Origin of the sequence: Pseudomonas sp. NPDC096917 (assembly GCF_044762555.1) — a bacterium.
Taxonomy (GTDB): domain Bacteria; phylum Pseudomonadota; class Gammaproteobacteria; order Pseudomonadales; family Pseudomonadaceae; genus Aquipseudomonas.
Genome location: NZ_JBIWEO010000013.1, coordinates 115,343 through 165,286, shown reverse-complemented (window position 1 = coordinate 165,286; position 49,944 = coordinate 115,343). Strand labels below are relative to the sequence as shown.

The window sequence follows — 49,944 nt, the reverse complement described above, 5'->3', positions numbered from 1 at the left end:
GGCATGTTCGGATACTCCGCATTCAGTTGATAAACATAACCGCAAGGCCTGCCGTGCCCTGGTGGTTACTTCTTCTTTTTCGGGGCGATGACCATAATCAGCTGGCGTCCTTCCATCTTAGGATGCTGTTCGACGGTCCCGTATTCAACCAGGTCAGCTTCAACCCGCTTCAACAGTTCCATACCCAGCTCCTGGTGGGCCATCTCACGGCCGCGGAATCGTAACGATACCTTGGCCCTGTCCCCATCACTCAGGAAACGTACCAGGTTGCGCAGTTTTACCTGGTAATCCCCTTCCTCCGTCCCTGGACGAAACTTGATTTCTTTAACCTGGATTTGTTTCTGGTTTTTCTTCGCTGCGGCAATCTGTTTCTTCTTTTCGAAGATCGACTTGCCGTAATCCATCAGCTTGCAAACAGGGGGTACTGCATCAGCGGAAATTTCCACCAAATCCAGTTTGGCTTCTTCAGCCTTAAGAAGCGCTTCTTCGATCGGGACAATGCCAAGTTGCTCGCCCTCAGCTCCGATTAACCGAACCTCGCGTGCAGAGATATTCTCGTTGATCGGGGCTTTCGGTGCAGCTCGTTTATCTTGTCTCATTTCACGCTTAATAATAATTACTCCGAATCATGGCGACCACGCCGGGAAACCGCTTGTGCGAGGAATTCAGCGAATTGCGCGACGGGCATCGAGCCCAGGTCAGCACCTTCACGTGTACGCACAGCGACAGTCTGCATCTCGACTTCCCGATCTCCAATAACCAAGAGATAAGGAACCTTGAGCAAAGTATGCTCGCGGATTTTAAAGCCGATCTTTTCATTTCTCAAGTCAGACTTGGCACGAAAGCCGCTCTGATTGAGAGTTTTTTCAACCTCAGCGGCAAATTCTGCCTGTTTATCAGTGATATTCATGATCACTGCCTGAGTTGGCGCCAACCACGCGGGGAAAGCACCTTCGTAATGCTCAATCAAAATGCCGACAAAGCGTTCGAACGATCCGAGGATCGCGCGGTGCAGCATAACGGGATGCTTGCGGCTGTTGTCTTCAGACACATATTCTGCGCCAAGACGGATCGGCAGGTTAAAATCGAGCTGCAGAGTACCACACTGCCACACACGACCAAGACAATCTTTTAGAGAGAATTCAATCTTCGGTCCGTAGAAGGCCCCCTCACCCGGTTGCAGGTCATAAGCCAAACCGGCGCTATCAAGTGCTGAAGCCAAGGCACTTTCAGCACGATCCCACAGCTCATCGGAACCTACGCGCTTTTCAGGGCGAGTCGAAAGCTTGAGCTCGATATCTTTAAAACCGAAGTCTGCGTACACATCCAGCGTCAGCTTAATAAAGGCAGCGGACTCGGCCTGCATCTGCTCTTCAGTGCAGAAAATGTGTGCGTCGTCCTGAGTAAAGGCGCGAACACGCATGATGCCGTGCAAGGCACCCGACGGCTCGTTACGGTGACAAGCACCGAACTCAGCCAGGCGCAATGGCAGCTCACGGTAGCTTTTAAGGCCCTGGTTAAAAACCTGCACGTGACATGGGCAGTTCATCGGTTTTATCGCGTAATCGCGGTTTTCCGACTCAGTGGTGAACATGTTTTCAGCGTAGTTAGCCCAGTGACCGGACTTTTCCCACAAGCTGCGATCCACGACCTGAGGAGTCTTGATCTCCAGGTAGCCGTTCTCGCGCTGTACTTTACGCATGTACTGCTCAAGCACTTGATACAGGGTCCAGCCATTTGGATGCCAGAACACCATGCCCGGCGCTTCTTCTTGAGTATGAAACAGGCCCAGGCGCTTACCGATTTTGCGGTGATCGCGCTTTTCAGCCTCTTCAATACGCAGGATATAGGCTGCCAGCTGCTTCTTGTCAGCCCAGGCAGTGCCGTAAATACGCTGCAACTGCTCGTTTTTGGCATCGCCACGCCAATAGGCGCCTGACAGCTTGGTCAGTTTGAATGACTTGAGAAAGCGTGTGTTAGGGACGTGAGGACCACGACACATGTCAACGTATTCTTCATGGAAATACAAACCCATGGCCTGCTCGTTCGGCATGTCTTCGATCAGACGCAGCTTGTAGTCTTCACCGCGCTCAGAGAACAGTTCGATCACTTCAGCGCGCGGCGTCACTTTCTTGATGACGTCATAGTCTTTTTCGATCAACTGCTGCATGCGCTTCTCGATAGCAGCCATGTCATCCGGAGTAAACGGACGCTCATAGGCGATATCGTAGTAAAAGCCTTCATCAATAACAGGACCGATCACCATTTTGGCTGAAGGGTACAACTGCTTGACTGCGTGGCCGACCAAGTGAGCGCAAGAGTGACGAATGATCTCCAGCCCCTCTTCATCCTTGGGCGTAATGATTTGCAAGGTGGCATCATTTTCGATCAAGTCACAGGCATCAACCAGCTTGCCGTTGACCTTGCCGGCTACAGTAGCCTTGGCTAAACCTGCGCCAATTGAAGCAGCGACCTCGGCAACAGAGACCGGATGATCGAATGAACGTTGACTGCCGTCGGGAAGAGTAATAGTTGGCATGGCGCCTCCTCTCCTAGTGGTGACCCCTACCAAAGGTCACGTGGGTTGGGATGAGCCAGTACGCGATTCGGTGGTATGCCTGCCTCACAGTGGCAGGAGCCTTGCGGCCAACCGGAAACCGAACCAGAGTGACTGGAGTTCAAATCAAAAAGGTTAATGGCTCTGCTTCGCGGCTCAAGGAGCATGCACTTACAGAAAACTGCCAAGGGCGGCATGCTAACACAGATGCCTTGGCACTGCGCTCCCCCTCTCACTCACGCCTAAAAGCCAGGCTAATTTCGCAAAATGATGAACTTGAGCTTGATTACCCCCTCAGATAATGAGTGAAATCATTTCGCAATTAACGATCACAAGGAGCATCACATGCGCATGACTCACCTACTGGCTTTCGCAGCACCATTGGCACTCCTGCTACCTTTGAGCGCTGAGGCTGCCTGGCCCAAGGATTTGAAAGCCAGCTACATGAAAGACTGCACGGCCGCAGCGGCGCCAAAAATTGGCGAAAAAGCCGCTCAATCACATTGCTCATGTGGCGCAGATAAAATCGATAAGAACTTTACGACCGCTCAAATCAAAGAGCTGATGGGTCCGGACGGAGCAAAAAACCCTCCTCTTCAGCAGAAAGCACTGGATGTAATCGCAGAGTGCCGAGCTGCGCCTCAGCCCAAGAAATAAGGTGTACGAAGCTATTACTCAAGGCAAATACGGCCCGAAAACCAATCCGATCTAAAAAAGACGTCTCATTTGCTGCTTTTTTTTAAAGCCATTTCCGGCCTGAAAGCCCCATAAAACGGGGCTCTCAGGCATTTTAAAGATTGGGCAAAAGCTAATAATGCGTCAATCTGAGGCTCAGGGGGGCTCCCAAACTTCACATTTCGACTATGATAGCCAAGTGTGCCCAGTTGGCCTGAGCAACACAGTACTACTGAAAATATAAGTTTCTTGGAGATACACCATGTCTAATCGCCAAACCGGCACCGTAAAATGGTTCAACGATGAAAAAGGCTTCGGCTTCATCACTCCTCAAGGTGGCGGTGACGACCTGTTCGTACACTTCAAAGCTATCGAAAGCGACGGTTTCAAAAGCCTGAAAGAAGGCCAGACCGTTTCCTTCGTGGCTGAGAAAGGCCAAAAGGGTATGCAAGCTGCACAGGTTCGTCCGGAGTAAATCTCCCGCGAACAAAAAAACCCCGTCCATGTGACGGGGTTTTTTATGCCTGAAACAACGCTAGGCGTGTTTAGCCGCAGTTAACACGGGTAATGATTGCGTTGTCATCAGCATTCAGATTCAAGCGATCAGAACGGTACTCCAAGGTCATCACGTCGTGTGGCAACAAGATGCGGGCGTTCTGAGCACCGGCTTTGATACGGGCTTGCTCCAGCAGACTGGACGATGCCTTCTGGCCTATTGCAAAAGCGGCTGCCTTGGCATCGCAACGCGTGTGGCCGGCATCAGCCACAGGAGCCTTAACAGCGTCGCTCGTGCTGCTGCACCCAGACAGCGCTACAACTGCCAATAATGAACCCAGTGACACTAGCTTCCAAGACATGAAGCCTCCTTAAGATGAAAAATCGTAACCTTTGCGACAGCTTTTGCGCAGATAGGTTGCATGGGGCCTTACAGCAAAATCCGATCAACCCTAGGGCTCGGGATTTTGCCCGACTGAATACAGACTGCGCTCACCTAATCGTGACCAAATATGTACAAACGATTAATAGACATCAATGTAGTCAAATGGCGGATTAGGCCAGTTTTCTTTCAAGGCATTGAGAATCTGCATAACCCAGACTTCATCACTGGCCGCAACATTCCCGACATACCCCGAACCTGCCGCCCACGTCTCAAGCCTGAACAACAGCCCATCGATATCGACACCGCCCACCACACCTGAAGAGATATAAGCGATGCCCTGCTTGGTGACGCGCAACTGAGTGTGCACATCATCACTGGCAGAGGCTAATAATTGGCTAACCGCTGAAAGGGTCAAGCTCTCGGGATTTTGTAAATCAATCTGCATGCAGCCTCCCCACAAAAAACGCTAGTGTGTCATGCAGCAGCGACTTCTTGCGAAAGTTAAGGCGCTGAGAGAGCGATACCACGATTAATTTTGTTCTACTGGTCGTCTCAGGATGACATTTTGCTAAAATTTCGCTTTCGACACCCCTTCATGAGATACCCATGACAACAGTCACCCTCGATGCAGATATCAAAGCCAAATGGCCTCAAGGGCAATGCTTCTACAGCCCAAGCAGCCCTGAAGAGCTCGCCATCATCGGCATTGATCTCTTGGTCAAAGAACTTGGCACTCAGGCCGCACGCGTTTTTGTCAGCCAGGTTTTCGAAAAACACAAAGACACCGCCCCCTCGAAACCGGTTTAAGACCGCACTCTCAGTGCAGGCAATTTCTTTGGTGTGCCTCCCTATCGGGCACACCTCGGACGCGATAACAACCGTACAGCCATTTCGCACAATCGCAGAATCGACTGCCCAACCGTCGTAAGCTCCCTATAGACATAACGGCTGATCTGCACAGCATAAAAGCCAATCACTGGCAGTTGCTCCGGCATGCGAATGTTGCGCTCATGGCCTCAGGCACTGCGCGCAAAAGAGCCATTGGCAAACGGCTACCCAGTCGAGTCTCCGAACAGAAAACAATGTCAACGTTCGGAAATCCGCACTCCCTCAATGCCAGAAAAAATCAAACCGAAATATTTACTTAAAAATCAATTAGTTAAGTTCATGACTAAGCGTTTCAAACTTTGGCATAGATAGTGCGTTGATGTGGCCAGCACTTGCCTCGAGAGGGCAGGTGCCGCGCCAATCTGTACCTCTGCGCGCTCACCAATAAGAGAGAAAATAATGAAAACAGCTATCTTGAAAACTATTGTGCCGGGCGCCTTGGCCCTTCTGCTGTCCTTGCCTACTGTTCAAGCTCAAGAAGCCGCCACCAAGCCGAATGTGGTCATTCTGGCAACCGGCGGCACCATTGCGGGCGCCGGAGCCAGTGCGGCCAACAGCGCAACTTACACCGCGGCAAAAGTGGGTATTGATCAACTGATCGCTGGCGTTCCGGAGCTGAGTCAATTAGCAAACGTGCGTGGTGAGCAAGTCATGCAAATTGCTTCCGAGAGCATCACCAACGACAACTTGCTGCAACTGGGTCGCCGCGTCGCCGAGTTGGCAGACAGTAACGATGTCGATGGCATCGTCATCACCCACGGCACCGACACGCTCGAGGAGACCGCTTACTTCCTCAATCTGGTCGAAAAGACCGATAAGCCAATCATCGTTGTCGGCTCCATGCGCCCGGGCACTGCCATGTCCGCTGACGGCATGCTCAACCTGTACAACGCAGTGGCCGTGGCCGGCAGCAAAGACGCGCGCGGCAAAGGCGTCCTGGTGACCATGAACGACGAAATCCAGTCTGGCCGTGATGTCAGCAAAATGATGAACATCAAGACCGAGGCGTTCAAAAGCCCTTGGGGCCCACTGGGCATGGTGGTTGAAGGCAAATCCTACTGGTTCCGCTTACCCGCCAAGCGCCACACCATGGACTCTGAATTCGACATCAAAAACATCAAAACCCTGCCAAACGTCGGTATCGCCTACTCTTACGGTAACGTTGACGACACGGCCTACAAAGCGCTGGCACAAGCGGGCGCCAAAGCCATCATCCACGTAGGCACGGGCAACGGTTCGGTCTCGTCTCGCGTTGTTCCGACCCTGCAAGAGTTGCGCAAGGATGGTGTACAAATCATTCGCTCCTCCCACGTCAATAACGGCGGCTTCGTACTGCGTAACGCAGAACAGCCTGACGATAAATACGACTGGGTCGTCGCTCATGACCTTAACCCGCAAAAAGCCCGCATCCTGGCCATGGTTGCACTGACCAAAACCCAAGACAGCAAAGAGCTGCAACGGATGTTCTGGGAATACTAAAACCCTCACGCCAAGCGCTGCTAGGCGCTTGGCATCGCACCACTCATTCGCCCGAATGAGTGGTCTATATTGTTGATTTTCCTCTTGTTCGCGCACTAAACCGAAAAAACGCAGTCCGATCCCGGCAGTGAGAGATATTCAAAGAGTTGCCAAATCTCTCGCAGTTAAATACTGTATGCGCATACAGCTAACCAAGGATCGCATCATGGCTAAAAAAGCGGCGAAAGAACCGACCCTTCAGAGCCCCTACGAAGTTTTCGGCATGCGCATACAAAAAATCATCAGCTCGCCTAAAGCTCAAAAAGACAGGATGGCGGTGCTGAACCGGCAAGAAGATGACAACCCGGAATTCTGGGAGCGCTTGCTGGAAGAAATTTCCGAAAACGATAACGTCACTATCGCTCACCGTGATTGCGGTGGCGTCAATGTTTTCTGGACCGTACCAGAGGAAGACTGAGTCAATGAGGGTTCGTTTACTGGCATTTGCCAGCCTCTTTACTGCTTTAAGTGCACACGCTACAGCCCCGCAGACATTCAGCGAAGCTAAGAAAATCGCCTGGAAACTCTACGAGCCCCAATCGACAGAGTTTTACTGCGGCTGCAAATACTCCGGCAACCGCGTTGATCTCAAAGCGTGCGGTTACGTACCGCGCAAAAATGCCAACCGCGCAGCGCGTATCGAGTGGGAACACATTGTTCCTGCCTGGCAGATTGGTCATCAGCGTCAATGCTGGCAAAACGGGGGGCGGAAGAACTGCACCCGTAACGACCCGGTCTACAAAGTGGCAGAAGCCGACCTGCACAACCTGGTGCCGAGTATTGGCGAAGTCAATGGCGATCGAAACAACTTCAGTTTTGGCTGGCTACCGACACAGACCGGGCAATATGGCTCATGCCTGACTCAAGTCGATTTCAAGGCTAAAAAAGTCATGCCGCGTCCGCGCATTCGCGGCATGATTGCACGCACCTATTTGTACATGAGCAAGCGCTATAACCTGCGCCTCTCCAAACAGGACCAGCAGCTGTACGCAGCCTGGAACAAGACTTACCCGGTCCAGAACTGGGAGCGCCAACGCAACCAGGCCGTGGCCTGCGTCATGGGTCAAGGCAACGACTTTGTCGGCCCAGTCAATCTCAAGGCCTGTGACTAGCCATGCGCCAACGACCCTCCTCCCGTTTACTTGTCATAAGTCCTGAAAATCGTGTGCTTCTTTTCCGTTTCACCCATAAGAACGGAGCACTGCAAGGCCAAGAATATTGGGCCACGCCCGGTGGTGGAGTGGAGCCTGGAGAAACCTTTGAGCAGGCTGCCATTCGAGAACTCTATGAAGAAGTCGGGGTGACTGCGCACGACGTGGGGCCAGTGCTCGCTCAGCGGCTTTTTGAGATGCAACTGCCGGAGGGTCAGTGGGTAATAGCCGAAGAACGCTTCTTCATGGTTCGGGTTGATGCTGAACAGGTGTCCGATGGCGGCTGGACAGAACAGGAGCGCGAAGTCATGACTCAGCACACCTGGTGGTCGCGCACAGAGTTGCAACAGACATCGGCCCTGGTTTTCCCCCAGGACTTACTGTCGATACTGGGTTCATACCTTCCTTGAACACGTCGCAAATAGAATATCAACGTCTGCGCTTTCCTCCCACGGGGAAGGCTCGAGGTCATTTCCCACTCGTTAAATCGTTTATGGCGCGCAAATAGATGAGATTTCATGGAACTCATTTATTGCCGAACAGTAGAGCCTGAGCTATTACTCTCGGGATGATAAAACAAGCTCGATTTAACAAGAAAGAACAGGTAGTCAATGAGCTCGTCCGCCAAATCGAAAACGGGCTTATGGAAGACGGTTACGTCTTGCCCGATGAGGATCAGTTGGCTCAAGAACTGGGTGTCAATCGCAACACATTGCGCCAAGCGCTGACAGAACTGGAACGTCGCAAGTACATCGCTCGACGCACCACGGGAGGCGCTGTCGTGACCTTTGACGGCATACCGCTCGATCAGAAAAATGGTTGGACGCAAGCACTGGCCAGCACTGGCGCACGGATCCATACCGAACAGCTCAAACTTGAGTCCGTCGAACGCCCAGAGTTAACCCTTCGATTTGGCCTGAGCCATTTCATCATGCTGGAACGTCGTCGGCGCCGCAGCAATGGAACTGCCATTTCCCTGGAGCGCTCATTCATACCCGCCACCGGCGGGCTTGAAGGGTTGCCACGAGTCGGCATGATTGACGGCTCACTCACCATCACGTTGGCCGCTTATGGCTTTATCGGCGATCACGGCGACCAGTGGATTGGTGCCGAGCCACTCAACGAAGAAGATGCGCTGTTGCTCGGTCGCCCTGCAAGCACGGTGTTCATTAAAACCTTACGCACCACCTATGACCGGCGTGGGCGGCTCATGGAGCATGTCGAAAGCTGGCTTGATCCCACCCACTTTCGCATGTATCACTCATTTGGAGCCCCGGGATGAAGTTGATTGAGCGTGCACTCGGGGCCTTTTATGGTCTGGCATTAGGCGATGCCCTAGGCATGCCGACCCAGTCCTTTAGCCGAGTGCAAATCCTCACCCGCTTTGGTCCGATTACTCGCTTGGTAGATGCGCCAGCCGACCAGCCCATCGCCCCGAGCATGCCTGGGGGCTCAATCACCGATGACACTGAACAAGCCATTCTGGTCGCTCAACTTCTGGTGGATGGAAACGGCACTATCGACCCCAACACCCTTGCGCATCGTCTGATCACCTGGGAAGCCGCGATGAAGGCCAAGGGTTCGCAAGACCTGCTGGGGCCGTCAACCAAACGCGCTATCGAAATGATCCTCACAGGCCACAGCCCCGAAGAGTCCGGGCGTTATGGCACGACTAACGGCGCGGCCATGCGCATCACACCGGTGGGTATAGCCGCTGATATCAGCCAGCCTGAATCATTCATGAAAACGGTGGTTCAAGCCTGTCAAGTCACTCACAACACCAGCTTGGGCATTGCCAGCGCAGCGGCTGTGGCTGCCGTCATCTCAAGCGGAATAAACGGCAAAAAACTTCAACACGCGCTCAATGCGGGCACTGAAATGGCCTACATAGCAGAACACCACGGCCACTGGGTTGCCGGTGGCCGCATCGGGCCGCGCATTCGCTGGGCCAGACAAGCCAGTCATACATGCAACCCCGACAACCTCGGCGACTTGCTGTACGACGTGATTGGCACTTCAGTCGCGTCTCAAGAGTCTGTGGTGGCCGCCTTTGCCCTTGCGCAACGGGTAGCCAGTGGCAACCTCAGCAGTTTCAGTGCGCTGTGCATCGCCGCCAGTATTGGCGGCGACACCGATACACTCGCCGCTATTCTCGGCGCCATGCTCGGCGCGTGTGCAGGCCTTGAACATTGGCCGAGCGCTCTGATCCAGCAAGTAAAAGCAGTCAACAACCTGCAGCTGGAGCCATTGGTACAACAGTTGCTAACGCTACGCGCCGCATAAAAAAGCCGCGAAGGACCGCAGCACGCCAGGTCTCACCAGAGCCCAAACCTCTGTGCCCGGGAAGACAACATCCGCCTCAGGAGCAGCATCCCATGAGCAGTCCCAACGCAGGGCACAGTGCCGGACAACTGGAAACCCGCGGTATAGAACCGGTTCCCGAAAACGAGTGCAATGGCAACCCGCTGCAACTGTTCTGGGTCTGGTTTGCGGCCAATATCAGCATTCTCGGCTTGCCGCTCGGCGCAACGCTGGTAGCCTTCCACCCGTTGGCCATATGGCAGGTCGTCCTCGTTGCCTTGATCGGCGCGGCGGGCTCGTTCGCTGTGGTTGGCGTGATCTCCATCGCTGGACGACGCGGCCGAGCGCCAAGCCTGACTCTGTCGCGAGCGATCTTTGGGGTGCGCGGCAACATTGGGCCCACGCTGATTTCTCTGATGTCACGCGTCGGCTGGGAAACCGTCAACACCACCACCGCCGCGTTTGTACTGCTGGCGTTGTGCGCAATCGTGTTTGGCACGCCCACCGAAGCTAAAAATGCGCCACTGCTCACCCTACTCTTTATCGCGATATTCACCCTGTTGACCCTGTCCGTTTCCGGACTGGGCCACGCTACCTTGCTGGTCATTCAAAAATGGGCAACCTACCTGTTTGGTGCACTCAACCTGCTGGTAGGAGGTTTTCTGTGCGCGACCATCGACTGGCAGGCGGTCTTCAACACCAACGCGGCGCCGGTCAGTTCCGTGTTGATCGGCATCGGGATCATGGCGGCAGGTACCGGGCTCGGCTGGGCCAATGCCGGTGCTGACATGTCGCGCTATCAACATCGCAGCGTCAGTGCGACCCAATTGGTGGCCTGCGCGGCTTGGGGCGCAGGCATTCCACTGGTCCTGCTGATCACCCTGGGCGGCTTGTTGTCAGTCGGCAACCACGACCTGGCCTCAGCCACCGACCCCATCGCTGCGATCCGCAACATGTTGCCCGCCTGGATGGCCGTGCCCTATCTGCTTAGCGCGTTCGGCGGCTTACTGCTGTCCAATCACCTGTCAGTGTATTCGGCGGGGCTCACTACCCTGACTCTGGGGATCAAAATCAAGCGGGTGCAGGCCGTTGTCGTCGATATCGTGGCCATTTTCTGTGGCTCCATTTACTTCATGCTGTTCGCCGATAGTTTTTATGGGCCCTTCATCACATTTATTTCACTGACGGCAATTGCGATTACTGCGTGGGTCGCGATCTTTGTCGTCGACCTCATCCATCGCCAGTACTACAGCTCCCGAGACCTGCTGGATGTCAGCCCCAGCTCCATTTATTGGTACCACGGCGGTATTGAATGGCGAGCACTGGGTTCATGGGCGCTGGCCTTGATGCTGGGCTTGTGCTTTACCCGGGTCGGCAGCTCAGACGCCGACTGGTTCGTCGGGCCACTGGCCGATTCATGGATGGGTCATAACGGTCTGGGCTGGATCGTGACGTTTGTCGTCGCAGGAGGGTTGTATGCGCTGCTCGGCGGCGCCAAAGACCGCCGACTGGCTATTCCGGGGCCTGCCAATGTCTAGATTGCTACACACCGGCCAAGTGATTATTGACCTGGTCATGGCACTCGAAACCTTGCCCCGTTCCGGCGGCGATGAGTTAGCCAAAAGCGCCAGTTTCCACGCCGCAGGCGGCTTCAATACAATGGCCGCCGCGCAACGCAACGGGCTTAACACCCTTTACCTTGGCCGTCATGGCCGAGGCCAGTTTGGCGATATTGCACGTCTGGCCTTGCAAGCAGAAGGCATTAAGGTCATCCAGCCAATTGATCCAGACAAAGACACCGGACTCTGTGTGGCATTGACCGAAGCCAACGCCGAGCGAACGTTTATTTCCTGCATTGGCGCAGAGGGTGTTCTGTCGAACGAGGATCTTGCAACGGTGCATGTTGAACCTGACGACTACCTATATATCAGCGGCTATAGCCTGCTGCATCCGGGCAAAGCCAAGTCACTGCTTAGCTGGCTGACCGGATTGGCGCGAAGCGTCCATGTCACCTTCGATCCGGGTCCATTACTGCAAGACATCGACCCCGCCTTGATCAGTACTTTATTGCCCCGCCTGCACCTCTGGACCAGTAATCGCAGCGAAGCACTAGGTTTCACCGCCAGCACGACGATTGCAGACGCCCTGCTCACGCTGAAATCGCGACTGCCCGATAACTGCCTGGTGGTGGTCCGCGACGGCCCGCAAGGATGCTGGATCAACAACGCTCAGGGGCCGCAACTGATTGCCGGTTTTAACGTTGACGCCATCGACAGCAATGGCGCTGGAGACGCCCATACAGGGGTCATGATTGCCGCGCTCAGTACAGGCCACACAGCGCCGGATGCGGCCCAGCGAGCCAATGCGGCAGCGGCTATAGCCGTCACACGCTGGGGGCCAGCCACCGCTCCAAATGCCAGCGAAATTGACTGTTTTATCCAAAGTGCCTGCTCTGCGGCGCACAAACAGGATTGAAACAGAGCAGAACACACAAAACTTTACTCGCAACACGACCAAAGACTGTAGGCAAAAAGCCATAAATCTGTGGCCGAGTGCTGGAAAATGCTCAGGCTGCTGTTTTAACCTTACGCTTTGACTCCCTTCCAGATACACCAGCGCCCGACAACTCCTACAGGATGTCGGGCCACTTGCGTGTAGGTCGGGCGGCGCTTCTCTGACTGTGTGACGATCCTTTTGAAATTCATCATTATTGCTGTCTACGTTTTGTCCATCGCATATGTACACCTGCGGGGCAGGGTTCGCCATAAACTCGGTCGCCAACTGAGCGACCACTCCACCTTCCTGGCGCCGATCAACTGCTTCTTGTATCTGTTCTCCAAGGTGCCCAGCCAGCCTTACTTGAAACCGGCTGACTTCCCCCAGTTGCACGTCCTGCAGGACCACTGGCAAGAGATACGCGAAGAAGCCCGAAACCTGATGCAGGCGGGTGAGATCAAACGTTCCGAACAGCCGAATGACGTGGGTTTCAACTCATTCTTCAAGAGCGGCTGGAAACGTTTTTACCTCAAGTGGTACGGCGACAACCACCCTTCCGCCGTGGAGCTGTGCCCGCGCACGATCGAGCTGCTCAACAGCATCGGCACCGTCAAAGCCGCCATGTTTGCCGAGTTACCGCCGGGTTCAAAACTGGTTCGTCATCGCGACCCGTACGCGGGCTCGCTGCGTTACCACTTGGGCCTGGACACCCCGAATGACCCTGGCTGCTATATCAATGTCGATGGGCAGAACTACGCCTGGCGTGACGGCGAAGCGGTGATGTTCGACGAAACGTTCATTCATTACGCCGAAAACAGCACCAACAAGAACCGCATCATCCTGTTTTGCGATGTTGAACGGCCGATGCAATACGGCTGGGCAGCAGCCTTCAACCAATGGTTCAGTCGTACCGTGATGGCCTCGGCCAGTTCACCCAACGACGCCAATGATAGAACCGGCGGCCTGAATCGGGCCTTCACCCGGCTGTACACGATTCGCTTGCGCGGCAAAGCGCTTAAAAAACGCAATCGCACGCGCTACTACCTGGAAAAATGGGCGATTTTCGGCGCCTTGCTGGCGTTGTTCTTGCTGATCTAAACCCTGTAGCGAGCGTGCCTTCGCGATCTTTTGAGCTTTAAAAAGATCGCGAGCCAAGCTTGCGCCTGCAATTAAGACGTCTAGACCAGCACTTTCCACAGCAATAAGGTACCCACCAGCCCCACCACCGAGACGATGGTTTGCAGCACTGACCACACCCACAATGTCTGTTTGAGCTCCAGGCCAAAGTACTCGCGCACCATCCAGAACCCCGCGTCGTTGACGTGACAAAAGAACACCGAACCCGCTCCGATGGCCAGCGCCACCAAAGAGCTTTGAGTGCCTCCGAGCCCGATGATCAAAGGCGCCAGAATACCGGCCGTGGTGGTGGTCGCCACCGTTGCCGACCCCGTGGCCTGACGTAACGCCACCGCAATCAACCACGCCAGCAACACGAATGAGAGGTGCGCCCCGGTGGCGACCTTACTGATGGTGTCACTGATCCCGGCTTGTAACAGGGTCTCTTTCAAGCCACCGCCCGCGCCAATCGTCAGCAACAGCACGGCAATCGGCGCCAGACTCTTACGCAGCACGCCGCCCACCTGATCGCGGGCCATGCCGATGGACCACCCCAGGCAAATCACCGCCGCAATCACCGCCAGCCCCAGCGCGATCAAAGGCTCGCCCAGAAACTTCAAGGTCACGGCCATCCCACTCTCAGGCGCCATCGCAACCTTGGCCAGGGTGCTGCCGAGCATCAGGAGTACGGGTAACAAAATAATCAGCAGCGACACTGCAAACGTCGGCTTGCGCCGGGTGGCCACCTTGGCCGAGAACAACGCACCCAACTCGGCAGGCTCTACCACATGCATGCGTTTGGACAGCCAAATGCCATACAGCGGGCCGGCCAGAATCACCGCCGGAATCGCCAGACTCAGCCCCAACAACATGGTCAGCCCCAAATCCGCGTGCAAGGCGCTGACCGCAATCAGCGGGCCGGGGTGCGGCGGCATCAAGGCGTGCAAGGTGGTCATGCCCGCGAGTGCAGGGATGGCGACCCTGAGCAGCGGCTGCCCCGACTGCCTAGCGATCACAAAGATGATCGGCACCATCAGCACCAGCCCCACCTCAAAGAACAACGGCAAGCCCACCACCATCGCCACCAACGCCATCACCCAGGGTAATGCCTTGCCCTTGGCATGGCGCAACAAGGTCGAGGCGATTTGATCCGCTGCCCCCGACTCCGCCATCAAGGCGCCAAGCATGGCCCCCAGGGCAATGATGATCCCGGCTTCGCCCAAGATGCTTCCAGCACCTTTGCTGAAGGCCTTGGCGACGATTTCGGGTGGTAAACCTGCGCCTATCCCTGCGACAAAAGTACCGATCAGAATAGAAAGAAAGGGCGTGAGCTTACAGACACTGATTAAAACGATGATGGCGAAAATTGCCAGCAGGCAGCACACGATCAATTGAGTATCGTGTGCCAGCCATAGCGGGGTTGAAAGATCCAACGATGAGCCCTCTCTTTGTAGTTATTTGTTACGAGAAGACCAAATATAACGGATGACAAAACCGGACAGGATGAAGATTGAGACAGATGCCACTCAGCGTATGACCAACGGCGCCAAGGTGCCGAGCAATGAAACCGCAGCCACAGCCGACATCCCCAAGCACCATTCAAACGCCACACTGTTGCGCAACACAGCAAAATGACCAGTACGGCTCATCACAAGATTGAACAAGGCGAACAGCAACATCAGCCCGACCAGCGTCACCTTGATCAGCAAAATCAGAGCGAAACCTTCAAACAAAGGCGTAGGCCACAGTGCGCCTGTCAGCACCCGCGTATTGATCAGGCCAGTGAGAATGATCCCGGCCACGAGCACAAACCCTATATGACTGAAGCGCCGCAGTACCGCATCGACCGCAAGCCCGGCAGGATGCGAGAGTACATGCCACAACACCGGCAGGCCGCCGACCCAGGCTGCGACACAGAGCAAATGGACCAACTGGTTGAGGATCAGCAGTTGCCCCTGCCAGCCATCCAGCATTGCGCCATGCCCGACTGGGGCCAGAGTGGCCAGCAACAGAAAATTCAGCGCACAGACCACACTGCTTCGGGCGCTAACGTACAACGCCAGCAGTAGCAGCCCATTGAACAGTAAGTGCCCTGCCCAAACCTGACCAAAAAAAGTGCTGCCCAACACCCGTTTTAACGTCCCCGGGTCCAAAGTGTCGGCCCAGCTACCGGCCATGGAATGCGTGGTCAGCAGCAACCAGACCACGCCACTGACCAGCGCCAGCCATGCCAGCCCGCGGTAAGCGCAGCGAAGTTGTTGCCCGGAATCATACTGCAACCCCAGCAACAAAGGCCTGAATACCCAGGCCCCAAAAAGCAGCAACACCGCGCTGAAATGCACAAAACGACAGACAACCATGGCGCTGAACATCAACTCAGTTGCTCACCGTGAAGCGGTATTGACCGGCACTTTTATGGGTATCGACAGAGACCGCGTTCCACTTCACTTCGTACTGACCTGCTGGAAGAGGCTGCTGCGGCGTCACGATCAGCACTTTTTTGTCCGAAGGCTCAGTTTTCACACTGCTCAGTGCGACAGGTGCGCCATCATGGCTGATGGCTACTTGGGTGAAAGCCTGCTCTACGCCCTCGCTAAACTTTAAACGCACTTCTTTAACGTCAGCGGTGCTGCTATCGGCAGCCGGGGTTGCCTCCTTAAGATGCGCGTGAGCAAATGCCGCACTGGCACCCGCCATCAGTGTCACCAAAGCAGCTGTATTGAGGACTTTTTTCAAGAAGGCAGCAGACATCGTGAAGTACCTTGAGATTGGAATACGTGGCAATAATACTCGCCTAATCTCAATAGAGGAGCGCTCACACGCAGCCCATGCGAACTTAGCGCATACCCTCTGCGACTGCAGCGCATCACCCGCAAGGATTTGACAATGCCCATTCGTCTCAGCTTTATTTGTCACGCCCGTACTGAGGCCCAGCGTCTGGCGCGCTTTGCACTCGATGAGCCGGCAGAGCCCAAAAGCCTGGAAAAAGTGGCGCTCATGGCCTCGGCGCTGAAAAAGCCCGTGCGCATTCTTTGCGCCCCTGAAACTCGAACACTTCAAACCGCTCAGGCACTGGGCAGTGAAATTGAAATCGTGCCGGAGCTTGAGGATTACGACATGGGTGACTGGAAAGGACAAAGCCTGTCAGACCTGCAACACAGCATGCCTCAAGTGCTCACCGACTGGATCAGCAACCCCAACGCAGCCCCCCATGGCGGCGAATCGGTACAAGACCTGTGCCTGCGGGTGGGAGCCTGGCTCGACAGCTTTCGCGAAGAAGGCCACTTTGCCGTGGTGACTCACCCCTTCGTCATCCGTGCAGCTATTTTGCATGCCCTGGCAGCCAGCACCGCCTCCTTCAACCTGATCGATGTCGAACCCTTGTCGATCGTCGACCTGCGCTATACAGAGCGCTGGCGGCTGCGGGTTTGAGCCCCTGCTGAGTGCAGGTGCCCATACCTGTGTGGACACCCCGCTGCTAGCGGCCGCGCAGAGCATCAAGCATCACAATGCAACACTGGAGGGCGCCTTCGTGACCTTGCTCAACAGCGCCGACGTGAGCTTCACCGGGCGGGTTGATCACTCCTCCAGCATCAACCCGCCCGGCGGCAACGGCAGTGCGGTTTTGTACCGCACTTGCTTGAGGGCAAAGCTGGAACGGATATTGGCCACGCCCGGCACTTTGGTCAGAAAGTCCAGCATGAAGCGCTCCAGCGCCTGAATGCTCGGCACCAGCACCCGGATCAGATAATCCGGGTCACCCGCCATCAAATAGCACTCCATGACTTCCTGGCGATTTGAAATCGCCGCCTCAAAATGTTGCAGCGCCTCTTCGACCTGTTTCTCCAGGCTGACATGAATAAACACGTTAACGTGCAAGCCCAACATATCGGCGTCGAGCAGGGTCACTTGCTCACGAATCAACCCCAGCTCTTCCATCGCTTTGACCCGGTTAAAACACGGCGTCGGTGACAGATTAACCGAGCGTGCAAGGTCCGCGTTGGTGATCCGCGCATTCTGCTGAAGGCTGTTGAGAATCCCTATATCCGTTCGATCCAGCTTACGCATGAGACAAAAACACCTGTTTTTTATGTTTATGCAGAATTCTTATCCTTATTGGCCTCAAAGCACAACGAACTACAGATAAATATTCTTCACTGTCAGGAATATGATTGTTGTAGGACAAGATTTGGCTTTTAAAACCGTCAAATCTTCGCCGTACAACCTAGCTCCCGCGCCTAAAAACACGACAAGATCGAGCGTAGAGAAAGCCATGACCGAATATGCACCGCTGCGCCTGCACGTTCCCGAACCCTCCGGCCGCCCAGGCTGCAAGACCGACTTCAGCTACCTTCGCCTGACCGATGCAGGCCAGGTACGCAAACCCCCTATCGACGTAGAACCTGCCGACACGGCTGATTTGGCCAGAGGCCTTATTCGCGTGCTCGATGATAAAGGTCAGGCACTTGGCCCATGGGCCGAAGGCATCTGCAGCGAGGTATTGCGCACCGGGATGCGGGCCATGCTGAAAACGCGGATTTTTGACACCCGGATGGTGGTCGCCCAGCGTCAGAAAAAAATGTCGTTCTATATGCAAAGCCTTGGCGAAGAAGCCATCGGCAGCGCTCAAGCCCTGGCGCTGAACATCGATGACATGTGCTTCCCGACGTACCGCCAACAAAGCATTTTGATGGCCCGTGATGTGCCGCTGGTCGATCTGATCTGCCAGTTGCTGTCCAACGAACGCGACCCGCTCAAAGGTCGTCAATTGCCGATCATGTATTCGGTACGCGACTACGGCTTTTTCAGTATTTCCGGCAACCTGGCCACGCAATTCGTGCAAGCCGTCGGCTGGGGCATGGCCTCGGCGATCAAGGGTGACACGAAAATCGCCTCAGCCTGGATCGGTGACGGTGCAACCGCTGAGTCCGATTTCCACACCGCCCTGACCTTTGCCCACGTGTACCGTGCACCGGTCATTCTCAACGTGGTGAACAATCAGTGGGCGATTTCGACCTTTCAGGCCATTGCCGGGGGCGAATCCACCACCTTCGCCGGACGTGGAGTAGGCTGCGGCATCGCCTCACTGCGGGTTGACGGTAACGACTTCATCGCCGTGTACGCCGCCTCGGTATGGGCGGCAGAGCGCGCCCGCCGCAATCTGGGGCCAACGCTGATTGAGTGGGTCACCTACCGTGCCGGCCCGCATTCCACCTCGGACGATCCCTCCAAGTACCGCCCGGCTGATGACTGGAGCCACTTCCCGCTGGGCGATCCGATTGCCCGCCTCAAGCAGCACCTGATCGCCACTGGCAACTGGTCAGAAGAAGAGCACGCCGCCGTCAGCGCCGAACTCGAAGCCGAAATCATTGGCGCGCAAAAGGAGGCCGAGCGTTTCGGCACCTTGGCTGGCGGACAAATGCCCAGCGCAGCGACGATTTTTGAGGACGTGTACAAGGACATGCCCGACCACTTGCGTCGGCAACGTCAGGAATTGGGGTTATAACCAGATGAACGACAACAATAAAATTCAGATGGAGAACGCCGTGAGTACCAGCACCATGACAATGATCCAGGCACTGCGCTCGGCCATGGACGTCATGCTTGAACGTGATGACAACGTGGTGGTGTTCGGTCAGGACGTGGGTTACTTCGGCGGCGTCTTTCGCTGCACCGAAGGCCTGCAAGCCAAGTACGGCAGCTCGCGGGTGTTCGACGCCCCGATCTCCGAAAGCGGCATCGTGGGGGCCGCCGTTGGCATGGGCGCTTATGGCCTGCGCCCGGTCGCTGAAATCCAGTTTGCTGACTACTTCTACCCCGCTTCCGACCAGATCGTTTCCGAAGCAGCTCGCTTACGCTATCGCTCAGCGGGCGAATTTATCGCTCCGATGACCCTGCGCATGCCCTGCGGCGGTGGCATTTATGGTGGCCAGACCCACAGCCAAAGCCCGGAAGCGATGTTTACTCAGGTCTGCGGCCTGCGCACCGTCATGCCGTCCAATCCGTATGACGCCAAAGGCCTGTTGATTGCCGCCATCGAGAACGATGACCCGGTGATCTTCCTCGAACCAAAACGCCTGTACAACGGCCCGTTCGATGGCCACCACGAGCGCCCGGTGACGCCATGGTCCAAGCACCCGGCCAGCGCCGTACCTGATGGCTATTACACCGTGCCGCTCGATTGCGCCGCCATTGTGCGCCCCGGCACTGAAGTCACTATCCTGACCTACGGCACCACCGTTTACGTGGCCCAGGTGGCGGCCGAAGAAACCGGCATCGACGCTGAAGTCATCGACCTGCGCAGCCTGTGGCCGCTGGACCTGGACGCCATTGTTACCTCCGTGAAGAAAACCCGCCGCTGTGTCGTCGTGCACGAAGCCACCCGCACCTGCGGCTTTGGCGCCGAGCTGATTGCGCTGGTTCAAGAGCACTGCTTCCACTACCTGGAAGCACCGATTGAACGCGTAACAGGCTGGGACACGCCTTACCCGCATGCTCAGGAGTGGGCCTATTTCCCAGGTCCGGCACGCGTGGGTGCGGCTTTGCAACGGGTTATGGAGGTTTAAATGGGTACGCACGTTATCAAGATGCCGGACATTGGCGAAGGCATTGCACAAGTCGAGCTGGTGGAATGGTTTGTCAAAGTCGGTGACATGGTCAGCGAAGATCAGGTAGTGGCCGACGTCATGACTGACAAAGCGACCGTGGACATCCCTTCGCCCGTTGCAGGCCGGGTACTGGCGCTGGGCGGGCAGCCTGGCGAAGTAATGGCCGTGGGCAGCGAGTTGATTCGCATCGAAGTCGAAGGCGCGGGCAACCTGCGTGAAAGCGCTGCACCTGGGGTGGCGGCCCCAGCCGCAGAGCCCGTCGCAGCGCCTAAAGCGGTAGCGCAAGCCCGGGTTGAAGTGGCCATTGTTTCGGCGCCAGCCATTAAATCTATGCCAACCCCGGTCGCCCGCGAGGCCAACGAACGCCCTCTGGCATCGCCTGCTGTGCGAAAACGCGCATGGGATGCCGGAATCGAGCTGCGCTTTGTGCAAGGCACTGGGCCTGCGGGCCGCGTGTTGCACGACGACCTCGATGCGTACCTGGCACAAGACACCAGCACCAGCGCTGCGCCTGCCAGCGGTTACGCCAAACGCAACGATGAACAGCAGATCCCCGTGATCGGCCTGCGTCGTAAAATCGCCCAGCGCATGCAAGATGCCAAACGCCGCGCCGCGCACTTTAGCTACGTTGAAGAAATAGACGTCACCGCGCTCGAAGAACTGCGCGCCCAGCTCAATCAGAAATGGGGCGACAGCCGCGGCAAACTGACCTTGCTGCCATTTCTGGTGCGGGCCATGGTCGTGGCCTTGCGCGATTTCCCGCAGATCAATGTGCGCTACGACGACGAAGCGCAAATCATCACCCGCTTTGGCGCCGCCCATATCGGCGTGGCGGCACAAAGCGATAGCGGCCTGATGGTGCCGGTGGTGCGACACGCCGAAACCCTGACTCTATGGGGCGCTGCCGAGGAAATTGCGCGTTTGGCGAATGCGGTGCGCACCGGCAAGGCCACCCGTGAAGAACTGACCGGCTCGACCATCACCCTGACCAGCCTGGGTGCACTGGGCGGGATTGTCAGTACCCCGGTGGTCAACCTGCCCGAAGTCGCGATTATTGGCGTGAACCGCATCGTCGAACGGCCGATGGTGATTAAAGGCCAGATCGTGATTCGCAAAATGATGAACCTCTCCAGCTCTTTCGACCATCGCGTGGTCGACGGCATGGACGCAGCACAATTTATCCAGGCCATGCGTGGCTTGCTCGAACAACCTGCCACCCTGTTTCTGGAGTGAACATGCAGCCAACTCAACACACCACGCTGCTGATTATCGGCGGCGGCCCTGGCGGCTATGTGGCAGCTATTCGTGCCGGCCAGCTAGGCATCCCAACCCTTTTGATCGAAGGCCAGTCGCTGGGCGGCACCTGCCTCAACGTCGGGTGCATCCCATCCAAGGCGCTGATTCACGTGGCGGAGCAGTTCCACACCACGCAACGCTACAGCGCTAACGCGTCGCCATTAGGGATCAGGACCCAGACACCGACCCTGGACATCGGCCAGAGCGTGCAATGGAAAAACAGCATTGTTGATCGCCTGACCACCGGCGTTGGTGCCTTGCTGAAAAAGCACGGGGTCAAGGTCATTCATGGCTGGGCCAACATTCTTGATGGTAAGGCGGTCGAAGTCGACGGTCAGCGCATCGAGTGCGAACACCTGTTGCTGGCCACGGGTTCGCAAACCGTCGACCTGCCGATTCTGCCGATTGGCGGCGCGATTATTTCTTCCACCGAAGCCTTGGCCCCGACCGCTATTCCCAAGCGCTTGACCGTTGTGGGCGCCGGTTATATAGGGCTGGAGCTGGGCATCGCCTATCGCAAGCTGGGTGCTGAAGTGACCGTGGTTGAAGCCCGTGACCGGATCTTGCCGACCTACGACAAAGAACTGACCTTGCCGGTAGCCGAATCGCTAAAGGCACTGGGCATCACCTTGTACCTGGAACACAGCGTTGAAGGCTTCCAGGCCAGCACCAAGACTCTGTCGATGCGCAATCGCATGGGCGAGAGCCAAACCCTGGAAACCGATCAGGTGCTGGTGGCCGTCGGTCGTCGCCCACGCACCCAAGGGTTCAACCTGGAAACCCTGGCGCTGGCCATGAACGGCCCAGCGATACGCGTCGATAACCGCTGCCAGACCAGCATGCGCAACGTGTGGGCCATTGGTGATCTCACCGGCGAGCCGATGCTTGCGCACCGGGCGATGGCTCAAGGAGAAAGGGTGGCTGAGATCATTGCCGGCAAACACCGCGAATTCACCCCCACTGCAATCGCGGCCGTGTGCTTCACCGACCCGGAAATTGTCGTGGTCGGTAAAACCCCGGTCGAGGCAGAGGCTGCGGGGCTGGACTTCATCAGCGCCAGCTTTCCGTTCAGTGCCAATGGACGGGCCATGACTCTGGAATCCAAAACCGGATTTGTGCGGGTGGTTGCGCGGCGTGACAACCACTTGATTGTGGGCTGGCAAGCCGTGGGCGCAGGGGTTTCGGAATTGTCGACAGCGTTTGGCCAGTCGCTGGAAATGGGCGCGTGCCTGGAAGACATCGCTGGCACCATCCACGCGCACCCAACCTTGGGTGAAGCGGTGCAGGAAGCGGCCCTCCGGGCTTTGGGGCATGCCTTGCACCTGTAATGCATGCACCCCTTGCAGGAGCGGGGGCAGGCTGCGATCTTTTGATCTTGCCGGTCTAAGATCGCCGCCGTCGTTCCTCGACAGCTCCCCCAGGTGATTTATGAGCCTTTGAACAGGCTCCATAAAAACGCCAGCAAACCGCCCAGCGTGGCAATCGCGGCCAACCAGCCGATTGCCGACAAACCTTGCCACACCGGTCCGGCGGCAGCGATTTGCGGGCCGAAGGCAATCAGCAGCGCGCCGATCAGCAACGCCAACGACAGTCGGGTCGACGCCAGACGCAAGGAGCGCTCCAGTCGATCAAGACGCCAATCAGGATCTCGGTGCTGCCCTCGGTCAAGGCCCGCATAAAGTTCATGACTTCGAAGCGACGCCGCTCGTCTAGGCGTCCGACCATACCGAAGTCGATAAAACCGACACGGTTATCGCTCATTGCCCGCAAGTTGCCGGAGTGCGGATCGCCATGAAACAGACCGTCTTCAAACCACGGCCTCGCCGCTGAGCAAGCGTGCTCGATACACCTGAGCCATCGATGCGGCAGCCAGTGGCTGGGTGTCGAATTCGGCAAACACCTGATCCAACTCGCAGCCCAAATCTTCCAGCACCTGCGCCTGCAGCTCAGCCCATGCAAGGGTCGAGGCCTGACTGTGCAGGGCTTGCAGTTCATCAACCCACTGCGACGACAAAATGTCACTGCGACTCGCCAGTATCTGCCCACACTTGATAAACGTTGGCCCTAGTGCTTCCAGCGCCATGCGCACTCGCTGCGGGGCAGTGGCGGGCAGTGACTGGTCGGGCTCGGGATCAACCTCAGCCAGCAGACGCCCCAAACCCAGCCGTATTAACACGTCCTGCGCGCCAAAGCGCACCAGGGTCGCGACAATTTGGTGCAGCCGGCGGTGATGTTTTAAGGCGGTCCAGGTGGGTTCAAGCATGAATAAGGTCCTTTTTGAGTGCTGCCGGGTGGCCGTTCGAGCCTTTAACTGCGACAGCAGCGTGCCCTGTTCATTCGATTGATTTATGTTCGCTTGCGTCCACAACGAAAGCTTGTGCAAGCAAACACTGGGCGTGGTGGCCTAACACCAGTAGAATCGCGCTCTTTTTTCCAGGGCGCTCGCCATGACCTCTCCCAACACACCGCCTGAAGCCGAGTCCCAGACCAGCGAACTGGTCTTTGGCCTTGAAGATCGTCCCAAGCCGTGGATCGGCTTTCTGGCAGCGCTGCAACACCTGTTGGCCATCATTGTGCCAATCGTCACGCCCGGCCTGCTGATCTGTCAGGCGCTCGGAGTGTCGAGCCGCGACACCAACCTGATCGTGTCTATGTCGCTGGTGATTTCCGGCATCGCCACCTTTGTTCAGTGCAAACGTTTCGGCCCTTTCGGCGCCGGGCTGTTGATTGTGCAGGGCACCAGTTTCAACTTTGTCGGCCCGCTGATCGCAGGCGGCGCGTTGATGGTCAAGCAAGGCACGCCGGTTGAGGGCGTAATGGCAGCGATTTTCGGCGTGGTGATTGCCGGCTCGTTTGTCGAAATGGGTATTTCGCGAGTCTTGCCCTTTGTAAAACGCATGATCACACCGCTGGTCACCGGGATCGTGGTGCTGATGATTGGCCTGACGCTGATTAAAGTCGGCCTGATCAGCATGGGTGGCGGTTTCAGCGCCATGGCCAACGGCACCTTTGCCAATGGCGAAAACCTGATGCTGTCTGGCGTAGTACTGGCGATTATCGTGGTCCTCAACCGCATCCCGCTGGTGTGGATGCGCAGTTGCGCCATCGTCATCGCTCTGGCCGTCGGCTACGCGCTGGCGGGGTATCTGGGCCGCCTGGACTTCACCGGCATGCATCAGGCCGAAGTGTTCCAGGTGCCAATGCCCCTGCACTTTGGTTTGGGCTTCTCCTGGGCCTTGTTCATTCCCATGCTGGTGATTTACCTGGTGACCTCGCTGGAAGCAATTGGCGACGTGACCGCCACCAGCAAGGTGTCGCGCCAGCCGGTCGAAGGCCCAGTGTGGATGCAGCGCATAAAGGGCGGCGTATTGGTCAACGGCGCCAACTCGTTGCTGGCCGGTGTGTTCAATACCTTTCCTAGCTCAATCTTTGCTCAGAACAACGGCGTCATTCAGTTGACCGGGATTGCCAGCCGCCATATCGGTGTCTGGATTGCTGGCATGTTGATTCTGCTGGGCCTGTTTCCAAGCGTGGCCGGTGCGATACAGGCGGTACCGGAGCCGGTGCTGGGGGGAGCAGCAATGGTGATGTTTGGTGCGGTGGCGGCCTCGGGGATTAATATTCTGGCCAGCATTCACCTTGACCGCCGCGCGCTGCTGATTATTGCGGTGTCGCTGGCCTTGGGCCTCGGTGTGTCGCAAGTGCCTGAATTCCTGGCGCACATGCCCGCCGCCTTGCGTAACGTGCTGGAGTCTGGCGTGGCCACAGGCGGCATCTGTGCCCTGCTGTTGAACTGGTTCCTGCCAGAGACAGAAACAAATCCGACTGTATAAACAGCAATGGCGGGCAGGATTACGACACCGTATCCTGCCCGCCTCAGATTAAGCGTCCTATCTCTTAAGAGACGTTTCTGACTCTCGCCCTTTCGCTATTTCACTACTTGAATTACTCTTTTTCGTGACCCTTTTGGTTGTCTTGAGCTACAGCTATGAGTACATACGGATCACGATTAAGGCAAGAACGTCTGCGCCTGAAACTAACGCAAGCACTTTTTGCGACAGCAGGCGGTGTCGGGCGCTACGCACAAAGCTGTTATGAACGGGACTTGAGTTTGCCCCGAGCAGATTATCTTGCCGCCATCACATTGATCGGCGTCGATGTGCTCTACATCATCACACAGCGACCCACCTTGCATTTAACCACCAAAATGTCGGCACCTTCGGGTAATGGCGAGTTCACCGAGAACTAGCCTGCACTTCTATACAGGCACCCAACGCCGGTGCAGGCTGCGTGCAAGCGCGTCCAAGGCAAAGCCGGGCATTTCGCAGGGCACCATTGCGATCGAAAGTCGCACGCCCGTCAGCACGTGCCTCAACACGCCAGGCAAAATAGCACGGCGCAAGGTTTGCCAACGGGTGGCACTCAAACAGTGCAGCCCGACGCCGTCTTCGTCATTGCTTGAGCGCCTGAGCCACCTGTTGTTCCTTTACGTGCCGCGCCAACGAGTCGGTGATAACCCAGACGTGGGCGGGTGGGTGGAGCAATTGATCGAACATCCAGAGCCACTGTGAGCGCTCGAAAGCATGGCGGCCTGCACGGGCATGTGTTGCTGCCAACCGGACACACCGTGGAGCAGGTCTACGCTGTACTTATCCCTTACTGAACATGGAGACCTGTGTGACCGAACCTAGCACTCATCATCAAAAAGCCCTTGATCGTTTTCTTGGCGAACGTCCGGAACTGGCTGCTGAACTTGAAAAGTTAAACCCATTGGCCGCCCGCGCCGTGGGCCAATCCATGCAGGAATATCGACAAGAACGCCTGAACGAAGCCTTTGAGGCAGAAGCTGAACGATTGGGCTTTTTCGCTTGGGAATTAACGTTGCAATTGACCACCGAAACAACCGAAGAATTCGAAGCCAAACGCCTTGAAGTCCACCGTGAAGTGGCGCAAATGGCCGGTATGGAATGGGCCGAGTATTGCGATTTGTATGGCCTTGAATATCACCTTTAAAAAGCCCTGAATCGCCTGTAGGAGCGCGAGGCAAGCTCGCGCCTACAGGGCTGACGCCCGTTGCGGCTTCCAGATGCTTGAACAGACTTTGTCCAGCAGCGCCGGGTTGTGGCTAAACACGATCAACCCCAACTCACGGCGCTGGACCTCTTCCAGCAAAACTTGCCATACCTGCGCCTGCAGGTGCGGGTCCAACTGCGCCGTGACTTCATCTGCGATCAGATAGCGCGTGCGCGGATCCAGCGCTCTGAGCAACGCGATACGCGCCAACTCCCCTCCCGACAACTCGTCCGGGCGTCGCATCAGCCAGCTTGGGTTCACCGCCAGGCGCGCGAGCCATTCGGCGTCCGGCGACCAGGCGTCACGCAGGCTATCACCTGTGGTGCGGTAGGGGTTGAAGGTGAGTTCAGGGTGTTGCGGCACCAGTTGAATCGGGCAATAGCCCTTCTTGGGCAGCGATTTGCAATCAACGGTGATGCTGCCCGACGTTGCCGCCTGCCATTGCGCTAGCACGCGCCCCAAGGTGGTTTTGCCAAAGCCGCTGGGAGCTGAGATACCTTGGCGCTCGCCTGCCCGGACCTGAAACGAGACTGAGTCCCACAAGCGACGGCCGTCTTGCACGATGGTCAATTGCTGAACATCAAGCATAGAGTGGACTCTCAACGCCCCGCACTCGCTGCACAAAGAACTGCTGCTCGGGCAACGCCGCCCACAGTGACTGCAACCACGGGCTGCCACCCTGTTCACGCAGCGCCTGGGCGCTCAGGGTCTCGTGCAATTGACCTTGATGCAATACTGCAATTTTGTCGGCAAAGCGCGCAGCCAGCGACAGGTCGTGGGTTACCCACAAGATCCCCCGTCCTTGTGCGCAAAAGCCCTTGAGATGGTTCAACAGTTGGCTGGCATGTTCATCGTCCAGCCAGGAAGTCACCTCATCGGCCAAAATGTAACGCGCGTGGGTCAAGGCCGCGCAACTGGCCAGTACGCGCTTGGCCATGCCACCCGACAATTTGCGCGGAAACTCATTCACCACATCAGGTTGCAAGTTGTACCTTTGGAGCTGTTGTGCAACATCGCTCAGCCCCAATGTGACTCCACTGAGCTGCGCCGCTCGCATCAGTTGCGGCCCCACTTTGATCAGAGGGTTCAAGGCGCTGACACCTTGCGGCACATAGCACAGGTTTTTGCCGCGTTGGTCGACCTTGCCCGCCTCTCCCAGCAGTTTGCCGTCGAGCACGATGTCACCATGACAGCGCATGTTGTCAGGCAATAAGCCCAAAGTACTTTGCAGCAGCAAGCTTTTGCCCTCGCCGCTGGAGCCCACCAGTGCCACCAACTCGCCGGGGTGGACCTCAAGGGAAATATGACTCAACAACGGGTGCCAGGTTTTATGGCCCAGCCAGTGGTAGCGAGCGATGTCGATGGCAAACTGGTCGAATTTCAGCATCAGGTCATCCTTATCCACAGTTGCTGCAAAGCCCGGGCAAATTGGTCGAAAACCAGTACCAGGCCTACCAGAATCAACCCTGGAAAAAACGCCAGCCACCAGGCGCCACTGCTCAAATACCGCAGCGCGTCTGCCAGTAACAACCCCAGTGACGGGTCATGCGGCGCCAGTCCAAAGCCCAAAAAGCTCAGTGCAGCCGAGTGCAACACTGCGTGCGCGAACATCAATAACGTGCCAACGATCCACTGCGGCAACAACAGCGGCAACAAGTGATGACGCCAACGATAAAACGAGCTGTTGCCCAGCCGATGGGACAGCATCACAAAATCGGTCTCGCGAATACGCTGGATTTCAGCCCGCAAAATCAGCGCCAGACGTGGCCAGTGGGTCAGCGCCACCGCCAAAATCACGCCCTGCTTGCCCCCGCCCAAGGTGAAACAAATCAGGACCAGCAAAAGCAAGTGTGGCAACGCCAGCAGGCTGTCGATCAGCCCGCGAATCAGGTAGTCCAGGGTTTTGTTAACAGAGCACAAGCTGGCCGCCAGCATCGCCAGTACCCCGCTGCTCAGAGCCGCCGTGAGACCGATTTGCAAGCTGGTGGTCATGCCTTGAAAGCAGCGCAGCCACAGGTCACGCCCAAGGCTGTCAGTGCCAAACCAGAACGTTTCAGAGGGCGCCTGACGCCGCGCCAGCAAGTCCATCGGAATGTCGACGCCAGAAACCGAAAATCCGTAGGCAATCAAGATCAGCAACAGCAGTAACGAAAGGCACAACCTGAGCAATGCGCGATTGGGGTCGTAGGTCATGATGTACGCACCGCCCCACGGTTAAGGCGCAGCAACAGTGCGTTGGCAATGCTGTTGCCGGTAAACACCAGCACCGCGCAAAACATCACAATGCCCATCAGCAACGGAATATCGCCCCGCAGACCGGCATCAATTGTGGCCTGCCCCAGCCCCGGATAAGCGAAGACTTTTTCAGCCAGTAATGAGCCGCCCAGCAACTCCCCCACCGATGCAAATTGCAGGCACAACGCAGGCGTGACCGCGTGACGCAAAATATGGAAGTTGATCAGCGGCCACCCCTTGTCGCCTTGAACCTTGGCGTATCGAATGAACTCGCTGTTCATCACCTCTGCGACCCGAGCGCGGGTGTGTAAGGCGATGTTGCCAAGCCCAAGCATGCCCAGCGCCAGCATCGGCAGAATCAGGTGGTGCAACTTGTCGCTCCACGTGGCGGTTTGAGCGTTACTGCCGGGGGTCCAGGCACAGCAAATGGGTGCCCAGTCCAGGGTGACGGCAAACAGCGAGAGCAACAGCAGGCCGATCCAGAACGTCGGCAAAGAGGCCAGCACATAGGACACCACTGAGATCAGTCGATCAGGCCAGCGATTGAGATAACGCCCGGCGGTCAGGCCCATGGCCAGCCCGACCACCCCGGAAAACAGCCACGCCGAAAACAGCAGCGCAAACGAAGTGGCGAAACGTTCGCCAATCACGTCAGAAACCGGCGCGTTGTACAGCATCGAATACCCCAGATCGCCCTGCAGCATCTGGCCAAACCAGCGCACAAAGCGTTCCCAGAGTGGCAAATCCAGCCCCCAGCGTGCCGCGATCAGCGGGTATTGTTCTGGCGGCACATGCAATAAATCGTTGCCGATGTAAGCCCGAATCGGGTCCACAGGAGAAAAGCTGAGCAAGGTGAAAGTGCCCGCCGCCGTGACCAGCAGCAGGCATAGCAAACGCACCATAAATAGCGCTAACCCGCGTATCACTTGCAGGTCCACTTCCAGCCATCGAGGCTATTCAATAGCGACCAGGAGCCGTGGATTTCCGGCGCCCCTTTACCCAGGTCAATGCATGCATCGGCCAAATAGGTGTGCTGTACATTCAGCAGCCAGGCCCAGGCGGCATCGCCTTTTACCCCCACTCCGGTTTTGCCGTCCCACTCAACTTGTTGCCAAAACGGCACGGCCTGTTGCCAGGTGGGTGCATCCAGCGCCTGCTGCAAATGCTGATCGACTACGCGGTTTTGGTAATAGCCGGGGTTGTAGTACTCAATGCCCGCGGCCTTGCTGCTGTAATGATGATAAAGCTCCATCGGGTCAAGGCTGCCCCAGCCGAACAGGGTTGGGTTGGCGTGCATGTTGCGCTCGACGGTTTCCCAACTGCCAGACTTGAGGTCCACGTCGATGCCAATCGGCTTGAGCATCGAGCGCACCGCCTGGGCCAAGTCGCGGCGCGTCGCATCGCCACTGGCGTACCAAAGCGTCACGTTGGCAGGCAGGCCATTTTTCTCACGCACCCCACTGGCCGTTTCAACCCAGCCAGCCTCATCCAGAATCTGTTTGGCCTTGGCCACATCACCATCCTTGAAGGCCGCTTGCGGGTTGTCCCACGGCAAACCCTGCACCCCGGTGTAGGCCGCAATCGCATGCCCTTCAAGAATTTGATCCGCCAGCAGTTGGCGATTAATGGCGTAGTTGATCGCCTTGCGGATCGCAACATCCGAGGTCACATCGTTACCAATCGGATAACCCTGTGCGTTTTTTTTACCTGACGCGGTGGTAGGTAGCACAATCCCACGGTTTTCAACGCTGGGTCTCACCCACAACTTCATACCCGCTGCCGGCGTGACGGCCAGCGACGGCGCAACACGCACGATGCCTAACTGCTTGCTTTGGGCGGCTGCGAAGGCGCTGTCCTCGTCGAGGAACACAAACACCAGCCTGTCGAAATCGTTTTTATGGCCCGCGTAATAAGGGTTGGCCTCAACAATCAGTTGCTGGCCCGGCTGATAACTGACCAGCCGATAAGGCCCGGCACCAATCGGCTTTTGCGCGTAGGTTTTGGTGTCGTACTTGTCTGCAGAGACAATGCCCAGCGAACCGAGCACGTTGACGAACGTGCTCGGCGGTGCTTTGAGCTGGATACGCACGGTGAGCGGATCAACCTCCTCGGCTTTCAGGAAATTGCCCATGTCGACCTTGCCCCCGCTGGCCGCCGCATTGTTATAGGTGTACGCCACGTCCTTGGCGCTCAGAGGTGAACCGTCAGAGAATTTAAGGTCGGGTTGGAGCTTCAAGGTCCAGGTTTTGCCATCGTCACTGGTCTGATAATCGCTGAGCAGAAAACCGCTCCAGGACAAGTCTTCGTTCTGCCTCAGCAACGGACTGTGCAGCAGCAGATAACTGCCATGGCTCCAGCCGAGCATAGGGTCAAAACCCTCGGTGGGTTCGTCACCAATAGCCAATTTCAGCGTGCGTTCCTGCGCTGAAGAAACAGGCGCTGCGAGCACACTTAACAACGCGGCGGCCACCAAGGTATTACGCATCCATGCAGGCGTTGACATCCATCCTCCTGAAAATAACCCACCTCTGCGAGGCACGTGCGTCCATTTACGCGCTCATCAGTAATAGCAGCCGAGTTTTAAATATCCAATTATCCATCTGATTTTTTTAATATTTTCTGCTCCCTCCGTATCACCCTGTAACACTCTTTTATATCCGATCATCGACTGACGAGCTCCTTGGATAACCAGACAAATCTCGTGACAGAGCTTGTGCTATACCCATAGGGACAATTGCTGAGTCACGGCAAACCGCCGCCACTGACAGAGGTCCGCATGTTTAAAGGATTCGCAACTTCGGCCAAAGAAAAAACCATGCACGCCATCAATGACCTGCCGTCCAACAACATCGAACTGTTCGACTGCTACACGGGCTTGATACTGGGTCGCCTGTACCGCAACTTCCCGCTGCCTATGACCCTTAGCGGCGAACACTTCATCGACTACAAAGGCTTGGAAGCCAGCAACCGCGAGGCCCTGGAAAAAGAAGAAAACCTGTTCATGGCCACCCTTAAATGGCTGGCCGACGTCGGCTACATCCACTTCGACGGAATGTCCGGTGTTTCGTTTTTTGAAGTCGTCCTTACCAGCAACGGACTGCTGATACTGCGCGCCTTTGCCGAAGGCAATGACGGCGTTCTTACCATTGGTGAAAAGCTTTCGCATTGCTTCCAAAATGAAAACGCGCAGGAGTTGAGAGCGCTGGTGATACAGGCATTGAATCTTGGAAGCCAGATAATCAGTCCGATGACACGATCGGGGATTTAAACCAAACGCATTGATCGGCGTGCCACTGGAGGGTTTCAACACTGGGCCTGGCGGAAGCCGGGGTGGGTGTGCTCAGTGGCAGGCCTTGATATTGGACGTAGTCCGAACCGCTCAGTGCCGGCGAAAGATGAATGATCTGCGTATTGGGCTCAATTGCAATCAAGTACAAATCGAACAATGTATGGAGATCGGCACGCAGCAGTAAGCCGTTCGATACAACATGCGTGTGCTGCCCTTTGTAGGGATGAATATGCGCAGCCTCTAACACTTCAGCCTGATTACATCCTGTAATCGCGCACCTCGTGTCATAAGCGGCCAGCAGTTTTTTGCGAAATACAGACTGGCCCCGTCTACGGACAATGTTCGCGACGACTCGTTTCCGAGCATCCTTAACGGTTTGAGGATCGAATACGTTTTGTTGTTCTGCTTCAGCTTCAGCGGCTTCAAGTTCATGAGCAACCGTGTCGCCCAAGGCCTGCATATCAATCATTTCATGGAGCTGAGCCTTGATGGCCGAACCAATATTTTTTTGAGGCGTTAGGCCTACGACCCACTTAAGACCTCTCTCCTCGTAGATCGCAGAAATATTTTGCATTCTGCGCTCAAAAGCACCCGCCTTACGGCCAAAACGTTCTGCTAATCCACGATAAATATGCTTCTTAACAAACTTGATTCCCGCCGCCTGTTTTTCCAACATTTCGCGGTAGGCCTGCACTGACGCCTCAAGCTCTTCATTGCTCCAACCGTCTGACATGACCCAATCCCTATGATCTGCGCCTAAGCTCGAAAGTAGGGAAATTTACCCGATTAAGCAGGAGACAAGAAATTAATACTAAGGAAATATAAAAACATAACGCTAAACAACCACCCGCCTCCCACCAAATCGCCACCCCAACTGAATCCCCGCAGCCGCCAGCAAAATCGCGGCAACACCCACCCACTGCTGCATTTCAAGGCGATGCCCGAACGCAAACCAGTCAACGAATATCGCAGCAATTGGGTAGATAAAAGTCAGTACGCCGAACAGGACTGTAGGCAGTTTCTGGATTGCGCCGTAGAGAAGTACGTACATCAAGCCGGTATGAACCACTCCGAGCGTCACTAAATAACCCCATGTCTGCACGTCACTGGGCAACTCGCTGAAGTTGGCCATGGGGGCCAGCAGCAAGACGCCGGTGCTGACCTGAATCAGCGCGATCAGGTGGGGAGGCACACCCTTGAGCCGCTTGATGATCAAGGCCGCCACGGCATACATCAACGCTGCTCCCAGCGCTAAGGCGATGCCCTGAAGGTATGCACGTCCACTCTCGCCTTGCTCGGTGTGGGCGCTGACGATGGCCAGCATTCCAACGAAAGAAACGACCAGCCAGGCCAGTTTTTGCAGGGTGATTTTTTCACCCAGAAACAGCGCCGCAAGGCCGATCAATATGAAAGGCTGGACGTTGTAGACCGCGGTGCTGATGGCAATCGAAGCCCGCGAAAAAGACGCAAACAACAGCACCCAGTTGGCAACGATGGCGACTCCGCTGAGCACAATCAGTAAAAAAGTGTTCCGGGTTATTAACCCAGGCCGCAGAAAACCCATCACTGCACAGATCACCAGCAAGGTCAGCGCGCCGAACGCACAGCGCCAAAAAACCACGTCCGGGACTGCCTGCCCGGAGACTAGAACGAGCCAGCCGATGGTGCCGGAGATCAGCATGGCGGCGACCATTTCCAGCGAACCCCGTTGCGTTGACTTATCCATAAATGCTCCCTTTGATCTAGGAAACAGTATGGCTACTACGCCAGACACAGCGCCATAATCTACGAAAGGCAAACAGGCTGGTGCGCCTTTACTGTTGAGGCATTCTGCCGATTTTGCCTAAGGAGAGAAAAATGACTGACGAGATTGATCAGCTGTTGATAACCGCATTAATGGAAGATTCCCGCAAATCCTTGAAGGCGCTCGCGGCCCTCAGTGGTCTGTCGTCACCGAGCGTTGCACAGCGGCTACTCAAGCTTGAAGAACGTGAGGTGATCAAGGGCTACACCGTGGAGGTGGACCCCAAGGCATTTGGCTATCAACTGCAGGCCATTATTCGCATTCGCCCACTTCCCGGCCAACTTCAGGAAGTGGAGCGCCAGATCCAGAACATTCCTCAGTTCACCGAGTGCGACAAGGTGACCGGTGAGGACTGTTTTATCGCCCGTCTGTATGAGCGTTCCATCGAGCAATTAGACACCCTGCTCGACAACCTGAATGCGTACGCCGAAACCAATACCGCCATCATCAAGAAAAGTCCGGTAAAGCGCCGCTTACCGCCGATGGAGTGAGCGCACAATCGGGTCGGCGTACTACGAATGCGCGTCAATCACCCACTTCACCTTCGTCAGCCCCTCACGCAGTGACTCCAGATCGACCGAGCCCAACGCCAGCCGAATGGCGCGCGGTACATGAATCGATGTGGCGAACGGCTGCGCGGACGAGACCGAAACCTGCTCGCGCATGAGGGCCATCACGACTTGCTCGGCCCTGGCATCGTCTGACAGAGGCAGCCACACAAAGTAGGAACACGGATGGCGCACAGTGCGCAGCCCCGCCAATAACTCATCAGCGATGAGCTGCCTGGCATGTGCGTCTTTGCGCTTTTGCACCTCCAACTGGCCCACTGTTCCATCATCCAGCCACGCGCAGGTGATCGAGGTCATGACGCCAGGAGTATTCCAGGCGGTCACGCGAATAACTCGCTCCAGGGCCGCGATCATATGGGCGGGGGCCGCGATGTAACCGACACGTAAGCCTGCAGCGATACTTTTAGATAATCCGGACACGTAAACCGTGCGTTCCGGTGCCAGTTCCGCTATCGGAGACGGTGGGTTTTCCACGAGAAAAGCGTAGGCCGCATCCTCAATAATCTGCAGATCATGCCTGCGCGCAATCGACACCAACTGCTGGCGTTGCTCAATGCCCATCACCCAACCCAGCGGGTTATGCAAGGTCGGCATGCTGTACACCGCGCGGACCGAACGGCCGCGACAGAGTTTTTCAAGCGCGTCGAGATCGGGGCCGCAGTCAGTGGTTGGTACAGGCAGCACTTCCAGATGCAGTGTTTGCGCAAGCGCCTTGAACCCCGGATAGCTCAACGCATCGACGGCCACGACATCGCCGGGTTTTAACAGTGCCATCAGGACGACCGTCAACCCATGCTGTGCGCCATTGACGATCAAGACTTGCTCGGCAGGAATGTTCAAGCCCCGGGTCAAAAAGTGCCGCGCCACTGAGGCTCGATCGTGCAGGCGTCCGCCATGGGGCTGATAGCGCAACAACGACTCCAGATCGCCGGACAACGCAAGTTGGCGCAAGGCCGTTCGCAACAAATCGACCTGCCCCGGCACGGACGGGTAGTTGTAATTCAAATCCAGCATGCCTGCCGTCACATCGGGCTGGTCGATCCCGTGCCCCGGCGGCAGCGACGTCTCTCTGACAAAAGTCCCGCGCCCGGTCTCACCGCTGACCAGCCCCATGGCCTCAAGCTCTGCATATACCCGGCTCGCTGTCACCAACGCCAACCCTTGTGTCGCGGCCAGTTGGCGATGGGTTGGCAGGCGTGTGCCCGGCAGCAATCGCCCTGAGCGAATGTCAGCGGCAAACGTGTCAACCAGCAACTTGTATCGGGAAGGAGGCATAGAAGGATGTATCCATGACAATATTTTGATTGTCATCAATCTTCAGCCATAGGATCAGTGCAATGCAATCCAGCCATTAGCCTTGAGCGTGAGACCCGATGGAACGTACCTCCAGCCTGCCCAACCAATCGACTGAGAAAAATCTTGCCGGTTGGATCAATGGTTTTATCGGCGTGTTGATATTCAGCGCATCATTGCCCGCGACACGCGTGGCGGTAATGGCGTTTGACCCGGTTTTCCTGACTTTTGCCCGGGCCTCCATCGCGGGCCTGGTGGCGCTGTGCATTTTGTGGGTACTCAAGGCCACACGCCCGAATCCAAGCCAGCTTGCTCCCCTGCTGATCGTGGCAGTTGGCGTGGTCGTGGGGTTCCCATTGCTGACCGCATTGGCGCTGCAATATGTGACCTCAGCACACTCCATCGTTTTCCTAGGCATGTTACCGCTTTCGACGGCAGCCTTTGGCGTGCTACGCGCAGGTGAACGTCCGCGACCGGCATTCTGGCTTTTCTCAATCCTGGGCAGCGCGCTGGTGGTGGCGTTTGCCCTGTCGCAAGGCCTGAGCGCGTCACCAAAGGGCGACCTTCTGATGCTTGTGGCGATTCTGGTCTGCGGCCTGGGTTATGCCGAAGGCGCAAAACTATCCAGAACATTGGGCGGCTGGCAGGTTATTTGCTGGGCGCTGGTATTGTCGTTGCCCGTCACAGCAACACTGGCTGTGGTTTTAGCGCCCTCCTCATTTGCAGGGATCAGCACGCCTGCGTGGTTTAGCCTGACTTATATCTCGCTCTTCAGCATGTTGATTGGTTTTTTCTTCTGGTACCGCGGATTGGCCCAGGGGGGCATTGCCGCCGTGGGGCAACTTCAACTCCTACAACCCTTTTTTGGGTTGGTCCTGGCCGCAACCTTTGTGCATGAAACCGTTACTGCCGGCATGTTTGGCATCACCGGCGCGGTGATCGTGTGCGTGATTGCGGCTAAAAGGTTTACGAGGTAAAAAAACCTTGTGGAACCATGGTTTTACTCGGGTGAAACGACCTTGGCGCGCCGCGCTGAAAACCATTGATAAAGAGACGGATCAAAATCCGTCGCTATTTGATCCGCCTCATCAAGCTTTTGTTTAGCGAGGTCTAAATTCCCGAGACCTTGCTGAGCCTTGGAGTACTCCAACAGCAAAAACGCTTTATCAACCTCCTCTGAACCATTAGTTGCAATCACGTTAACCGCCTCTTTGATCACTTCCATGGCAAGTGTCCATTCAGAGAACCGGTTAAATACCAGTGCGCACAAGTACAAGCTTCGCTCGTGGTTTAGCCATGTTCCACATTGTAACCACAGCTGTTTGCAGACCAAAGCAGCATCAATCGTAACTTGCTTATGAAAGGGGTCATCCACCTCTAAACGCGCGTCTTCAATAAGTTTTGACACTGTATTATTTAAAGCCGCTGCCATGCTTTTACCGACAACAGGATTCAGGGGCAATAATATTAATAGGGCCTCATTTCAGTGCGAGAGCTTGCAAAAACCATTTTTATGAACTGTCTTTAATCAGTGTAAACCCCATAAACAGATCCGTTCATCAGTCAGAACTGACAGGCCCGGTAACGACGTGCCACCTACCATCAATGAGATTTATTTTGCTTTGTTAAGAAAAACCACACTTCTTAACATTTGTGAAAATTTCGGTAAATCTTATGGAGCAACTCAAGCATCACCCTATGATGTTGCACCCAAGGCGCACGCCACAGATGCGGCCTACCTCTATCCGGGATAACTGACAGAATCTTCATACATAAAGCTCTTTTCCTACATCTATAATAGATATGTACTACATATTGCTTGTGCGTATGGAAGTATCGTTTTTCAGTTTCCGCTCTCGAGGGCTGAAAGCTATGAGCACTGCCAGTAAATACCTGCCCTTCCCAGAAGCTGTTCCGTCAGACCTTTCTGAATGCCGAAATATTGCAGAGGGGGCTGTGTTTATCATTGCTTCTGGCGCATCAGCCAAAGACTTCCCGTTCTGTGAATTCCAGCACGTGCCTATGATTGTGGTAAATGGCGCCATTTCGATGTTCTTGGACACGCCAGTCAGCCCTTATTTTTACGTATGCACCGACTCAGGCTTCTTTACCCAGCAAACCCGGTTATTCCACGCAGCATTGGCGCAAAGCCAGAGAGTCGTGCTGCGAGAAGACTACACGCAGCACAACATCCCGGTCCCGGCTGGCGAGTTTTACGCCTTGAAAAAAGCGCCAAAAACCACCTGGAAAGACCTGTTTTCAGGGGTATCTTCCAACCTGATACGCCGCTCTAAATTCCATAAACGCCGAAACAGCACCATCGGATTCAGCAAGGATTTGAGCGAGGGCTATTTCGATGCTCGAACGGTCGCCTACCTCGCTTTGCAAGTTGCCTACCATGCGGGCTTTAACAAGGTGTTCATGGTCGGCGTAGATTTATGCCCTGAAACAGGGCGCTTCTATGAAACAGTCGAGTCTGTAAAATCGCCGTGTGTGCTGGATGAACATTTAGAATCTCGCATTATCCCGTCATTTGAGTTAATGGCAGAGAAAGTCATAAGTCCTGAATTCAGTGTTTATAACTTGTCCGCTCACTCCAAGCTGCCTTTCAGCATCATCCCGTATATCTCGATTGAAGAGGTTAAAAAACGAGTACCGGCGAAAGCATCTAAACGTTAATGCATCGCCGCCTTCGGTGTGACTGACACGGCGATCACGCTCCCGAGCACTCTTTTCTCCCCCCCCTGAAACGACAAAACCCGCTAAAAGCGGGCTCTATCGGTGTTTAGCATTGCGCAAAGACCGCCCAGAGGCGATAGCGTGCGGTTATCGGCTACATCCGTTTGTCCTCATCCCCACATCGACCTACCCTGTGCGGCGGCCACAGCACCGCACCCCATGAATAATAATTAGGCCTTCACGGAAACACACGATGCGTCTACCGTCCTCCCCTTTTTGTGTCGCCCTCTTGAGCACCTTTTCGGCAGGCCTCTGCCAAGCCTCCGATTTCAGCTGGGTCGACCCCGCAGTCACCTCGGTCAACCAGGAAGTCATTGAGCTGCGCCACACCATTCACCAGAACCCCGAGTTGGGCAACAGTGAGTTGAAAACGTCCACACTGGTTGCGCAGCAGCTCGAGGCACTAGGGCTAGAGGTGCGCACTCACATAGGCAAGACGGGCGTGGTCGGCGTGCTCAAAGGCGGTAAACCCGGCCCGGTAGTGGCCTTGCGCGCCGACATGGATGCCCTCCCCGTCAAGGAAATGACCGGCTTGCCATACGCCAGCACGGCAACCGGGGTACGCTTGGGGAAGACAGTGCCGGTTATGCATGCCTGTGGGCATGACACCCACACGGCGATGCTCCTGGGCGCGGCCAAAGTGCTTGCAGGGCATCGCGACGAGGTTGCCGGAACGGTGGTTTTTCTTTTCCAGCCGGCCGAAGAAGGCGCGGCCGACGTGGATGAATTCCAGGCCGATGCGGTGATTGGTGCGCAGGCAATGATCCGCGACGGGGCATTGGACTCGCCGAAGGTCGAGGCTGTATTCGGGGTTCATGTCATGGCCGGTTACCCGACCGGCCACCTGTATTACAAATCCGGAACAGTGCTCAACAGCAGCGACGCCTTCCGCATCATCCTTAAAGGCCAACAGACCCATGGCTCCGCGCCATGGAGCGGGGTTGACCCAATAATCGCCAGCGAGAGCATCATCAGTGGCCTGCAGACACTGGTAAGCCGTCGAATAGACTTGACCAAAGGCATGGGCGTGATCAGTGTCGGCACAATCAATGCCGGCTCGGCGAGCAATATCATTCCCGAGACTGTTGAACTGACTGGCACCATTCGCACCAATAATGCAGCGATACGCAACACCATGCTGCAGAAAATGCCGCCACTGGTGAACGGCATTGCCAGCGCCTACGAGACCAAGGCCGACTTGCTGCTGGTGCACCATGCCCCGGTCACTACCAATAATCCTGCACTGACTGAAGCCATGGTACCTGCACTGGAGCTGGCTGCACCGGGCAAAGTTGAGCGCCTGGAGTCATCCCTCTCACCGAGTGAGGACTTTTCCTACTATGCAGAAAAGGTACCGGGTCTATTTGTGTTTCTTGGGGCAACGCCTGAAAATCAGGACATGCAAAAGGCTGCCAATAATCACAGCCCCTACTTCACGGTAGACGACGCGACCTTGGCCACGGGTGTAAAAGCTCATGTCCAATTTGTGCTCAACTATCCTGAGCGGGTCGCCGAAAAGTCCTGAAGCCCCTTTCGCCTGGGAGCAACGCGCCTCAAGGTCGTTGCACTTTTGAGCTGTTGGGCGCATTGATTTAAACACTTTGCGCCCTTGTTAGGCCCTGTTCGACCGTATAACGCCACAACTGATTGTTATTAAAACACTTTAATCACGGATGGCAGGAATAACGGTTTTTTGTGCATTAGCAAATGCCCGGCCCAGCGCCGGGCTTCTTGTATCTGGTCTTCTCTCTCCCGCCATAGCCGCATAGATCGACACGCAGCCCGCTTAGAGCGGGCTTTTCTATGGAATAGCACTGCTCTGGTCGAGAAATGCGTGCGCTCTGAAAGAAGCCGCAGCTGCAGACCACTGGTCACTGGATTACTTGTTGACTATCTCTTTAATCGCTCCGGTAGGGACGCTAATCAACATATATTTGCCTTTGGCCTCCACCCACTGCTCGTGTTCCCCAGGCGCTTGAAGCTTGTGTTTTTTCCAATCTTTGATTTCTAGGCTTTCACGTTGATACTCATCGGGGGCTACGTCCCCAACCTTCAACTCCTCTGCTCCGACACCTGATCGATTCAGCGTCACGCTAGGCTCATCAGCGGCGTAGGAAAGGCTGGATAGGGAGCAAAGCAACCCGATTGATATAGCGGCTAGTTGTTTCTTGCAAGTCATCATTTATTCCCTCGATAGTCGTAGCTCAGAGGTTGTGTTGATTAATCCTCTGCGATATTGGGCATACATCGCTAACCCAGTCAGGCTGGCTTGATGGAGAAGTCCCCCCCGCTATGCGCTCGCTGGGGTGGTATGAAGTTGACCGGCACGCGCGTGAAGCGTTCACTAAATATGATGCCGGGAACCCTGTGAGGGGAGGCTTTTCACAAGCGTCGCGAGCCCCAGGTTGCTCATGGCTTCTTTAGCTGCCCTTTGCCAAGCACTCAGGCCTACCAGATCGAACAGCACTCCAGTACTGGAGAAGGAAACACGCTTGAGCTGCTTGCGTGGTTCAGCTTGCGCAGCCTGCGGATTCAACGCCTTCGGCTCGGCTTCAATGGCCGCGATTTCGTGGGGGAGTTGCTCGATGATGGGATGTCACCACCGGTAATCTCAACGGCCACAGGCAAGCCGTGCGCATTCGGTAAAGCATTCCCTCAACTGTCATCCGCAGGCGTGGCTTGTGATAAATCGCTTGTTCAAGCAGAGTTTTTTCCAGCTTCGGCCAAAGCTCGTCACTGAGCATCAATCGGGGCATTGCAAAGCCGCAGGGTTTTTCAGAAGCAAGCGTTATCAAGATAACGCCTCCAAGGGCTAGCATCTCAGGCAATGGGGATCAATGGATCCGCCGCTGCCCACGCTGCATCACGGTTGGCGGCCGGAGGATAGATCCACACCGTGTTGATCTGCGTCTTGAGCGATTTACCTTCCTGGCGGGTCAACTTGACCTGGCGATCCCATCCTTCGGTGTAGACCGCCCCCCAGCCCCCCAAGTCCAGGCAGGTGACGTACTTGGGCTGACTGTACGAGATCGGATCCACACCTAAAATCTGCGCGGCAACGTTGTTGCCAGCGTGGCGGCCCAGGACGATGGCGTGCTGGCAAGTCATCAGTGCATGGTTGCCAAGGTCATCTGTGGCTGCGTAAGCAACATCGCCGGTGGCAAAGATGTCTTGCTGGCCGATGACTTTCAGATGGGAATCCACATGCAGACGACCGAGGAAATCGCGTTCAGCCGGGATCTGCTCGGTCAACGAGCTGGCCCGCACACCAGTGGTCCAGACCACAGTCTTTGCTTCAATACGCTGGCCATCGTCAAGGGTTACCCCATTTTCATCGACTGCTACCACAGACGATTTCAAGCGCCAATTCACCCCTAGCTCATCGCTGGCCTCGGCGATCGACTTACTGATTTCGGCTCCCATTGACGCCCCGACTTCTTGACTACGATCCACGATGATCACTTCTATGTCCGCATGATCACCTAGTATGGCCCGCAGACGAGCTGGCATTTCGGTCGCTGTTTCGATACCTGTGAAGCCGCCGCCAGCAACCACGACAGTATTGCGGCCTTTGCTTTCTGGAAGGCCTGCCAGGGACTTGAGGTGGTGCTCCAAACGCACGGCTTGCTCGATCTGATCCACATCGAAGGCGTATTCAGCCACACCTTGAGTGTTGGGCATCGCGAGCCGGCTGCCAGTGGCTAGAACAAGTTTGTCGTAGCTACGCACTTGCTTGCTGCCAGAGGCATCGATGTAACCGACACATTTTTGCTGAACGTCGATTGTCTCTGCGGCTCCCTTGATGAACTTGACACCTACCGCATCGAACAGCTCGCCAATCGGCGCGACCAGTCGGTACGCATCAGGCTCGTAAAAGCGCGGACGAATGCGCAACTCGGCCTGAGGGGCCAGCACGGTCACATCAACGTCGTTGTGACCATGAATGTCGAACAGGCGCGTGGCACTCAAAGCCGTCCACATACCACCGAAACCTGCGCCAATAATCAGAATCTGCTGTTTCATTTTTAACCCCTGGTGAAGTCATGAATTGGTTAAAGAGTCACGCTTATCAGTAGCGGACGTGACGCCGGAGCAAGGCGATCTTGGAAAAAAGCCACCGTAGAAGCCTTGGAACGGCGACTATATTGGTCGTAGTTTTAAATGACAAGATATTTTCCACCAGCCATACGAGCGAATTTACGAGGAAAATTTTTGATCATTGGCTACTTAATACACCATTTTCAGCACAAAATTAGGCGCCCAAGTGATCCTTGAAGGTAGAAAGGCCCCTGTCACAGCGTGCGAGGATCATTGCCCCCCCTCACGGATCGCTGCTAACATGTGCGACTAATTCGGTCGGAGATACAAATGTCTCTTTACAGCGCGGGCGTTGAGTACGGCATTCATTGCCTGATTTTTTTGGTGGGCGATGGCGGCGAAAGCCGTGAGGCGAGCGTGCGTGATCTTGCAGAATTGCAAGGCGTACCTCTGGATTACCTGGCGAAGATTTTCACCAAGCTGGCCAAGTCCAAACTGGTCGTAGCAACAGAAGGCGTGCGTGGTGGGTTCAAGCTGTCGAGGCCTGCTGATGAAATCAGCATTCTTGATATCGTCAACGCCATCGACGGCCAGAGGCTCATTTTCGATTGCAGGGAGATTCGTGGCCGCTGCGCTCTGTTCGAAGGCTCTCCGCCTGCCTGGGCGCTAGACGGCCATTGCTCGGTTCACGCGGCGATGATGACGGCACAGAAACGCATGGAAGAAGCCCTCGCCCAACAAACCATTCTCGATCTTGCAAGAAAGGTCGGACGAAAATCTCCAACTGATTTCCCGGCCCAGGTAGGCAAATGGATAAACGATCGTCGAGAAAAGAAAAGCAGCGCGCAGACCGCTGACGACCGGACCATCCAAGTGACCAACATTTCGGACTGAGTAATCGGCGATCTCAAGGAGCAAGTACAGCACTTGATGTAAGGGGCTGCTATGCCTGCCCATCCATCCCCCCTGAATACCGAGGAGCGCAGCCACTCAGGGGCTGCGAAGCGGGCCAATGCCTCATTGCTTCCGGCAAAATTCCTGTCAACGGGTTTTACAGGCGCACAAAACGGGACTGTCTATCGTGGCAGGTGTCTTGAGCTTCATCGCACCCTAATGGCGGTAAACAGCACTGAAACCGAGGCTTGCAAATTGGGGGAATTCACAGCTGACCGGGTCTTTACGGATTAGCAGCCACAAAAAAGGGCTTAGATCGCTCTAAGCCCTTTTTTATTGTGTTTGGCGGGAAACCAGGGATTCGAACCCTGGGTACGCTATTAACGTACGCCGGTTTTCAAGACCGGTGCATTCAACCACTCTGCCAATTTCCCGGATGCTGCTGGTGTTAGGTGTTTAGTATGCAGCCAGTGCCAGCCTTATATAAAAACTCTGTGACCTGTTAGAGTCGAAGTTTTCAAGACTGTAGCTTTAGACCAATTGGCCACACCTCCTAACGTTGTTGCGGGCGCCATAATACCCGAATGAAACACGTTGTCAAACTCTCTTGATCGCTTGTTTCAGAGCCTCTGCTATGATCTTTGCTACTTAACATTTCAAACCACAGGAGTTTCGCCATGCGCGAACAGGATTACGCAGTTAATAGCAGCGTGCAGGCCGAGCAGCTAGAGGTTAGCCGCGTCCTGCGCAACACTTACGGTTTACTGGCCCTGACTCTCGCTTTCAGCGGTGTGATGGCTTATGTCGCACAGCAGATGCGTGTCGGCTATCCCAATATTTTCGTGGTACTGATAGGCTTTTACGGGCTGTTCTTCCTGACCAACAAGCTGCGCGATTCGGCTTGGGGTCTGGTGTCTGCTTTCGCCTTGACCGGTTTCATGGGCTTTTTGCTGGGCCCAATCCTTAACCGCTACCTGGGCATGCAGGGCGGCGCTGAGGTGGTCAGTTCGGCATTTGCCATGACCGCCCTGGTGTTTGGTGGCCTGTCTGCTTATGTGTTGATCACTCGCAAGGACATGAGCTTCCTGGGTGGTTTCATCACCGCCGGCTTCTTTGTCCTGCTGGGCGCTACGCTGGCAAGTTTCTTCTTCCAGATCAGCGGCCTGCAACTGGCCATCAGCGCTGGCTTCGTGCTGTTTTCTTCGGTCTGCATTTTGTTCCAGACCAGCGCCATTATTCATGGCGGCGAGCGTAACTACATCATGGCTACCATCAGCCTGTATGTATCGATCTACAACCTGTTCATCAGCCTGCTGCAGATTTTCGGCATCATGAGCCGCGATGACTGATTGACAACCGCGACACAAAAAGCCCGCTTCTGCGGGCTTTTTGTTGCCCGCGGCAAGCATCTTTAGGCATCTGGCTTTATCATTGCCGCAGATTTGCTGACAGAGTCCCATCATGAAATTTGCCATTGCCCTTTATTCAGCCGCCCATGCGCCCTCCTCTCGCCGCGCTCTGCGTTTTGCTGAGGCGGCCTTGGCGAGCGGTCACGAAATTGTGCGGCTGTTCTTTTATCAAGAGGGTGTTCACAGCGCTTCAAGCAATGTCGTCACGCCACAAGATGAACTAGACCTCGCGCAACAGTGGGCTGCGTTCGTCACCCACCACCAGCTTGATGGGGTGGTGTGCATTGCCGCAGCTCTGCGCCGCGGGGTGCTGAACGAGGATGAAGCTGAGCGCTATCAGCGTCCGGCAGTCAATCTCAAAGCACCGTGGGAACTGTCTGGTCTGGGGCAGTTGCACGACGCCATTCAATCGGCTGATCGACTGATCTGCTTCGGAGGGCCTTGAGATGCCTAAGTCGCTATTGATTATCAGCCGTCAGGCTCCCTGGTCGGGCCCAAGTGCTAAAGAAGCGCTAGATATTGTGCTGGCGGGCGGCGCATTTGACTTGCCAATTGGCCTCATGTTCATGGACGACGGCGTGTTTCAGCTTGCGCCCAACCAAAACGCCGCCGCACTTCAACAAAAGAACCTTATGGCCAATCTACAAGCCTTGTCGTTGTTTGGGGTGGATGATGTCTATGCCTGTCACCACAGCATGGCCGAACGTGGAATGTCGCCCACAGACCTTGCAGTCGACGACGTACAGGCATTGTCAGCAGATGAAGTTCGCATTCTTATTGACCGTTTTGACCAAGTGATTACCCTCTGATGTCGACCCTACACGTCCTGAGTCACTCGCCCTTTTCAGACACGCGCCTAGGCAGCTGCTTGCGCATAGTGGGCACGGATGACGCGCTGCTGCTCTGCGGTGATGCGGTCTACGCGTTTCAGCCTCATGGCAGCATTCTCAAAGGCCTTGAAGAAAAGAGCGACACACTCAAGCTCTTTGTCCTCGAAGAAGACCTTCTGGCGCGCAATCTTGAATGCCCGTCGTGGGCAACCTGCGTTGACTATCCAGGCTTCGTCGAACTGTCGATTCACTATGACAAGGTCAATAGCTGGCTATGAATACGCTCACCGTCGACGGTAAAAAAATAGCGCTGGATAAAGACGGCTATTTGCTCGACCTCAATGACTGGTCTGCCCAGGTTGCTGAAGCACTGGCCGCACAAGCGCACATTGAGTTAAGCCCCGATCACTGGGAAATCCTTGAACTGCTGCGCAGTTTTTATCAGGCGTTCGAGCTGTCACCAGCCACGCGCCCACTGATCAAGTACACAGCGCTCAAGCTTGGCCCCGAGAAAGGCAACAGCATGCACCTCAACCGCCTGTTCAATGGTACTCCCGCCAAACTCGCCGCCAAGCTGGCGGGCCTGCCAAAGCCAACCAATTGCCTATGATTACTCCTCGTGCATTGACCCTCGAAACACCCGCAGAACACCCTTTCGCGCAGTTCGTGCGCATATTGGGCAAGGGCAAACGTGGCGCCCGCAATTTGACCCGCGAAGAAGCTCGTGAGGCGATGGGCATGCTGCTAGACGAAAAAGCTGAGGAAACGCAATTGGGGGCCTTCCTGATGTTGCTGCGGCATAAGGAAGAAAGCCCCGAGGAATTGGCAGGTTTCGCCGAGGCCGTGCGTGAGCGTCTGACAGCGCCTGAGATCAACGTCGACATTGACTGGCCAACTTACGCAGGTAAAAAGCGCCACTTGCCCTGGTATCTGCTGGCCGCCAAATGCCTTGCGCAAAATGGTGTGCGTATTTTGATGCACGGTGGTGGAGCCCACACGGCTGGCCGACTGTACAGCGAGCAATTGCTTGGCGAGCTGGGTATCCCGTTGTGCCGCGACTGGCAAAGCGTTGAAGCTGCGCTGGACGCCGGCCACCTGGCATTCATTCCATTGCAGGATTGGGCTCCCCAACTGCAGCGCATGATTGATCTGCGCAACACCCTTGGCCTGCGCTCGCCGATTCATTCATTAGCCCGCATTCTGAACCCGCTCGGCGCGCGCTGCGGCCTGCAGAGCATCTTCCACCCGGGCTACCAAAGCGTGCACCGCGAAGCCAGCGGCTTGTTGGGTGACACCAGTATCGTGGTTAAAGGCGATGGCGGCGAAATCGAAATCAACCCCGACTCAGCCAGCCATCTATATGGCACAACGGCAGGCGCCCATTGGGATGAAGAGTGGCCTGCGCTGTCCGCTCAGCGTCATGTGAAGCCTGCTTCGCTTGACCCCGAACACCTTAAAGCGCTGTGGCGTGGCGACGTCGAAGACAGCTACCCGCATCTGGCCTTGCTCTCGACCATGGCCCTGGCGCTACGTGGGCTGGGTACGCCGCGAGAGCAAGCGTTCGAATTGGCACAGCGTTATTGGGGCAATCGCGACAAATCGATTTAATCGATCGTTAAAGCCCACGTTTTGCGCTATTCGTTCGAACTCAGGCCCTTAGACTGGACTCCAAAGCAAAACGACCAAGGAGAACTCTATGGGCCTGTTGATTGATGGACGCTGGCATGACCAGTGGTACGAAAGCAAAGACGGCAGCTTCCAGCGCGAGCAGGCACAGCGGCGCAACTGGGTGACTGTCGACGGCTCGCCCGGCCCAACGGGTACAGGCGGTTTTGCAGCACAAGCCGGTCGCTACCACCTGTATGTGTCTCTCGCCTGCCCGTGGGCCCACCGCACCTTGATCACTCGCCAACTCAAAGGCCTCGAATCGCTGATCGACGTCTCAGTGGTCAGTTGGTTAATGCTGGAAAATGGCTGGACCTTCGACCAAGCCTTTGGCTCAACGGGTGACCGCCTGGACGACCTGAACTTTTTGCACCAGCGTTACACTCTGGACACACCCGACTACACCGGCCGCGTCACCGTGCCCGTGCTGTGGGACACACAACGCCAGCGCATCGTCAGCAACGAGTCCGCAGACATCATTCGTATGTTCAACAACGCTTTCAATGAGCTGACCGGCAACACGCTGGACTTGTATCCCCAAGCGTTAACCGCTGAAGTCGATCGCTGGAATGACAGCATTTATCCAGCACTGAATAACGGAGTCTATCGCGCCGGATTTGCCACATCACAGTCGGCCTACGAGCAAGCATTTGAGGACGTGTTCCGCGAACTGCGGCATCTGGAGGCTCACCTGACGCAGCATCGTTACCTTGCTGGCGCACACCTTACCGAAGCCGACGTACGACTATTCACCACCTTGATTCGTTTTGATGCGGTGTACTACAGCCACTTCAAATGCAATGAGCGCCGTATCGCCGACTATCCAAACCTCTCCAACTGGTTGCGCGAGCTTTACCAGTGGCCGGGAGTAGCCCAAACCGTGGACTTTACCCACATCAAAGGTCACTACTACGCTAGTCACCGCACGATCAACCCTACAGGCATCATCCCCAAAGGCCCGGCACTGGACTTCACCACACGCCATGATCGTGCCCGACTGGCGGGCAGCGGTATCTGGCAACAATGACTGCGTGAAGAAAATCTGGCCGGGTACGAAGCTGCAGGACTAGCCGCAGGCGTACCAGGCCAGTAGCATCGCCCGCACTGTTTACGAGAATGCCCCATGCTAATTCCTTACGACCAGCTTGAACCTGACACCCTCACCCGCCTGATTGAAGACTTCGTCAGTCGCGATGGCACCGACAATGGCGATGACACGCCTCAAGAGGCGCGCGTCCTGCGTGTTCGCCAGGCCTTGAGCAAAGGGCAGGCGGTGATTTTCTTCGACCTTGAAAGTCAGCAATGCCAACTGATGCCCAAGCACATGGTGCCAAAAGAGTTCTTTGATTAACGCTTAACAAGGGGCTTGATCGTCAAATGTCCAGTGCAGTGGTTTTTTATCCGCTCATAAATTTCGGCCCGGTGAACACTGACATTCTTCGCAGCTTCAATCCCCAACCGAACATAGCTGCCATTTACGCCAATCACACTCACGGTAATGTCTTCGCCAATTGAAAAGTGTTCGCCGGCTACGCGCGTCAATACCTGCATGGCTTTCATCCTCTGTGTAGGTTGCAACACAGACTGAACCGCGCAAAACGCTACTTCAATCCCTACGCAACAATTCAGCACAGACCTACATTTTTCAATCTGAAGCCCTACAGAAAAATATGAAAAGACCTACATACCAATGACCGAATGCGCTTCCTCAAGGGCAAATGTCTGTTATGGCGTTGAAAAACGTGGCCCGAACAAGATAACCGTTGCGCCAATCACACACAGACCAAGCCCAATCCAGTCAGAGCCCAGCGGCCGAACACGCTCAACAACCGCCAACCAGGCGATAGACGTCACGATGTAAATCCCGCCATAGGCCGCATAGGCTCGCCCTGCATAGGCCGCTTCAACCTTGGTCAAGAGCAAGGCAAACACCGCGAGGCTCAAGACGGCGGGTACCACCCACCACGCACTTTTGCCTTGACGTAACCACATCCAGAAACCGTAACACCCAGCGATCTCAAACAGAGCCGCCAAAAAAAACCAAACATAATTAAGCATGCGATACGTCCTTCAAGAGGCAAGCGCGCCACCCTACCCGCGCGCTAATGACCAGGCAAGGTCCAACTATTTGATTAATAAAATTGAATTTTTCTCGCACTGAACAAGTCGGACTTTATAAGAGCGCACCAACTGTGGCTAAAACACCCACTGAACGCCGCGCCTTCTGAAATAACTCAATAAGGAAATAGTCATGACCCTGATTCTTCTGATCGTCCTGATCTTGCTGCTAGTGGGCGGACTCCCTGTCTTTCCTCACTCAAAAAGCTGGGGCTATGGCCCGTCCGGCATTATCGGCACCGTATTGGTTGTGCTGTTGATACTGCTCTTACTCGGTAAAATCTAGCGCTGCAGGGCTTTATTGCCCAGCAATAAAAAAGAGACCTTTAGGTCTCTTTTTTATTGAACGATTACTTACTTTGGATCGGCAACACCCGCCGTGTTATCCAGCAAGCTTTTGGTCGCCGTCTGCAAGAAGGCTTCAAGCTTCTTTTTAAGCTCCGCTTCGTCTGGCGAATCGGTCACTACTTTAGCGGTTGGATTAGCACCCAAGTTGTACTGC

Annotated in this window: 60 protein-coding genes, 1 tRNA gene and 4 pseudogenes (1 of these 65 running past the window's edge); 36 read left to right on the top strand and 29 right to left on the bottom strand. The window is 55.7% G+C overall.

Going from position 1 to position 49,944, the window contains the following annotated elements:
* Positions 1 to 65: 65 nt before the first annotated feature.
* A complete protein-coding gene (gene infC / locus ACIQYF_RS16955) occupies positions 66 to 617 on the bottom strand; it encodes a translation initiation factor IF-3 (RefSeq protein WP_169835808.1) in 552 nt (183 codons plus the stop codon).
* Positions 617 to 2,539 carry a threonine--tRNA ligase gene (thrS, locus tag ACIQYF_RS16950; RefSeq protein WP_402864114.1) on the bottom strand — a complete coding sequence of 641 codons (1,923 nt, stop codon included), beginning with the start codon at positions 2,537 to 2,539 and terminating at the stop codon, positions 617 to 619. Before thrS ends, infC begins: the two co-directional genes overlap by 1 nt.
* Positions 2,540 to 2,902: 363 nt before the next feature.
* Here thrS and ACIQYF_RS16945 point away from each other — a divergent pair, with 363 nt between their 5' ends.
* Positions 2,903 to 3,214, top strand: coding sequence for a hypothetical protein (locus ACIQYF_RS16945; RefSeq protein WP_402864111.1), 312 nt, complete (start codon positions 2,903 to 2,905; stop codon positions 3,212 to 3,214).
* 280 nt (positions 3,215 to 3,494) lie between these two features.
* The gene (locus tag ACIQYF_RS16940) at positions 3,495 to 3,707 is read left to right on the top strand and encodes a cold-shock protein (RefSeq protein WP_003179963.1); all 213 of its coding nucleotides are present in this window, start codon (positions 3,495 to 3,497) and stop codon (positions 3,705 to 3,707) included.
* 70 nt (positions 3,708 to 3,777) lie between these two features.
* Here ACIQYF_RS16940 and ACIQYF_RS16935 read toward each other — a convergent pair whose 3' ends face one another.
* Positions 3,778 to 4,089, bottom strand: coding sequence for an I78 family peptidase inhibitor (locus ACIQYF_RS16935; RefSeq protein ID WP_402864106.1), 312 nt, complete (start codon positions 4,087 to 4,089; stop codon positions 3,778 to 3,780).
* Positions 4,090 to 4,251: 162 nt separating this feature from the next.
* A complete protein-coding gene (locus ACIQYF_RS16930; RefSeq protein WP_402864103.1) occupies positions 4,252 to 4,557 on the bottom strand; it encodes a hypothetical protein in 306 nt (101 codons plus the stop codon).
* A gap of 161 nt (positions 4,558 to 4,718) precedes the next feature.
* Here ACIQYF_RS16930 and ACIQYF_RS16925 point away from each other — a divergent pair, with 161 nt between their 5' ends.
* On the top strand, positions 4,719 to 4,919 hold the full coding sequence (locus tag ACIQYF_RS16925; RefSeq protein ID WP_402864100.1) for a hypothetical protein: 201 nt from the start codon (positions 4,719 to 4,721) through the stop codon (positions 4,917 to 4,919).
* A gap of 59 nt (positions 4,920 to 4,978) precedes the next feature.
* On the opposite strand, the pseudogene ACIQYF_RS16920 reads toward ACIQYF_RS16925, so the two are convergent.
* Positions 4,979 to 5,122, bottom strand: a pseudogene (locus tag ACIQYF_RS16920) (substrate-binding domain-containing protein); the annotation flags it as partial.
* A 277-nt stretch (positions 5,123 to 5,399) separates the two neighbouring features.
* Here ACIQYF_RS16920 and ACIQYF_RS16915 point away from each other — a divergent pair.
* From ACIQYF_RS16915 to lpxO, 9 genes are all read left to right on the top strand, one after another.
* Positions 5,400 to 6,479, top strand: a complete 1,080-nt coding sequence (locus ACIQYF_RS16915; protein WP_402864097.1) for an asparaginase — start codon at positions 5,400 to 5,402, stop codon at positions 6,477 to 6,479.
* Positions 6,480 to 6,684: 205 nt separating this feature from the next.
* Positions 6,685 to 6,936, top strand: coding sequence for a DUF1654 domain-containing protein (locus ACIQYF_RS16910; RefSeq protein WP_402864094.1), 252 nt, complete (start codon positions 6,685 to 6,687; stop codon positions 6,934 to 6,936).
* Between the two features lie 4 nt (positions 6,937 to 6,940).
* Positions 6,941 to 7,630 carry an endonuclease gene (locus ACIQYF_RS16905; protein WP_402864091.1) on the top strand — a complete coding sequence of 230 codons (690 nt, stop codon included), beginning with the start codon at positions 6,941 to 6,943 and terminating at the stop codon, positions 7,628 to 7,630.
* 2 nt (positions 7,631 to 7,632) lie between these two features.
* Complete coding sequence (locus tag ACIQYF_RS16900) at positions 7,633 to 8,079, top strand: NUDIX hydrolase (RefSeq protein WP_402864088.1); 447 nt, start codon at positions 7,633 to 7,635, stop codon at positions 8,077 to 8,079.
* Between the two features lie 158 nt (positions 8,080 to 8,237).
* Positions 8,238 to 8,951 (top strand): GntR family transcriptional regulator, encoded by a 714-nt coding sequence (locus ACIQYF_RS16895; protein WP_402864085.1) that lies wholly within the window; start codon positions 8,238 to 8,240, stop codon positions 8,949 to 8,951.
* The gene (locus ACIQYF_RS16890; protein ID WP_402864082.1) at positions 8,948 to 9,952 is read left to right on the top strand and encodes an ADP-ribosylglycohydrolase family protein; all 1,005 of its coding nucleotides are present in this window, start codon (positions 8,948 to 8,950) and stop codon (positions 9,950 to 9,952) included. The genes ACIQYF_RS16895 and ACIQYF_RS16890 overlap by 4 nt, the downstream gene beginning before the upstream one ends.
* Positions 9,953 to 10,044: 92 nt before the next feature.
* The gene (locus tag ACIQYF_RS16885) at positions 10,045 to 11,508 is read left to right on the top strand and encodes a purine-cytosine permease family protein (RefSeq protein WP_402864079.1); all 1,464 of its coding nucleotides are present in this window, start codon (positions 10,045 to 10,047) and stop codon (positions 11,506 to 11,508) included.
* On the top strand, positions 11,501 to 12,445 hold the full coding sequence (locus ACIQYF_RS16880) for a PfkB family carbohydrate kinase (protein ID WP_402864076.1): 945 nt from the start codon (positions 11,501 to 11,503) through the stop codon (positions 12,443 to 12,445). The genes ACIQYF_RS16885 and ACIQYF_RS16880 overlap by 8 nt, the downstream gene beginning before the upstream one ends.
* 219 nt (positions 12,446 to 12,664) lie before the next feature.
* On the top strand, positions 12,665 to 13,564 hold the full coding sequence (gene lpxO / locus ACIQYF_RS16875) for a lipid A hydroxylase LpxO (protein ID WP_402864072.1): 900 nt from the start codon (positions 12,665 to 12,667) through the stop codon (positions 13,562 to 13,564).
* An 80-nt stretch (positions 13,565 to 13,644) separates the two neighbouring features.
* On the opposite strand, the gene ACIQYF_RS16870 is transcribed toward lpxO, so the two are convergent.
* The 3 genes from ACIQYF_RS16870 to copC all read right to left on the bottom strand — a co-directional run bounded on the left by ACIQYF_RS16870 (position 13,645) and on the right by copC (position 16,333).
* A complete protein-coding gene (locus tag ACIQYF_RS16870) occupies positions 13,645 to 15,015 on the bottom strand; it encodes a gluconate:H+ symporter (protein WP_402864069.1) in 1,371 nt (456 codons plus the stop codon).
* 93 nt (positions 15,016 to 15,108) lie between these two features.
* Entirely contained in the window at positions 15,109 to 15,954 is an 846-nt protein-coding gene (gene copD / locus ACIQYF_RS16865; protein ID WP_402864066.1) for a copper homeostasis membrane protein CopD, read from the bottom strand.
* Between the two features lie 4 nt (positions 15,955 to 15,958).
* Positions 15,959 to 16,333 carry a copper homeostasis periplasmic binding protein CopC gene (gene copC, locus ACIQYF_RS16860; RefSeq protein ID WP_402864063.1) on the bottom strand — a complete coding sequence of 125 codons (375 nt, stop codon included), beginning with the start codon at positions 16,331 to 16,333 and terminating at the stop codon, positions 15,959 to 15,961.
* A gap of 135 nt (positions 16,334 to 16,468) precedes the next feature.
* On the opposite strand from copC, the gene ACIQYF_RS16855 reads away from it, so the two are divergent.
* Positions 16,469 to 17,014 carry a histidine phosphatase family protein gene (locus ACIQYF_RS16855; RefSeq protein ID WP_402864060.1) on the top strand — a complete coding sequence of 182 codons (546 nt, stop codon included), beginning with the start codon at positions 16,469 to 16,471 and terminating at the stop codon, positions 17,012 to 17,014.
* A 147-nt stretch (positions 17,015 to 17,161) separates the two neighbouring features.
* On the opposite strand, the gene bkdR is transcribed toward ACIQYF_RS16855, so the two are convergent.
* A complete protein-coding gene (bkdR, locus tag ACIQYF_RS16850; protein ID WP_402864057.1) occupies positions 17,162 to 17,650 on the bottom strand; it encodes a Bkd operon transcriptional regulator BkdR in 489 nt (162 codons plus the stop codon).
* 205 nt (positions 17,651 to 17,855) lie between these two features.
* Between bkdR and ACIQYF_RS16845 the strand changes: the two genes are divergently transcribed.
* From ACIQYF_RS16845 to lpdA, 4 genes are read left to right on the top strand one after another with little or no spacing between them, the layout of a single operon-like run.
* Positions 17,856 to 19,088 carry a 3-methyl-2-oxobutanoate dehydrogenase (2-methylpropanoyl-transferring) subunit alpha gene (locus ACIQYF_RS16845; protein ID WP_402864054.1) on the top strand — a complete coding sequence of 411 codons (1,233 nt, stop codon included), beginning with the start codon at positions 17,856 to 17,858 and terminating at the stop codon, positions 19,086 to 19,088.
* A 4-nt stretch (positions 19,089 to 19,092) separates the two neighbouring features.
* On the top strand, positions 19,093 to 20,148 hold the full coding sequence (locus ACIQYF_RS16840; protein ID WP_402864051.1) for an alpha-ketoacid dehydrogenase subunit beta: 1,056 nt from the start codon (positions 19,093 to 19,095) through the stop codon (positions 20,146 to 20,148).
* Positions 20,149 to 21,423, top strand: coding sequence for a dihydrolipoamide acetyltransferase family protein (locus ACIQYF_RS16835; RefSeq protein ID WP_402864048.1), 1,275 nt, complete (start codon positions 20,149 to 20,151; stop codon positions 21,421 to 21,423). It abuts the gene before it with no gap.
* Between the two features lie 2 nt (positions 21,424 to 21,425).
* Positions 21,426 to 22,814 (top strand): dihydrolipoyl dehydrogenase, encoded by a 1,389-nt coding sequence (gene lpdA, locus ACIQYF_RS16830; protein ID WP_402864045.1) that lies wholly within the window; start codon positions 21,426 to 21,428, stop codon positions 22,812 to 22,814.
* Between the two features lie 98 nt (positions 22,815 to 22,912).
* Here the strand turns inward: lpdA and ACIQYF_RS16825 are convergent, their stop codons facing one another.
* Genes ACIQYF_RS16825 through ACIQYF_RS16815 form a run of 3 tightly spaced genes read right to left on the bottom strand, consistent with a single transcriptional unit; the run spans position 22,913 to position 23,749 of the window.
* The gene (locus tag ACIQYF_RS16825; protein ID WP_402864042.1) at positions 22,913 to 23,098 is read right to left on the bottom strand and encodes a hypothetical protein; all 186 of its coding nucleotides are present in this window, start codon (positions 23,096 to 23,098) and stop codon (positions 22,913 to 22,915) included.
* Positions 23,059 to 23,382, bottom strand: coding sequence for an AarF/UbiB family protein (locus ACIQYF_RS16820; RefSeq protein ID WP_402864039.1), 324 nt, complete (start codon positions 23,380 to 23,382; stop codon positions 23,059 to 23,061). Before ACIQYF_RS16820 ends, ACIQYF_RS16825 begins: the two co-directional genes overlap by 40 nt.
* Positions 23,294 to 23,749 carry an AarF/UbiB family protein gene (locus tag ACIQYF_RS16815; protein ID WP_402864036.1) on the bottom strand — a complete coding sequence of 152 codons (456 nt, stop codon included), beginning with the start codon at positions 23,747 to 23,749 and terminating at the stop codon, positions 23,294 to 23,296. Before ACIQYF_RS16815 ends, ACIQYF_RS16820 begins: the two co-directional genes overlap by 89 nt.
* A gap of 184 nt (positions 23,750 to 23,933) precedes the next feature.
* Here ACIQYF_RS16815 and ACIQYF_RS16810 point away from each other — a divergent pair, with 184 nt between their 5' ends.
* Together ACIQYF_RS16810 and ACIQYF_RS16805 are read left to right on the top strand one after the other, a co-directional pair.
* On the top strand, positions 23,934 to 25,319 hold the full coding sequence (locus ACIQYF_RS16810; RefSeq protein WP_402864033.1) for a nucleobase:cation symporter-2 family protein: 1,386 nt from the start codon (positions 23,934 to 23,936) through the stop codon (positions 25,317 to 25,319).
* A 155-nt stretch (positions 25,320 to 25,474) separates the two neighbouring features.
* Entirely contained in the window at positions 25,475 to 25,735 is a 261-nt protein-coding gene (locus tag ACIQYF_RS16805) for a helix-turn-helix domain-containing protein (RefSeq protein ID WP_402864030.1), read from the top strand.
* 9 nt (positions 25,736 to 25,744) lie between these two features.
* Here ACIQYF_RS16805 and ACIQYF_RS16800 read toward each other — a convergent pair.
* Positions 25,745 to 25,963: pseudogene (locus ACIQYF_RS16800) on the bottom strand (hypothetical protein); the annotation flags it as partial.
* Between ACIQYF_RS16800 and ACIQYF_RS16795 the strand changes: the two are divergent.
* Both ACIQYF_RS16795 and ACIQYF_RS16790 read left to right on the top strand, forming a co-directional pair.
* A pseudogene (locus ACIQYF_RS16795) lies at positions 25,923 to 26,054 on the top strand (AraC family transcriptional regulator); the annotation flags it as partial. The pseudogenes ACIQYF_RS16800 and ACIQYF_RS16795 sit on opposite strands and share 41 nt — an antisense overlap.
* A gap of 109 nt (positions 26,055 to 26,163) precedes the next feature.
* Complete coding sequence (locus ACIQYF_RS16790; protein WP_402864027.1) at positions 26,164 to 26,499, top strand: DUF6388 family protein; 336 nt, start codon at positions 26,164 to 26,166, stop codon at positions 26,497 to 26,499.
* A gap of 42 nt (positions 26,500 to 26,541) precedes the next feature.
* On the opposite strand, the gene ACIQYF_RS16785 is transcribed toward ACIQYF_RS16790, so the two are convergent.
* From ACIQYF_RS16785 to ACIQYF_RS16765, 5 genes are read right to left on the bottom strand one after another with little or no spacing between them, the layout of a single operon-like run.
* Positions 26,542 to 27,147, bottom strand: a complete 606-nt coding sequence (locus tag ACIQYF_RS16785; RefSeq protein ID WP_402864023.1) for an ATP-binding cassette domain-containing protein — start codon at positions 27,145 to 27,147, stop codon at positions 26,542 to 26,544.
* On the bottom strand, positions 27,140 to 27,946 hold the full coding sequence (locus tag ACIQYF_RS16780) for an ATP-binding cassette domain-containing protein (protein WP_402864020.1): 807 nt from the start codon (positions 27,944 to 27,946) through the stop codon (positions 27,140 to 27,142). The genes ACIQYF_RS16785 and ACIQYF_RS16780 overlap by 8 nt, the downstream gene beginning before the upstream one ends.
* Positions 27,946 to 28,752: an ABC transporter permease gene (locus ACIQYF_RS16775; protein ID WP_402864016.1), complete on the bottom strand. Its 807-nt coding sequence runs from the start codon at positions 28,750 to 28,752 to the stop codon at positions 27,946 to 27,948. The genes ACIQYF_RS16780 and ACIQYF_RS16775 overlap by 1 nt, the downstream gene beginning before the upstream one ends.
* On the bottom strand, positions 28,749 to 29,696 hold the full coding sequence (locus tag ACIQYF_RS16770; RefSeq protein WP_402864013.1) for an ABC transporter permease: 948 nt from the start codon (positions 29,694 to 29,696) through the stop codon (positions 28,749 to 28,751). The genes ACIQYF_RS16775 and ACIQYF_RS16770 overlap by 4 nt, the downstream gene beginning before the upstream one ends.
* 20 nt (positions 29,697 to 29,716) lie before the next feature.
* Positions 29,717 to 31,297, bottom strand: a complete 1,581-nt coding sequence (locus ACIQYF_RS16765) for an ABC transporter substrate-binding protein (RefSeq protein ID WP_402864010.1) — start codon at positions 31,295 to 31,297, stop codon at positions 29,717 to 29,719.
* 312 nt (positions 31,298 to 31,609) lie between these two features.
* On the opposite strand from ACIQYF_RS16765, the gene ACIQYF_RS16760 reads away from it, so the two are divergent.
* Complete coding sequence (locus tag ACIQYF_RS16760) at positions 31,610 to 32,062, top strand: hypothetical protein (protein ID WP_402864007.1); 453 nt, start codon at positions 31,610 to 31,612, stop codon at positions 32,060 to 32,062.
* Here the strand turns inward: ACIQYF_RS16760 and ACIQYF_RS16755 are convergent.
* Together ACIQYF_RS16755 and ACIQYF_RS16750 are read right to left on the bottom strand one after the other, a co-directional pair.
* A complete protein-coding gene (locus ACIQYF_RS16755; protein ID WP_402864004.1) occupies positions 32,034 to 32,816 on the bottom strand; it encodes an HNH endonuclease in 783 nt (260 codons plus the stop codon). The two genes, ACIQYF_RS16760 and ACIQYF_RS16755, sit on opposite strands and share 29 nt — an antisense overlap.
* Positions 32,817 to 32,918: 102 nt before the next feature.
* On the bottom strand, positions 32,919 to 33,809 hold the full coding sequence (locus ACIQYF_RS16750) for a DMT family transporter (RefSeq protein ID WP_402864001.1): 891 nt from the start codon (positions 33,807 to 33,809) through the stop codon (positions 32,919 to 32,921).
* A gap of 131 nt (positions 33,810 to 33,940) precedes the next feature.
* Here ACIQYF_RS16750 and ACIQYF_RS16745 point away from each other — a divergent pair, with 131 nt between their 5' ends.
* Entirely contained in the window at positions 33,941 to 34,378 is a 438-nt protein-coding gene (locus ACIQYF_RS16745) for an Lrp/AsnC family transcriptional regulator (protein ID WP_402863998.1), read from the top strand.
* 21 nt (positions 34,379 to 34,399) lie between these two features.
* Here the strand turns inward: ACIQYF_RS16745 and ACIQYF_RS16740 are convergent, their stop codons facing one another.
* The gene (locus tag ACIQYF_RS16740; protein WP_402863995.1) at positions 34,400 to 35,731 is read right to left on the bottom strand and encodes a PLP-dependent aminotransferase family protein; all 1,332 of its coding nucleotides are present in this window, start codon (positions 35,729 to 35,731) and stop codon (positions 34,400 to 34,402) included.
* Between the two features lie 98 nt (positions 35,732 to 35,829).
* Between ACIQYF_RS16740 and ACIQYF_RS16735 the strand changes: the two genes are divergently transcribed.
* Positions 35,830 to 36,726 (top strand): DMT family transporter, encoded by an 897-nt coding sequence (locus ACIQYF_RS16735; protein ID WP_402863992.1) that lies wholly within the window; start codon positions 35,830 to 35,832, stop codon positions 36,724 to 36,726.
* Between the two features lie 23 nt (positions 36,727 to 36,749).
* Here the strand turns inward: ACIQYF_RS16735 and ACIQYF_RS16730 are convergent, their stop codons facing one another.
* Entirely contained in the window at positions 36,750 to 37,181 is a 432-nt protein-coding gene (locus ACIQYF_RS16730; RefSeq protein WP_402863989.1) for a hypothetical protein, read from the bottom strand.
* A 440-nt stretch (positions 37,182 to 37,621) separates the two neighbouring features.
* Between ACIQYF_RS16730 and ACIQYF_RS16725 the strand changes: the two genes are divergently transcribed.
* Positions 37,622 to 38,428, top strand: coding sequence for a lipopolysaccharide biosynthesis protein (locus tag ACIQYF_RS16725; protein WP_402863986.1), 807 nt, complete (start codon positions 37,622 to 37,624; stop codon positions 38,426 to 38,428).
* A gap of 253 nt (positions 38,429 to 38,681) precedes the next feature.
* Complete coding sequence (locus ACIQYF_RS16720; RefSeq protein WP_402863983.1) at positions 38,682 to 40,013, top strand: amidohydrolase; 1,332 nt, start codon at positions 38,682 to 38,684, stop codon at positions 40,011 to 40,013.
* Positions 40,014 to 40,367: 354 nt separating this feature from the next.
* Here ACIQYF_RS16720 and ACIQYF_RS16715 read toward each other — a convergent pair whose 3' ends face one another.
* The 3 genes and pseudogenes from ACIQYF_RS16715 to ACIQYF_RS16705 form a co-directional block, all read right to left on the bottom strand.
* Complete coding sequence (locus ACIQYF_RS16715) at positions 40,368 to 40,667, bottom strand: RcnB family protein (RefSeq protein ID WP_402863980.1); 300 nt, start codon at positions 40,665 to 40,667, stop codon at positions 40,368 to 40,370.
* A 439-nt stretch (positions 40,668 to 41,106) separates the two neighbouring features.
* A pseudogene (locus ACIQYF_RS16710) lies at positions 41,107 to 41,244 on the bottom strand (IS5/IS1182 family transposase); the annotation flags it as partial.
* A 64-nt stretch (positions 41,245 to 41,308) separates the two neighbouring features.
* On the bottom strand, positions 41,309 to 42,511 hold the full coding sequence (locus tag ACIQYF_RS16705) for an NAD(P)/FAD-dependent oxidoreductase (protein WP_402863977.1): 1,203 nt from the start codon (positions 42,509 to 42,511) through the stop codon (positions 41,309 to 41,311).
* A gap of 345 nt (positions 42,512 to 42,856) precedes the next feature.
* Between ACIQYF_RS16705 and ACIQYF_RS16700 the strand changes: the two genes are divergently transcribed.
* Positions 42,857 to 43,420 (top strand): RrF2 family transcriptional regulator, encoded by a 564-nt coding sequence (locus tag ACIQYF_RS16700; RefSeq protein WP_402863974.1) that lies wholly within the window; start codon positions 42,857 to 42,859, stop codon positions 43,418 to 43,420.
* A gap of 343 nt (positions 43,421 to 43,763) precedes the next feature.
* Here ACIQYF_RS16700 and ACIQYF_RS16695 read toward each other — a convergent pair.
* Positions 43,764 to 43,854, bottom strand: a tRNA-Ser gene (locus ACIQYF_RS16695).
* A gap of 243 nt (positions 43,855 to 44,097) precedes the next feature.
* Here ACIQYF_RS16695 and ACIQYF_RS16690 point away from each other — a divergent pair.
* The 8 genes from ACIQYF_RS16690 to ACIQYF_RS16655 all read left to right on the top strand — a co-directional run bounded on the left by ACIQYF_RS16690 (position 44,098) and on the right by ACIQYF_RS16655 (position 48,675).
* Positions 44,098 to 44,769: a Bax inhibitor-1/YccA family protein gene (locus tag ACIQYF_RS16690; protein ID WP_402863971.1), complete on the top strand. Its 672-nt coding sequence runs from the start codon at positions 44,098 to 44,100 to the stop codon at positions 44,767 to 44,769.
* Positions 44,770 to 44,881: 112 nt separating this feature from the next.
* Positions 44,882 to 45,274 carry a sulfurtransferase complex subunit TusD gene (gene tusD, locus ACIQYF_RS16685; RefSeq protein ID WP_402863969.1) on the top strand — a complete coding sequence of 131 codons (393 nt, stop codon included), beginning with the start codon at positions 44,882 to 44,884 and terminating at the stop codon, positions 45,272 to 45,274.
* Between the two features lies 1 nt (position 45,275).
* Positions 45,276 to 45,638 (top strand): sulfurtransferase complex subunit TusC, encoded by a 363-nt coding sequence (gene tusC, locus ACIQYF_RS16680; protein WP_402863966.1) that lies wholly within the window; start codon positions 45,276 to 45,278, stop codon positions 45,636 to 45,638.
* Positions 45,638 to 45,937 carry a sulfurtransferase complex subunit TusB gene (gene tusB, locus ACIQYF_RS16675; protein ID WP_402863963.1) on the top strand — a complete coding sequence of 100 codons (300 nt, stop codon included), beginning with the start codon at positions 45,638 to 45,640 and terminating at the stop codon, positions 45,935 to 45,937. Before tusC ends, tusB begins: the two co-directional genes overlap by 1 nt.
* The gene (locus ACIQYF_RS16670; RefSeq protein ID WP_402863960.1) at positions 45,934 to 46,269 is read left to right on the top strand and encodes a TusE/DsrC/DsvC family sulfur relay protein; all 336 of its coding nucleotides are present in this window, start codon (positions 45,934 to 45,936) and stop codon (positions 46,267 to 46,269) included. The genes tusB and ACIQYF_RS16670 overlap by 4 nt, the downstream gene beginning before the upstream one ends.
* Complete coding sequence (locus tag ACIQYF_RS16665; RefSeq protein ID WP_402863957.1) at positions 46,266 to 47,267, top strand: glycosyl transferase family protein; 1,002 nt, start codon at positions 46,266 to 46,268, stop codon at positions 47,265 to 47,267. The genes ACIQYF_RS16670 and ACIQYF_RS16665 overlap by 4 nt, the downstream gene beginning before the upstream one ends.
* A gap of 88 nt (positions 47,268 to 47,355) precedes the next feature.
* The gene (locus ACIQYF_RS16660; RefSeq protein WP_402863954.1) at positions 47,356 to 48,351 is read left to right on the top strand and encodes a glutathione S-transferase family protein; all 996 of its coding nucleotides are present in this window, start codon (positions 47,356 to 47,358) and stop codon (positions 48,349 to 48,351) included.
* Positions 48,352 to 48,447: 96 nt separating this feature from the next.
* Positions 48,448 to 48,675: a YheU family protein gene (locus ACIQYF_RS16655; protein ID WP_402863951.1), complete on the top strand. Its 228-nt coding sequence runs from the start codon at positions 48,448 to 48,450 to the stop codon at positions 48,673 to 48,675.
* On the opposite strand, the gene csrA is transcribed toward ACIQYF_RS16655, so the two are convergent.
* Entirely contained in the window at positions 48,672 to 48,875 is a 204-nt protein-coding gene (gene csrA, locus ACIQYF_RS16650) for a carbon storage regulator CsrA (protein WP_402863948.1), read from the bottom strand. The two genes, ACIQYF_RS16655 and csrA, sit on opposite strands and share 4 nt — an antisense overlap.
* 174 nt (positions 48,876 to 49,049) lie before the next feature.
* Positions 49,050 to 49,382: a YnfA family protein gene (locus tag ACIQYF_RS16645; RefSeq protein ID WP_402863945.1), complete on the bottom strand. Its 333-nt coding sequence runs from the start codon at positions 49,380 to 49,382 to the stop codon at positions 49,050 to 49,052.
* Between the two features lie 193 nt (positions 49,383 to 49,575).
* Here ACIQYF_RS16645 and ACIQYF_RS16640 point away from each other — a divergent pair, with 193 nt between their 5' ends.
* On the top strand, positions 49,576 to 49,728 hold the full coding sequence (locus ACIQYF_RS16640; RefSeq protein ID WP_402863942.1) for a DUF3309 family protein: 153 nt from the start codon (positions 49,576 to 49,578) through the stop codon (positions 49,726 to 49,728).
* Between the two features lie 68 nt (positions 49,729 to 49,796).
* Here ACIQYF_RS16640 and ACIQYF_RS16635 read toward each other — a convergent pair whose 3' ends face one another.
* Positions 49,797 to 49,944: the final stretch of an LTA synthase family protein gene (locus ACIQYF_RS16635; RefSeq protein WP_402863939.1), read on the bottom strand. Its footprint extends 1,934 nt past the window's final position; the window shows 148 of its 2,082 coding nt (coding positions 1,935-2,082); its start codon lies off the right edge, out of view; its stop codon occupies positions 49,797 to 49,799.

Coding starts and splice junctions, on each gene's coding strand:
- ACIQYF_RS16890 (WP_402864082.1), top strand. CDS start 8,948: ATGAAGTTGATTGAGCGTGCACTCGGGGCCTTTTATGGTCTGGCATTA.
- ACIQYF_RS16935 (WP_402864106.1), bottom strand. CDS start 4,089: ATGTCTTGGAAGCTAGTGTCACTGGGTTCATTATTGGCAGTTGTAGCG.
- ACIQYF_RS16910 (WP_402864094.1), top strand. CDS start 6,685: ATGGCTAAAAAAGCGGCGAAAGAACCGACCCTTCAGAGCCCCTACGAA.
- ACIQYF_RS16915 (WP_402864097.1), top strand. CDS start 5,400: ATGAAAACAGCTATCTTGAAAACTATTGTGCCGGGCGCCTTGGCCCTT.
- ACIQYF_RS16750 (WP_402864001.1), bottom strand. CDS start 33,809: ATGGATAAGTCAACGCAACGGGGTTCGCTGGAAATGGTCGCCGCCATG.
- ACIQYF_RS16665 (WP_402863957.1), top strand. CDS start 46,266: ATGATTACTCCTCGTGCATTGACCCTCGAAACACCCGCAGAACACCCT.
- ACIQYF_RS16835 (WP_402864048.1), top strand. CDS start 20,149: ATGGGTACGCACGTTATCAAGATGCCGGACATTGGCGAAGGCATTGCA.
- ACIQYF_RS16940 (WP_003179963.1), top strand. CDS start 3,495: ATGTCTAATCGCCAAACCGGCACCGTAAAATGGTTCAACGATGAAAAA.
- ACIQYF_RS16925 (WP_402864100.1), top strand. CDS start 4,719: ATGACAACAGTCACCCTCGATGCAGATATCAAAGCCAAATGGCCTCAA.
- ACIQYF_RS16885 (WP_402864079.1), top strand. CDS start 10,045: ATGAGCAGTCCCAACGCAGGGCACAGTGCCGGACAACTGGAAACCCGC.
- ACIQYF_RS16805 (WP_402864030.1), top strand. CDS start 25,475: ATGAGTACATACGGATCACGATTAAGGCAAGAACGTCTGCGCCTGAAA.
- ACIQYF_RS16745 (WP_402863998.1), top strand. CDS start 33,941: ATGACTGACGAGATTGATCAGCTGTTGATAACCGCATTAATGGAAGAT.
- ACIQYF_RS16765 (WP_402864010.1), bottom strand. CDS start 31,297: ATGTCAACGCCTGCATGGATGCGTAATACCTTGGTGGCCGCCGCGTTG.
- ACIQYF_RS16740 (WP_402863995.1), bottom strand. CDS start 35,731: ATGCCTCCTTCCCGATACAAGTTGCTGGTTGACACGTTTGCCGCTGAC.
- ACIQYF_RS16840 (WP_402864051.1), top strand. CDS start 19,093: ATGAACGACAACAATAAAATTCAGATGGAGAACGCCGTGAGTACCAGC.
- ACIQYF_RS16845 (WP_402864054.1), top strand. CDS start 17,856: ATGACCGAATATGCACCGCTGCGCCTGCACGTTCCCGAACCCTCCGGC.
- ACIQYF_RS16655 (WP_402863951.1), top strand. CDS start 48,448: ATGCTAATTCCTTACGACCAGCTTGAACCTGACACCCTCACCCGCCTG.
- ACIQYF_RS16760 (WP_402864007.1), top strand. CDS start 31,610: ATGCACGCCATCAATGACCTGCCGTCCAACAACATCGAACTGTTCGAC.
- ACIQYF_RS16900 (WP_402864088.1), top strand. CDS start 7,633: ATGCGCCAACGACCCTCCTCCCGTTTACTTGTCATAAGTCCTGAAAAT.
- ACIQYF_RS16700 (WP_402863974.1), top strand. CDS start 42,857: ATGTCTCTTTACAGCGCGGGCGTTGAGTACGGCATTCATTGCCTGATT.
- ACIQYF_RS16815 (WP_402864036.1), bottom strand. CDS start 23,749: ATGCTTGAACCCACCTGGACCGCCTTAAAACATCACCGCCGGCTGCAC.
- ACIQYF_RS16645 (WP_402863945.1), bottom strand. CDS start 49,382: ATGCTTAATTATGTTTGGTTTTTTTTGGCGGCTCTGTTTGAGATCGCT.
- tusD (WP_402863969.1), top strand. CDS start 44,882: ATGAAATTTGCCATTGCCCTTTATTCAGCCGCCCATGCGCCCTCCTCT.
- ACIQYF_RS16945 (WP_402864111.1), top strand. CDS start 2,903: ATGCGCATGACTCACCTACTGGCTTTCGCAGCACCATTGGCACTCCTG.
- ACIQYF_RS16895 (WP_402864085.1), top strand. CDS start 8,238: ATGATAAAACAAGCTCGATTTAACAAGAAAGAACAGGTAGTCAATGAG.
- lpdA (WP_402864045.1), top strand. CDS start 21,426: ATGCAGCCAACTCAACACACCACGCTGCTGATTATCGGCGGCGGCCCT.
- csrA (WP_402863948.1), bottom strand. CDS start 48,875: ATGCAGGTATTGACGCGCGTAGCCGGCGAACACTTTTCAATTGGCGAA.
- ACIQYF_RS16755 (WP_402864004.1), bottom strand. CDS start 32,816: ATGTCAGACGGTTGGAGCAATGAAGAGCTTGAGGCGTCAGTGCAGGCC.
- ACIQYF_RS16735 (WP_402863992.1), top strand. CDS start 35,830: ATGGAACGTACCTCCAGCCTGCCCAACCAATCGACTGAGAAAAATCTT.
- ACIQYF_RS16905 (WP_402864091.1), top strand. CDS start 6,941: ATGAGGGTTCGTTTACTGGCATTTGCCAGCCTCTTTACTGCTTTAAGT.
- bkdR (WP_402864057.1), bottom strand. CDS start 17,650: ATGCGTAAGCTGGATCGAACGGATATAGGGATTCTCAACAGCCTTCAG.
- tusB (WP_402863963.1), top strand. CDS start 45,638: ATGTCGACCCTACACGTCCTGAGTCACTCGCCCTTTTCAGACACGCGC.
- ACIQYF_RS16725 (WP_402863986.1), top strand. CDS start 37,622: ATGAGCACTGCCAGTAAATACCTGCCCTTCCCAGAAGCTGTTCCGTCA.
- ACIQYF_RS16930 (WP_402864103.1), bottom strand. CDS start 4,557: ATGCAGATTGATTTACAAAATCCCGAGAGCTTGACCCTTTCAGCGGTT.
- thrS (WP_402864114.1), bottom strand. CDS start 2,539: ATGCCAACTATTACTCTTCCCGACGGCAGTCAACGTTCATTCGATCAT.
- ACIQYF_RS16720 (WP_402863983.1), top strand. CDS start 38,682: ATGCGTCTACCGTCCTCCCCTTTTTGTGTCGCCCTCTTGAGCACCTTT.
- ACIQYF_RS16730 (WP_402863989.1), bottom strand. CDS start 37,181: ATGGCAGCGGCTTTAAATAATACAGTGTCAAAACTTATTGAAGACGCG.
- ACIQYF_RS16810 (WP_402864033.1), top strand. CDS start 23,934: ATGACCTCTCCCAACACACCGCCTGAAGCCGAGTCCCAGACCAGCGAA.
- ACIQYF_RS16770 (WP_402864013.1), bottom strand. CDS start 29,696: ATGGTGCGTTTGCTATGCCTGCTGCTGGTCACGGCGGCGGGCACTTTC.
- tusC (WP_402863966.1), top strand. CDS start 45,276: ATGCCTAAGTCGCTATTGATTATCAGCCGTCAGGCTCCCTGGTCGGGC.
- copD (WP_402864066.1), bottom strand. CDS start 15,954: ATGTTCAGCGCCATGGTTGTCTGTCGTTTTGTGCATTTCAGCGCGGTG.
- ACIQYF_RS16705 (WP_402863977.1), bottom strand. CDS start 42,511: ATGAAACAGCAGATTCTGATTATTGGCGCAGGTTTCGGTGGTATGTGG.
- ACIQYF_RS16775 (WP_402864016.1), bottom strand. CDS start 28,752: ATGACCTACGACCCCAATCGCGCATTGCTCAGGTTGTGCCTTTCGTTA.
- ACIQYF_RS16640 (WP_402863942.1), top strand. CDS start 49,576: ATGACCCTGATTCTTCTGATCGTCCTGATCTTGCTGCTAGTGGGCGGA.
- ACIQYF_RS16785 (WP_402864023.1), bottom strand. CDS start 27,147: ATGCTTGATGTTCAGCAATTGACCATCGTGCAAGACGGCCGTCGCTTG.
- ACIQYF_RS16690 (WP_402863971.1), top strand. CDS start 44,098: ATGCGCGAACAGGATTACGCAGTTAATAGCAGCGTGCAGGCCGAGCAG.
- copC (WP_402864063.1), bottom strand. CDS start 16,333: ATGTCTGCTGCCTTCTTGAAAAAAGTCCTCAATACAGCTGCTTTGGTG.
- ACIQYF_RS16780 (WP_402864020.1), bottom strand. CDS start 27,946: ATGCTGAAATTCGACCAGTTTGCCATCGACATCGCTCGCTACCACTGG.
- ACIQYF_RS16855 (WP_402864060.1), top strand. CDS start 16,469: ATGCCCATTCGTCTCAGCTTTATTTGTCACGCCCGTACTGAGGCCCAG.
- ACIQYF_RS16670 (WP_402863960.1), top strand. CDS start 45,934: ATGAATACGCTCACCGTCGACGGTAAAAAAATAGCGCTGGATAAAGAC.
- ACIQYF_RS16880 (WP_402864076.1), top strand. CDS start 11,501: ATGTCTAGATTGCTACACACCGGCCAAGTGATTATTGACCTGGTCATG.
- ACIQYF_RS16660 (WP_402863954.1), top strand. CDS start 47,356: ATGGGCCTGTTGATTGATGGACGCTGGCATGACCAGTGGTACGAAAGC.
- ACIQYF_RS16715 (WP_402863980.1), bottom strand. CDS start 40,667: ATGACTTGCAAGAAACAACTAGCCGCTATATCAATCGGGTTGCTTTGC.